This window comes from Promicromonospora kroppenstedtii (genome assembly GCF_044389675.1).
In the GTDB taxonomy this organism is placed as follows: Bacteria; Actinomycetota; Actinomycetes; order Actinomycetales; family Cellulomonadaceae; genus Promicromonospora; species Promicromonospora kroppenstedtii.
The window spans coordinates 57,672-113,491 of sequence record NZ_JBIRYI010000015.1 but is presented as its reverse complement, the minus strand read 5'-3'; the positions used below and the strand labels follow the sequence as shown (position 1 = coordinate 113,491).

At 72.1% G+C, this 55,820-nt stretch carries 52 protein-coding genes and 1 tRNA gene (2 of these 53 cut by a window edge); 23 read left to right on the top strand and 30 right to left on the bottom strand.

Annotated elements, in window-relative coordinates:
• A protein-coding gene (locus ACH47X_RS21970) for a LacI family DNA-binding transcriptional regulator (RefSeq protein WP_397407013.1) crosses the window boundary here: on the bottom strand, positions 1 to 495 show its 5' end (the start). The gene continues 606 nt to the left of window position 1, outside the view; the window shows 495 of its 1,101 coding nt (coding positions 1-495); the start codon lies at positions 493 to 495; its stop codon lies beyond the left edge, outside the window.
• 178 nt (positions 496 to 673) lie between these two features.
• Here ACH47X_RS21970 and ACH47X_RS21965 point away from each other — a divergent pair, with 178 nt between their 5' ends.
• The 4 genes from ACH47X_RS21965 to ACH47X_RS21950 all read left to right on the top strand — a co-directional run bounded on the left by ACH47X_RS21965 (position 674) and on the right by ACH47X_RS21950 (position 5,843).
• Positions 674 to 1,543, top strand: a complete 870-nt coding sequence (locus ACH47X_RS21965; protein WP_121384582.1) for a carbohydrate ABC transporter permease — start codon at positions 674 to 676, stop codon at positions 1,541 to 1,543.
• A gap of 3 nt (positions 1,544 to 1,546) precedes the next feature.
• Positions 1,547 to 2,473 carry a carbohydrate ABC transporter permease gene (locus tag ACH47X_RS21960; protein WP_142038407.1) on the top strand — a complete coding sequence of 309 codons (927 nt, stop codon included), beginning with the start codon at positions 1,547 to 1,549 and terminating at the stop codon, positions 2,471 to 2,473.
• Between the two features lie 74 nt (positions 2,474 to 2,547).
• A complete protein-coding gene (locus ACH47X_RS21955) occupies positions 2,548 to 3,888 on the top strand; it encodes an ABC transporter substrate-binding protein (RefSeq protein WP_397406937.1) in 1,341 nt (446 codons plus the stop codon).
• A 98-nt stretch (positions 3,889 to 3,986) separates the two neighbouring features.
• On the top strand, positions 3,987 to 5,843 hold the full coding sequence (locus ACH47X_RS21950) for a beta-galactosidase family protein (protein ID WP_397406935.1): 1,857 nt from the start codon (positions 3,987 to 3,989) through the stop codon (positions 5,841 to 5,843).
• 982 nt (positions 5,844 to 6,825) lie between these two features.
• Here the strand turns inward: ACH47X_RS21950 and ACH47X_RS21945 are convergent.
• The 5 genes from ACH47X_RS21945 to hutH form a co-directional block, all read right to left on the bottom strand.
• Positions 6,826 to 8,172 (bottom strand): amidohydrolase family protein, encoded by a 1,347-nt coding sequence (locus ACH47X_RS21945; protein ID WP_397406933.1) that lies wholly within the window; start codon positions 8,170 to 8,172, stop codon positions 6,826 to 6,828.
• Positions 8,169 to 9,635 (bottom strand): formimidoylglutamate deiminase, encoded by a 1,467-nt coding sequence (locus ACH47X_RS21940; protein ID WP_397406931.1) that lies wholly within the window; start codon positions 9,633 to 9,635, stop codon positions 8,169 to 8,171. Before ACH47X_RS21940 ends, ACH47X_RS21945 begins: the two co-directional genes overlap by 4 nt.
• 143 nt (positions 9,636 to 9,778) lie before the next feature.
• Positions 9,779 to 11,452, bottom strand: a complete 1,674-nt coding sequence (locus tag ACH47X_RS21935; protein WP_397406929.1) for a Zn-dependent hydrolase — start codon at positions 11,450 to 11,452, stop codon at positions 9,779 to 9,781.
• Positions 11,449 to 13,125: a urocanate hydratase gene (hutU, locus tag ACH47X_RS21930; protein WP_397406927.1), complete on the bottom strand. Its 1,677-nt coding sequence runs from the start codon at positions 13,123 to 13,125 to the stop codon at positions 11,449 to 11,451. The genes ACH47X_RS21935 and hutU overlap by 4 nt, the downstream gene beginning before the upstream one ends.
• A gap of 49 nt (positions 13,126 to 13,174) precedes the next feature.
• A complete protein-coding gene (gene hutH / locus ACH47X_RS21925; RefSeq protein ID WP_397406925.1) occupies positions 13,175 to 14,893 on the bottom strand; it encodes a histidine ammonia-lyase in 1,719 nt (572 codons plus the stop codon).
• 295 nt (positions 14,894 to 15,188) lie between these two features.
• Between hutH and ACH47X_RS21920 the strand changes: the two genes are divergently transcribed.
• Positions 15,189 to 15,956 carry an IclR family transcriptional regulator gene (locus ACH47X_RS21920; protein WP_397406923.1) on the top strand — a complete coding sequence of 256 codons (768 nt, stop codon included), beginning with the start codon at positions 15,189 to 15,191 and terminating at the stop codon, positions 15,954 to 15,956.
• A 262-nt stretch (positions 15,957 to 16,218) separates the two neighbouring features.
• Here ACH47X_RS21920 and ACH47X_RS21915 read toward each other — a convergent pair whose 3' ends face one another.
• Positions 16,219 to 16,407: a hypothetical protein gene (locus ACH47X_RS21915; RefSeq protein WP_036960431.1), complete on the bottom strand. Its 189-nt coding sequence runs from the start codon at positions 16,405 to 16,407 to the stop codon at positions 16,219 to 16,221.
• 360 nt (positions 16,408 to 16,767) lie between these two features.
• Between ACH47X_RS21915 and ACH47X_RS21910 the strand changes: the two genes are divergently transcribed.
• Complete coding sequence (locus tag ACH47X_RS21910; RefSeq protein ID WP_397406921.1) at positions 16,768 to 17,940, top strand: UDP-N-acetylglucosamine--N-acetylmuramyl-(pentapeptide) pyrophosphoryl-undecaprenol N-acetylglucosamine transferase; 1,173 nt, start codon at positions 16,768 to 16,770, stop codon at positions 17,938 to 17,940.
• Between the two features lie 32 nt (positions 17,941 to 17,972).
• Here ACH47X_RS21910 and ACH47X_RS21905 read toward each other — a convergent pair whose 3' ends face one another.
• Both ACH47X_RS21905 and ACH47X_RS21900 read right to left on the bottom strand, forming a co-directional pair.
• Complete coding sequence (locus tag ACH47X_RS21905; protein ID WP_397406919.1) at positions 17,973 to 19,361, bottom strand: DUF4041 domain-containing protein; 1,389 nt, start codon at positions 19,359 to 19,361, stop codon at positions 17,973 to 17,975.
• Positions 19,362 to 19,717: 356 nt separating this feature from the next.
• Complete coding sequence (locus tag ACH47X_RS21900) at positions 19,718 to 20,539, bottom strand: phosphotransferase (protein ID WP_397406917.1); 822 nt, start codon at positions 20,537 to 20,539, stop codon at positions 19,718 to 19,720.
• 144 nt (positions 20,540 to 20,683) lie between these two features.
• Here ACH47X_RS21900 and ACH47X_RS21895 point away from each other — a divergent pair, with 144 nt between their 5' ends.
• On the top strand, positions 20,684 to 21,607 hold the full coding sequence (locus ACH47X_RS21895) for a hypothetical protein (protein WP_397406915.1): 924 nt from the start codon (positions 20,684 to 20,686) through the stop codon (positions 21,605 to 21,607).
• On the opposite strand, the gene ACH47X_RS21890 is transcribed toward ACH47X_RS21895, so the two are convergent.
• Complete coding sequence (locus ACH47X_RS21890) at positions 21,592 to 22,491, bottom strand: 1-aminocyclopropane-1-carboxylate deaminase/D-cysteine desulfhydrase (protein WP_397406913.1); 900 nt, start codon at positions 22,489 to 22,491, stop codon at positions 21,592 to 21,594. The two genes, ACH47X_RS21895 and ACH47X_RS21890, sit on opposite strands and share 16 nt — an antisense overlap.
• 79 nt (positions 22,492 to 22,570) lie before the next feature.
• Between ACH47X_RS21890 and def the strand changes: the two genes are divergently transcribed.
• Entirely contained in the window at positions 22,571 to 23,101 is a 531-nt protein-coding gene (gene def / locus ACH47X_RS21885; protein ID WP_397406911.1) for a peptide deformylase, read from the top strand.
• 68 nt (positions 23,102 to 23,169) lie between these two features.
• Positions 23,170 to 23,745, top strand: a complete 576-nt coding sequence (locus ACH47X_RS21880; protein WP_397406909.1) for a shikimate kinase — start codon at positions 23,170 to 23,172, stop codon at positions 23,743 to 23,745.
• 56 nt (positions 23,746 to 23,801) lie between these two features.
• Here the strand turns inward: ACH47X_RS21880 and ACH47X_RS21875 are convergent, their stop codons facing one another.
• Positions 23,802 to 24,713 carry an aminoglycoside phosphotransferase family protein gene (locus ACH47X_RS21875; protein WP_397406907.1) on the bottom strand — a complete coding sequence of 304 codons (912 nt, stop codon included), beginning with the start codon at positions 24,711 to 24,713 and terminating at the stop codon, positions 23,802 to 23,804.
• A gap of 145 nt (positions 24,714 to 24,858) precedes the next feature.
• Between ACH47X_RS21875 and ACH47X_RS21870 the strand changes: the two genes are divergently transcribed.
• From ACH47X_RS21870 to ACH47X_RS21840, 7 genes are all read left to right on the top strand, one after another.
• Positions 24,859 to 25,287, top strand: a complete 429-nt coding sequence (locus tag ACH47X_RS21870; RefSeq protein WP_036961341.1) for a GNAT family N-acetyltransferase — start codon at positions 24,859 to 24,861, stop codon at positions 25,285 to 25,287.
• Positions 25,284 to 25,625: a hypothetical protein gene (locus ACH47X_RS21865; protein WP_397406905.1), complete on the top strand. Its 342-nt coding sequence runs from the start codon at positions 25,284 to 25,286 to the stop codon at positions 25,623 to 25,625. The genes ACH47X_RS21870 and ACH47X_RS21865 overlap by 4 nt, the downstream gene beginning before the upstream one ends.
• Complete coding sequence (locus tag ACH47X_RS21860; protein ID WP_397406903.1) at positions 25,622 to 26,158, top strand: isochorismatase family protein; 537 nt, start codon at positions 25,622 to 25,624, stop codon at positions 26,156 to 26,158. The genes ACH47X_RS21865 and ACH47X_RS21860 overlap by 4 nt, the downstream gene beginning before the upstream one ends.
• Before the next feature lie 219 nt (positions 26,159 to 26,377).
• Positions 26,378 to 27,571 (top strand): MFS transporter, encoded by a 1,194-nt coding sequence (locus tag ACH47X_RS21855; RefSeq protein ID WP_397406901.1) that lies wholly within the window; start codon positions 26,378 to 26,380, stop codon positions 27,569 to 27,571.
• A 190-nt stretch (positions 27,572 to 27,761) separates the two neighbouring features.
• Positions 27,762 to 28,445 carry a YceI family protein gene (locus ACH47X_RS21850; RefSeq protein WP_397406899.1) on the top strand — a complete coding sequence of 228 codons (684 nt, stop codon included), beginning with the start codon at positions 27,762 to 27,764 and terminating at the stop codon, positions 28,443 to 28,445.
• A gap of 50 nt (positions 28,446 to 28,495) precedes the next feature.
• A complete protein-coding gene (locus ACH47X_RS21845) occupies positions 28,496 to 28,999 on the top strand; it encodes a sigma-70 family RNA polymerase sigma factor (protein WP_020013822.1) in 504 nt (167 codons plus the stop codon).
• Positions 28,996 to 29,853, top strand: a complete 858-nt coding sequence (locus ACH47X_RS21840) for an anti-sigma factor family protein (protein WP_397406897.1) — start codon at positions 28,996 to 28,998, stop codon at positions 29,851 to 29,853. The genes ACH47X_RS21845 and ACH47X_RS21840 overlap by 4 nt, the downstream gene beginning before the upstream one ends.
• Here the strand turns inward: ACH47X_RS21840 and ACH47X_RS21835 are convergent.
• Together ACH47X_RS21835 and ACH47X_RS21830 are read right to left on the bottom strand one after the other, a co-directional pair.
• Complete coding sequence (locus ACH47X_RS21835) at positions 29,850 to 30,719, bottom strand: endonuclease I family protein (RefSeq protein ID WP_397406895.1); 870 nt, start codon at positions 30,717 to 30,719, stop codon at positions 29,850 to 29,852. The genes ACH47X_RS21840 and ACH47X_RS21835 overlap by 4 nt on opposite strands.
• 223 nt (positions 30,720 to 30,942) lie before the next feature.
• The gene (locus ACH47X_RS21830; protein ID WP_397406893.1) at positions 30,943 to 31,728 is read right to left on the bottom strand and encodes an SDR family NAD(P)-dependent oxidoreductase; all 786 of its coding nucleotides are present in this window, start codon (positions 31,726 to 31,728) and stop codon (positions 30,943 to 30,945) included.
• Between the two features lie 66 nt (positions 31,729 to 31,794).
• Here ACH47X_RS21830 and ACH47X_RS21825 point away from each other — a divergent pair, with 66 nt between their 5' ends.
• Positions 31,795 to 32,379: a TetR/AcrR family transcriptional regulator gene (locus ACH47X_RS21825; RefSeq protein ID WP_397406891.1), complete on the top strand. Its 585-nt coding sequence runs from the start codon at positions 31,795 to 31,797 to the stop codon at positions 32,377 to 32,379.
• Between the two features lie 52 nt (positions 32,380 to 32,431).
• On the opposite strand, the gene ACH47X_RS21820 is transcribed toward ACH47X_RS21825, so the two are convergent.
• The 9 genes from ACH47X_RS21820 to ACH47X_RS21780 form a co-directional block, all read right to left on the bottom strand.
• Positions 32,432 to 33,940 (bottom strand): sulfatase-like hydrolase/transferase, encoded by a 1,509-nt coding sequence (locus ACH47X_RS21820; protein ID WP_397406889.1) that lies wholly within the window; start codon positions 33,938 to 33,940, stop codon positions 32,432 to 32,434.
• A 16-nt stretch (positions 33,941 to 33,956) separates the two neighbouring features.
• Positions 33,957 to 34,958 carry an aliphatic sulfonate ABC transporter substrate-binding protein gene (locus ACH47X_RS21815; RefSeq protein WP_397406887.1) on the bottom strand — a complete coding sequence of 334 codons (1,002 nt, stop codon included), beginning with the start codon at positions 34,956 to 34,958 and terminating at the stop codon, positions 33,957 to 33,959.
• Positions 34,959 to 34,966: 8 nt separating this feature from the next.
• The gene (locus ACH47X_RS21810) at positions 34,967 to 35,785 is read right to left on the bottom strand and encodes an ABC transporter ATP-binding protein (protein WP_397406886.1); all 819 of its coding nucleotides are present in this window, start codon (positions 35,783 to 35,785) and stop codon (positions 34,967 to 34,969) included.
• Positions 35,782 to 36,594, bottom strand: coding sequence for an ABC transporter permease (locus ACH47X_RS21805; RefSeq protein ID WP_397406885.1), 813 nt, complete (start codon positions 36,592 to 36,594; stop codon positions 35,782 to 35,784). The genes ACH47X_RS21810 and ACH47X_RS21805 overlap by 4 nt, the downstream gene beginning before the upstream one ends.
• A complete protein-coding gene (locus ACH47X_RS21800) occupies positions 36,591 to 37,865 on the bottom strand; it encodes an ROK family transcriptional regulator (protein ID WP_397406883.1) in 1,275 nt (424 codons plus the stop codon). The genes ACH47X_RS21805 and ACH47X_RS21800 overlap by 4 nt, the downstream gene beginning before the upstream one ends.
• Before the next feature lie 177 nt (positions 37,866 to 38,042).
• Positions 38,043 to 38,345, bottom strand: a complete 303-nt coding sequence (locus ACH47X_RS21795; RefSeq protein WP_397406881.1) for a hypothetical protein — start codon at positions 38,343 to 38,345, stop codon at positions 38,043 to 38,045.
• Positions 38,346 to 38,525: 180 nt separating this feature from the next.
• Entirely contained in the window at positions 38,526 to 39,362 is an 837-nt protein-coding gene (locus ACH47X_RS21790; RefSeq protein WP_397406879.1) for a carbohydrate ABC transporter permease, read from the bottom strand.
• Between the two features lie 2 nt (positions 39,363 to 39,364).
• Complete coding sequence (locus ACH47X_RS21785; protein ID WP_036961306.1) at positions 39,365 to 40,312, bottom strand: carbohydrate ABC transporter permease; 948 nt, start codon at positions 40,310 to 40,312, stop codon at positions 39,365 to 39,367.
• Positions 40,309 to 41,658, bottom strand: a complete 1,350-nt coding sequence (locus ACH47X_RS21780; RefSeq protein WP_449582188.1) for an ABC transporter substrate-binding protein — start codon at positions 41,656 to 41,658, stop codon at positions 40,309 to 40,311. The genes ACH47X_RS21785 and ACH47X_RS21780 overlap by 4 nt, the downstream gene beginning before the upstream one ends.
• A gap of 201 nt (positions 41,659 to 41,859) precedes the next feature.
• On the opposite strand from ACH47X_RS21780, the gene ACH47X_RS21775 reads away from it, so the two are divergent.
• Entirely contained in the window at positions 41,860 to 42,792 is a 933-nt protein-coding gene (locus ACH47X_RS21775) for a sugar-binding transcriptional regulator (protein WP_397406875.1), read from the top strand.
• A 34-nt stretch (positions 42,793 to 42,826) separates the two neighbouring features.
• Here ACH47X_RS21775 and ACH47X_RS21770 read toward each other — a convergent pair whose 3' ends face one another.
• Complete coding sequence (locus tag ACH47X_RS21770) at positions 42,827 to 44,323, bottom strand: mannitol dehydrogenase family protein (RefSeq protein WP_397406873.1); 1,497 nt, start codon at positions 44,321 to 44,323, stop codon at positions 42,827 to 42,829.
• A gap of 112 nt (positions 44,324 to 44,435) precedes the next feature.
• Positions 44,436 to 45,290, bottom strand: coding sequence for an SDR family NAD(P)-dependent oxidoreductase (locus ACH47X_RS21765; RefSeq protein ID WP_397406871.1), 855 nt, complete (start codon positions 45,288 to 45,290; stop codon positions 44,436 to 44,438).
• Between the two features lie 59 nt (positions 45,291 to 45,349).
• On the opposite strand from ACH47X_RS21765, the gene ACH47X_RS21760 reads away from it, so the two are divergent.
• On the top strand, positions 45,350 to 46,015 hold the full coding sequence (locus ACH47X_RS21760; protein WP_397406869.1) for a TetR family transcriptional regulator: 666 nt from the start codon (positions 45,350 to 45,352) through the stop codon (positions 46,013 to 46,015).
• A 16-nt stretch (positions 46,016 to 46,031) separates the two neighbouring features.
• Here ACH47X_RS21760 and ACH47X_RS21755 read toward each other — a convergent pair whose 3' ends face one another.
• Entirely contained in the window at positions 46,032 to 46,982 is a 951-nt protein-coding gene (locus ACH47X_RS21755) for a helix-turn-helix transcriptional regulator (RefSeq protein WP_397406867.1), read from the bottom strand.
• A 90-nt stretch (positions 46,983 to 47,072) separates the two neighbouring features.
• Here ACH47X_RS21755 and ACH47X_RS21750 point away from each other — a divergent pair, with 90 nt between their 5' ends.
• A complete protein-coding gene (locus ACH47X_RS21750) occupies positions 47,073 to 48,218 on the top strand; it encodes an epoxide hydrolase family protein (protein WP_397406865.1) in 1,146 nt (381 codons plus the stop codon).
• 82 nt (positions 48,219 to 48,300) lie between these two features.
• Here the strand turns inward: ACH47X_RS21750 and aztD are convergent, their stop codons facing one another.
• From aztD to ACH47X_RS21730, 4 genes are all read right to left on the bottom strand, one after another.
• A complete protein-coding gene (aztD, locus tag ACH47X_RS21745; protein WP_397406864.1) occupies positions 48,301 to 49,575 on the bottom strand; it encodes a zinc metallochaperone AztD in 1,275 nt (424 codons plus the stop codon).
• A 449-nt stretch (positions 49,576 to 50,024) separates the two neighbouring features.
• Entirely contained in the window at positions 50,025 to 50,651 is a 627-nt protein-coding gene (locus ACH47X_RS21740) for a DUF6518 family protein (protein ID WP_397406862.1), read from the bottom strand.
• A 142-nt stretch (positions 50,652 to 50,793) separates the two neighbouring features.
• Positions 50,794 to 51,300, bottom strand: coding sequence for a hypothetical protein (locus ACH47X_RS21735; protein WP_397406860.1), 507 nt, complete (start codon positions 51,298 to 51,300; stop codon positions 50,794 to 50,796).
• Positions 51,301 to 51,331: 31 nt separating this feature from the next.
• The gene (locus tag ACH47X_RS21730; protein WP_397406858.1) at positions 51,332 to 51,967 is read right to left on the bottom strand and encodes a GyrI-like domain-containing protein; all 636 of its coding nucleotides are present in this window, start codon (positions 51,965 to 51,967) and stop codon (positions 51,332 to 51,334) included.
• A 217-nt stretch (positions 51,968 to 52,184) separates the two neighbouring features.
• Between ACH47X_RS21730 and ACH47X_RS21725 the strand changes: the two genes are divergently transcribed.
• Positions 52,185 to 52,257 (top strand) — tRNA-Ala (locus ACH47X_RS21725).
• Positions 52,258 to 52,321: 64 nt separating this feature from the next.
• Positions 52,322 to 53,731, top strand: coding sequence for a hypothetical protein (locus ACH47X_RS21720; protein ID WP_397406856.1), 1,410 nt, complete (start codon positions 52,322 to 52,324; stop codon positions 53,729 to 53,731).
• Positions 53,732 to 53,770: 39 nt separating this feature from the next.
• Here the strand turns inward: ACH47X_RS21720 and ACH47X_RS21715 are convergent, their stop codons facing one another.
• Entirely contained in the window at positions 53,771 to 54,397 is a 627-nt protein-coding gene (locus ACH47X_RS21715; protein ID WP_397406854.1) for a superoxide dismutase, read from the bottom strand.
• A 173-nt stretch (positions 54,398 to 54,570) separates the two neighbouring features.
• Here ACH47X_RS21715 and ACH47X_RS21710 point away from each other — a divergent pair, with 173 nt between their 5' ends.
• On the top strand, positions 54,571 to 55,820 hold the 5' portion of the coding sequence (locus tag ACH47X_RS21710) for an alpha/beta hydrolase (RefSeq protein ID WP_397406852.1). It continues 319 nt past the right edge of the window; only the first 1,250 of its 1,569 coding nucleotides appear in the window; the start codon lies at positions 54,571 to 54,573; the stop codon falls past the right edge of the window.

Genomic DNA, 55,820 nt, shown 5'->3' with positions numbered 1-55,820 from the left:
GTCGGCACCCACGGCGGGGTGGTGGCCCACGAACCGTGAGTCGGAGACCACCACGGGCAGCCGGGAGGGCAGCGCGAGGGTGTCGGGCGTGACGGTCTCGGCCCGGACGATCACCAGCCCGTCGATGGCCTGGTGGGACAGCCGGGTCGCCGCCGCGGACACGACGTCGGACGACGGGTTCTCGACGTCGATCAGCGTGACGGTGTAACCCTCGTCACGTGCGGCCTCGGTGACGGCCTCGATCGTGCGCGACTCACCGGTGCGCGCCAGCCCGTGGGCGATCATGCCGATGGTCCGGAAGCTCCCGTAGCGCAGCGCGCGCGCCGCCGTGTTCGGTGCGTAGCCGAGCTGCGCCATCGCCGCCAGGACCCGGTCCCGCGTCGCCGGCCGCACGTTGTCCAGGCCCATCGACACGCGGGACACGGTCTGCGTGGAGACTCCCGCCAGCACGGCGACGTCGACCAGGGACGGACCTCTGCCCTCCACGACACCCACCTCCTCGTGATGCGTCTCGCCCCGGGGTCCGCTTGACACCTCGGTGACTCACGAGCACCCTAGTCCGCGTCACCATGTTGACGTCAACACGACGACCATGCTGACCCCACTCGTGAAGGAGCGACCCCACTTGACCACGCTCGCATCGCCTCCGGCCGTGCCCAAGACCGCGGGACGGATGCGGCTCCGCACCCGCTGGACCGGATGGGGCTTCGTCGGCCCGTTCATGGCCGTCTTCGCCCTCGTGTTCCTCGCGCCGATCGCCTACTCCCTCTGGCTGAGCCTGTTCCAGACGCAGCTCGTGGGCGGTACGACGTTCGTCGGCCTCGACAATTACGCCCGCGTGCTCGCGGACCCGCAGTTCTGGGACGGCACCGGCCGCGTGGCCCTGTTCCTGCTGGTCCAGGTGCCGGTGATGCTCGGCATCTCGCTCCTGGTCGCCCTCGCGATCGACAGCGGCCGCCTGTACGGGCGCGACTTCTTCCGCCTCGCGATCTTCCTGCCGTACGCCGTGCCCGGCGTCGTGGCCGCGCTGATGTGGGGCTTCATGTACGGCGAGCGGTTCGGGCTGGTCGGCAACTTCAACGACCTGTTCGGCACCAGCATCCCGGACCCGCTGTCCTCGGCCCTGGTGCTCCCCGCGATCGGCAACATCGTGACCTGGGAGTTCGTCGGCTACAACATGCTGATCTTCTACTCCGCGCTGCGCGTGGTGCCCACCTCGCTGTACGAGGCGGCGGAGATCGACGGCGCCGGCCCGTGGCGGGTGATCACGGCGATCAAGCTGCCCGCGATCCGCGGCGCGCTCGTCGTGGCGACCATCTTCTCGATCATCGGCTCGTTCCAGCTCTTCAACGAGCCCAGCATCCTGCAGCCGCTGTCCCCCAACTACATCTCGACCCACTACACGCCGAACCTGTACGCCTACTCGCTGTCCTTCTCGGGCCAGCAGTACAACTACTCGGCCACGGTGGCGATCGTCATGGGCGTGCTCACGATGATCGTGGCCTACGTGGTGCAGCTGCGCGGCATGCGCAAGGAGGCCTGAGCCATGAGCAACGTCCTGATGACCGCGCCCACCGTGCGCCCCAAGAAGGCCCCGCCCCGGCTGCGGAACCGCCGCAGCTCGCACGCCCGGCCCACGCGCAGCATCCTGCTCACGGTCCTGACGGCCCTGATCGGCGTCTACGCGCTGATCCCGCTCGTCTGGCTGCTGATCAACGCGACCAAGACGCAGCCCGACCTGTTCAGCTCGTTCGGCCTGTGGTTCAGCGGCGACTTCGCGCTGTGGGACAACATCGTCGGCGTCCTGACGTACGACGGCGGCGTCTTCGGCCGCTGGTTCCTCAACACCCTGATGTACGTCGTGCTCGGCGCGGGCGGCGCCACCCTGCTGGCGCTGCTCGGCGGCTACGGCCTGGCCAAGTTCGACTTCCCGGGCAAGCGCGCCGTGTTCGCGATCGTCATCGGCGCCGTGGCCGTGCCGGGTACCGCGCTGGCCGTGCCCACGTTCCTCATGTTCGCGAACATGGGCCTGACGAACACGCCCTGGTCGGTCATCATCCCGTCGCTCATCTCGCCGTTCGGGCTCTACCTCATGTGGACGTTCGCGGCCGACGCGGTGCCGGACGAGATCATGGAGGCCGCCCGCCTCGACGGCGCGAGCGAGGCCCGCACGTTCTTCCAGGTGTGCCTGCCGATGATGGCGCCCGGGATCGTGACGGTGCTGCTGTTCACCGTCGTCGCCACGTGGAACAACTACTTCCTGCCGCTAATCATGCTGCGCGACCCCTCCTGGTACCCGCTGACGCTGGGCCTGAACGCGTGGAACGCCCAGGCCACCACCGCGGGCGGCGAGGCCATCTTCAACCTCGTGATCGCCGGCTCGCTCCTGACGATCCTGCCGCTGATCGTGGCCTTTCTGCTGCTGCAGCGCTACTGGCAGTCGGGTCTGGCCGCCGGCAGCGTCAAGGAGTGACCAGGCCGGGCGCCCGCCGCCCGAAGACTTCCCCCCAGACAGATCCGCTTGACGATGAAGTGAGAGGAACCACCATGACCATCCGCCACCACCGCGCTGTCGGCGCGTTCGCCGCGGCCGGCGCCCTGGCGCTCGCCCTGACCGCGTGCGGGTCCGGGTCCGACGGCGGCGACGCCGCGGAGGCCGTCTCCCCCGAGGACATCTCGGCCGCGCTCGAGGAGGGCGGCGACCTGCTGGTCTGGGCCTGGGAGCCCACGCTGGACAAGGTCGTCGAGGACTTCGAGGCCGAGTACCCGAACGTGAACGTCGAGCTGGCGAACGTCGGTACCGGCAACGACCACTACGTGGCCCTGCAGAACGCCATCAGCGCCGGCTCGGGCGTCCCCGACGTCGCGCAGATGGAGTACTACGCCCTGCCGCAGTTCTCCATCGGCGGTTCGCTCGCCGACCTCGCGCCGCTGGGCGCGAGCGAGCTCGACGGCACCTACTCCCCCGGCCCGTGGGGCGCCGTGACCGACGGCGACGCCGTGTACGGCCTGCCCATGGACTCCGGCCCGATGGCGCTGTTCTACAACGCGAAGACGTTCGAGGACGCCGGCGTCGAGGTGCCCGCCACCTGGGACGAGTTCGTCACGGCCGCCGAGAAGATCCACGCGTTCGACAAGAACACGTACATCACCGCGGACAACGGCGACGCCGGGTTCGCGACCTCGATGATCTGGCAGGCAGGCGGCCACCCGTTCGAGGTGAGCGGCACCGACGTGACCGTGAACCTCGCCGACGAGGGCTCGGCCAAGTTCGCCGACATGTGGCAGCAGCTCCTGGACGACGACCTCGTGGCCGACGTCCCCGCCTGGTCGGACGAGTGGTTCCAGGGCCTGGGCAGCGGTGAGATCGCCGCGCTGGTGACCGGCGCCTGGATGCCCGCGAACCTCGAGTCGGGCGCGGCCCCGGCGTCGGGCGACTGGCGCGTGGCCCCCATGCCGCAGTGGACCGAGGGCTCGAACGAGACGGCCGAGAACGGCGGCTCCGCGCTGTCGGTGACCGAGGCCAGCACCAAGAAGGCCCTGGCCTACGGCTTCCTGGAGTACGCGAACGCCGGCGACGGCGTCGCCACGCGCCTGGAGGGCGGCAACTTCCCGGCCACGCTCGCCGACCTGAACGACGAGAAGTTCCTCGCCGAGGAGTCGGAGTACTTCGGCGGCCAGAAGATCAACGAGGTGCTCTCGGCGTCGGCCACCGGTGTGGTCACCGGCTGGCAGTACCTGCCGTACCAGGTGTACGCCAACAGCGTGTTCCCCGACACCGTCGGTCAGGCCTACACGGGCTCGACCTCGCTGTCGGACGGCCTCGCCGCCTGGCAGGACTCGATCGTGAAGTACGGCAACGAGCAGGGCTTCACCGTCGGCGAGTGAGCCGCGGCTGATCGACCAGGGACGACGGCGGGGGCCTTCCCCCGCCGTCGTCCTCTTGCCCCACCCCCAGAACCCGCAGACCCCCTGAGGACGCACACATGCCCACGTTCGACATCGGCCCCGAGGACTTCGAGCTCGACGGCCGCCCGATGCAGGTCGTCAGCGGCGCGCTGCACTACTTCCGCGTGCACCCCGACCAGTGGGCCGACCGGATCCGCAAGGCCCGGCTCATGGGCCTGAACACCATCGAGACGTACGTGCCGTGGAACTTCCACGCGCCCGATCCCGACGTGTTCGACCTGACCGGGCGGCGCGACCTCGGGCGGTTCCTCGACCTGGTGGCCGCCGAGGGCCTGTACGCGATCGTGCGGCCGGGGCCCTACATCTGCGCCGAGTGGGACGGCGGCGGGCTGCCCGGCTGGCTGTTCGCCGACCCCGAGGTGGGGGTGCGCCGGCACGAGCCGAGGTTCCTCGCGGCGATCGGCACCTACTACGCGAACCTGCTGCCCTTGGTGGCCGAGCGCCAGGTGACGCGCGGCGGCCCCGTGCTCATGGTCCAGGTGGAGAACGAGTACGGCGCCTACGGGGACGACCCGCTGCCCGAGCGGCAGCAGTACCTCAGAGCGCTCGTCGACCTGACCCGTGAGCAGGGCATCGAGGTACCCCTGTTCACCTGCGACCAGGCCGACGACGAGATGCTGGCCCGCGGCGGCCTGCCGGAGCTGCACAAGACGGCGACGTTCGGCTCGCGCAGCACGGAGCGGCTGGAGATCCTGCGGCGGCACCAGGCCACGGGACCGCTCATGTGCATGGAGTTCTGGAACGGCTGGTTCGACTCGTGGGGCCTGGAGCACCACACCGCGCCCGCCGAGGCGAACGCCGCCGACCTGGACGACCTGCTCGCGGCCGGCGGGTCCGTGAACCTGTACATGTTCCACGGCGGCACCAACTTCGGGCTGACCAGCGGCGCGAACGACAAGGGCATCTACCGGCCCATCGCGACGTCGTACGACTACGACGCGCCGCTGGCCGAGGACGGCACGCCGACCGCCAAGTACTACGCGATGCGCGACGTGATCGCGCGGCACCTGCCGGTGCCGGCGCTCGACGTCGTCTCTTCCGGGGCCGGTGCGGAGGCTGGTGCTGGTGCTGGTGCTGGTGCTGGTGCTGGTGCTGGGGCGCCGGTGCTGGAGGTCGACCTGACCGCTCAGGTGCCGCTGGCCCACGCGCTGCCGAGCCTGCTGCGCGAGGACCTGCTCACCTTCTCGTCGACGCCGACGACCGACGACCTGCGGCTCTGGTCGGGCTTCGCCGTCTACCGCACCCGGATCCGGCCCGACGACCTGGTGCTGACCCTGAGCGAGGTGCGCGACCGCGCCGTCGTCCTGGTCGACGACGAGCAGGTCGGCGTGCTCGACCGCGGCTCGCACACCTTCGCCGTCGCGCTGCCCGCCCGCGCGGGCGACCTCACGCTCCTGGTGGAGGACCAGGGCCGGGTCAACTACGGCAAGCGGATCGGCGAACCCAAGGGCCTGATCGGGCCCGTGCGCACCGCGGTGCGCACGATCGACGACTGGGAGGCGGCGGCGCTGCGCGTCGAGGACGCGCCGGAGCTGCTGCGCGCGGCGCTCGACGCCCCGGGGCGCGCGCTGCCCTCGGTGCCGGACGGCGGGGTGCCGGGACCGGTCGGCGCCGGGCTGTTCCGCGGTTCGTTCGACTCCACGGGCGGGGCCGACCACTTCCTGCGGCTCGACGGCTGGACCAAGGGCCTGGCCTGGGTCAACGGCGAGCTGCTGGGGCGTTACTGGAGCCTGGGCCCCACGCGCACGCTGTACGTGCCGGGGCCGCTGGTGCGCGAGACGGGCAACGAGCTGGTGCTCCTGGAGCTCCACGGCGCGTCCGCGGGCCGGGCGGGCTTCGTGGCGCGGCCGGACCTGGGCATTACGGAACAGTAGGGGTCGGCCGGCTGCCCGCGCGCCGTCGGTGCCTGGCGCCGTCGGCCAAGGCCGGCCGGACTTCGGCGACGGGCCGGCCAACGCTGAACGTAGGGTTGCTCGGCTCAAGAGTCGTCTTGAGCCGAGCAACCCTACGTTCGACTGCGCGGGTCGTTCGTGGTCGACGCCGGCTGGACCCGGGGGAGGCATCGCCTTCGAAGCCGAGGATTCTTAGCTTTCGGACGACCCAAAGCGAAGAAACCTAAGCTTCGAGGAGGAGCACCCCCGCGCCCAGGCCAGACAGCGCGCAAGGGTCGGCGGTCGGCGGTCGGCGGCGGTCGGCGGCGGTCGGCGTCGGCGTCGGCGTCGGCCGTCGGCGTCGGCGTCGGCGTCGGCGTCGGCCGTCGGCGTCGGCGTCGGCAGTCGGCGTCGGCGTTGGCGTCGCCAGTCGGCGTCGGCGGCCGGCATCGGCAGTCGGCGTCGGCGTCGGCGTCGGCGTACGGTTGATCGGCTCAAGACGGCTCTTGGGCCGATCAACCCTACGTTCGCCCTGGGGCGCACCCGCGGGACGACGCCGAGCAGCCCCGGTGCAAGGTGCCCTCCCGCTCCCGGCTGGCGCGCGACCAACTCGGCCTGGTCGCAGCGAACGTAGAGTCGCTCGGTCCAAGAGGCCTCTTGAGCCGAGCACCTCTACGTTCGCCGTCGAGCGGCGGCGGTGTCGGTGGCCGCGCGTCGAGGTCGGCGATCGGCACCGAGGACGGCGATCGCATCGGTGTCGGCGGCCGCAGGTCGGTCGGCGGCCCCTTCTCCTTCGAGGCCTAAGTTTCTTCGCTTTGGGTCGCCCGAAAGCGAAGAAACTTAGGCCTCAAAGAAGAGCACCCGCGACCGCCCCAACCGGCGCACAATCCGACCACGCGGCGTCGAACGTAGGGTTGGTCGGCTGAAGACGGCTCTTGAGCCGAGCAAGCCTACGTTCGACGCCGGACGCTCCCGGGGGCGGGTGTCAGACGGCGCGGGTGCCGTTCCGCCAGACCTGGTGGACCAGCGGGACGCCCGGACGGTAGGCGAGGTAGGTGTGGCCCGGGGCGTCGAGCACGGTCAGGTCGGCGCGGGCGCCGACGGCCAGGTGTCCGACGTCGTCCCGGCGGAGCGCCAGGGCGCCGCCCGCCGTCGCCGACCAGAGGGACTGGGCCGGGCTCATCCGCATCTCACGCACCGCGAGCGCGACCACGAACGGCATCGACGACGAGTAGCCGGAGCCCGGGTTGCAGTCCGTCGCGAGCGCGACGGGCACGCCCGCGGCGAGCAGCCGGCGGGCGTCGGGGTACGGCGACCGCGTGGAGAACTCGACGGCGGGCAGCAGGGTCGCGACGGTGCCGGACCGGGCCCACGCCCCGTCGACCGGACGCCGCGCCTCGCGGTCAGCCGGCTGTCCCCGGTCTGTGTGGGCGGACCGGCCGCGGTCAGGACGGGGCCCGCCCGAGGTCCACGAGCCGGCCAGGGCGTCGACGTCGGCGTCGGTCAGGTGGGTGCAGTGGTCCACGCTCGCCGCCCCGACCTCGACGGCGAGCCGCACCCCCGGGCCCGCCGAGAGCTGGTTGCCGTGCACGCGCGCGCCCAGCCCGGCGCGGAGTCCGGCGCGCAGGACGGCGCGGGCCTCGTCCTCGTCGAAGGCCGTGGGCGCGGCCGGCTCGCAGAAGACGTCGATCCAGCGGGCGTGCGGGGCGCAGGCGGCGAGCATCGGCCCGGTCACGAGGTCGACGTAGCCGGCGCGGTCGTCGGCGTACTCGGCCGGGACGGTGTGGGCGCCGAGGTACGTCGTCTCCGCGGTGAGCTCCCGGGCGATCCGCAGCGTGCGGGCCTCGGTCGCGACGTCCTGACCGTAGCCGCTCTTGATCTCGACGGTCGGGGTGCCCTGTGCGAGCATCTCGCGCACCAGCGCGGTGCCGCGCGCCCGCAGGGCGTCCTCGCTCGCGGCGCGGGTCGCGGCGACCGTGGTCGCGATGCCGCCGCCGGTGTACGGCTCACCGGTCATGCGTGCCGCGAACTCCGCCGAACGATCGCCCGCGAACACCGTGTGCGAGTGCGAGTCCACGAATCCCGGGAGCACGCAGCGCCCCGCGAGGTCGGCGACCTCGTCGGCCGCGGGGGCCGACGCCGCCGGGCCCGTCCAGGCGATGCGCCCGTTCTCGACGACGACGGCGGCGTCGGCTACGAGGCCTAGACCGTCGGGCACGATCCCGCTGCCGGCGGACGACATCCCGGCCGAGTCGATCCCGCCCGGCCCCGTTCCACCGTGCTCCGGGTCGTTCGTGACCAGCTCGCCGATGTTCGTCAGCAGCACGCTCATGCGTCGCTCCTCCTGGTGAGGTCGTCCGTCAGGCCCCGCTCGATCGCGACCGGCCCCGCGGGCCGACCCGTGTCGTGGTCCCGCTCGACGGCGGCCCAGATCTCCTCGATCGCCTCGGCGAGCAGGTGCGCGACGTCGCCGAGCCGGTGTACGCCGTCGCGCACCACGAGCTCACCACCCGCCACGACGTCGGACACGTCGGGGGCGCCCGCCACGAGCACCACCTGCGCGGGGTCGCAGCCGGCGGTGCGCACCGTGTCGGTCCGCACGGCGACGAGGTCCGCGGGCGCGCCCACGGCGATGCGCCCGGCGCCGGGCCGGCCGAGCGCGGCGTGCCCGGCCGACGTCGCGACGTCGACCAGGGCCGCCGGGTCGAACGCGCCGCGCCCGCCGGCCGCGAGCCGCTCGTGCTCCTCGACGCCGCGGGCCTCGGCGAGCACGTCCGCGGTCACGTGCTGGTCCGTGCCGACCGACAGTGGGCTCCCCGCGCGCGCCAGCCGGAGCCCGGGGGCGATGCCGTCGGCGAGATCGCGCTCCGTCGTCGGGCAGAGGCAGACGCCCGTGCCCGAGGTGCCGAGCAGCGCGACGTCGTCGTCGGTGAGGTGCACCGCGTGCACGGCGGTCGTGCCGGGGCCGAGCGCCCCCGCGCCGTGCAGCAGGCGCGTCGGGGTGACTCCGAAGGCCGCGAGCGCCGCCTGGTTCTCCCCCGGCTGCTCGGACAGGTGCACGTGCAGCGGCGCACGGGTCTCTCCGGCCCAACGGGCGACGGTGGCGAGCTCGTCCGGCGCGACGGCGCGCACCGAGTGGGCTGCGGCGCCGACGAGCACGCGGTCGTCGTCGGCCCAGGCGGTGCGCAGCGTGTCGACGCGGTGGGCCCACGCCTCGGCCGTGCCGTCGCCGAACCGGGCCTGCTCGGGAGCGAGCGGCTGGTGCCCGCCCGGACCGAGGCCACCGTGGAGGTAACAGGTGTCGAGCAGCGTGAGGTGCACCCCGGCGTCGCGGGCGGCGGAGCGGAGGGCCTCGGCCATGGCGTTCGGGCCACCCTGTGCCGCGGGGTACGGGGTCCCGTCGGGGCGGTGGTGCACGTAGTGGAACTCGCCGACGGCGGTGGTGCCACCGAGCGCCAGCTCCGCGTAGACGGCGCGCGCCAGCCGTTCGTAGAGGTCCGGCGTCAGGGCTGCGGCCAGGGCGTACATGCCCTGGCGCCAGGTCCAGAACGATCCGCCGTCGGCGTGGGTGCGGCCGCGCAGCGCGCGGTGGAAGGCGTGCGAGTGCGTGTCGGCGAGGCCGGGGAGGACGACGCCGTGGAGGCGCACGTCGCCGTCGGCGGCCGGGGTGCCGTGCTCGACGGTGACGATGCGGCCGCCGTCGGTCACGACCCGGACGGACTCGACGACGTGGCCGGCGGATGCCGGCTCTCCGGGTCCGGGCAGCCAGGCCCGCTCGCACCAGAAGCCGCTCATGACTCTCCTCTCGCGTTCCGTGTTCCGTGTTCCGTGTTCCGTGTTCCGTGGTCCGTGGTCCGTGGTCCGTGGCTGTTGGGCGATCCCCTTTGAGGCCTAAGTTTCTTCGCTTTGAGCCGGCTCAAAGCGAAGAAACTTAGGCCTCAAAGGGGATCGTGACGGGCCGAGTTTCGGGACGGACCGGCCGGGGCCGACTCCCGGCCTGCCGGGGCCGACTCCCGGCCTGCTGGGGACCGCAGCAGGTCCGGGGCCGTGAGCAGGTCGGCGAGGGCGGCGGCCAGGGCGCGGCCGCCGGCGTCGCAGTCGGCCGGGTCGGCGTGCTCGGCCGGCGAGTGGGACACCCCGGTCGGGTTGCGCACGAACAGCATCGCAGTGGGGATGCCGGCCGCGGCGAGGATGCCGGCGTCGTGCCCGGCGCCCGTGCCGATCACGGGGGCGGGCAGGTCTGAGCCAGGCCGCCCGACGACGTCGGCGATCCGGGCCGCGAGCGCCGGGTCGAACACGGTCGCGGGCGTCCACGACTCCTCGACGGGCCGCCACCCGGCAAGCCCGCCGCTCGGCTCACCGACCAGGTGCGGCGTCGAACGTAGGCCCCGTCGGTCCATGAGCCCTGATGCGCCGACTACTCCTACGTTCGACGGATCGCCGGTCGAGCGTCCCCCGCTCGGTGGCACGCCGATCACGGAACGGACGGCGTGTTCCGTTTCGGCGCGAGCGTCGATCCAGGCCCGGACGCGCGACGGGATCGCGTTGACGCCGTTGGGCTCCACCTGCACCTTGGCCAGGGTCGCGAGCGCCCCGGCCTGCTCGGCGGCGGCGCGGACGTCGGTGATGAGGCGCGCGAGGTCGAGCATCGGGTCGTGCCGGTGGGCCAGCGGTGTGGTGCCGGCGTGGTTGGCCTCGCCCGCGAGGTCGACGCGCCAGCGGCCGTGCGGCCAGATCGCCGCGCCGACCGCGACGGGCGCGGCCTCGTCGTCGGGCAGGTCGGCGAGGTACCGGCCCTGCTCCACGTGCAGCTCGACGAAGACGCCGATCCGCGCCAGCGTCTCGGGGTCCCGGCCGTAGTGCTCGAGCGACACGCCCGCGGAGACCGCGGCGCCCAGCGCTTCGTGGGTCGAGCGGGTCGGGACCTGACCTGATCTCGACACGCTCGACCCACGAGAGGACAGGCTCGACCCACGAGACGACGACCCCGATCCCCGGAGCACCGCCCCCAGCACCTCCCCCAGGCTGTCGCCCGACCCGTCCCGCAGCGCGAGCAGCCGGTCGGCCGGAACCGTCCCGGTCACGGCCCGCGACCCGAGACAGGCGAGCCCGAACCGCGCGCCCTCCTCGTCGGAGAAGTTCACGATCCCGAGCGGCCGCACGGGCACGACGCCGGACGCCCGCAGCGCGTCGAGGGCCGCGAACGCGCCGGCCACGCCGAGCGGACCGTCGAACGCGCCGCCGCCCGGCACCGAGTCGAGGTGGCTGCCCGAGACGACGCCGGGCCCGTCGGCGTCGGGGTCGCCCCACCACGCCCACTGGTTCCCCGCGCGGTCCACGGTCACGGACAGCCCGCGCGCGGCCGCCTCGGCGGCGAACCACTCGCGCAGGGTCAGGTCGTGCGCGGTCCAGGCGAACCGCTCGTACCCGCCGGACGCCGCCCGTCCGACGTCGGCGATCGCGTCGAGCAGCCGCCCCACCGATGTCGCGCCCGCCGCCGCGCCCGCCGCGCCCGCTGCGCCCGCTGCGCCCGTCGCGCCCGCCGCCGCGCCCGCTGCGCCCGTCGCGCCCGTCGCGCCCCCGGCCACGGACGCGGCCCCGGAATCGCTCACGCCCCCTCCCGCATCGGCACACGCAGCCCGCCGCGCTCCGCCGCCGCGGCGGCGTCGTCGTACCCGGCGTCAACGTGCCGCAGCACGCCCGTGGCCGGGTCGTTCGCGAGCACCCGCGCGAGCTTCTCGGCCGCGAGCGGCGTCCCGTCCGCGACGGAGACCTGACCCGCGTGGATCGACCGCCCCATGCCGACGCCACCGCCGTGGTGCAGCGACACCCACGTGGCGCCCGACGCGGTGTTCATCAGGGCGTTCAGCAGCGGCCAGTCCGCGATCGCGTCGGAGCCGTCGGCCATCGACTCGGTCTCCCGGTACGGGGACGCGACCGACCCGGAGTCGAGGTGGTCGCGACCGATCGCGACAGGTGCCGAGATGTCGCCCGACGCGACGAGCTCGTTGAACCGCAGCCCGGCGACGTCACGCTCCCCGTGCCCGAGCCAGCAGATCCGGGCGGGCAGCCCCTGGAACGCGACGCGGTCCTGGGCGGCACGGATCCAGCGGCCCAGGTGGTCGTTGTCGGGGAACAGGTCGAGCACGGCCTTGTCCGTCACCGCGATGTCCTTCGGGTCCCCGGAGAGCGCCGCCCACCGGAACGGGCCCTTGCCCTCGGCGAACAGCGGCCGGATGTACGCGGGCACGAACCCCGGAAACTCGAACGCCCGGCCGTACCCGCCCTGGCGCGCCTCGTCACGGATCGAGTTGCCGTAGTCGAACACCTCGGCGCCCGCGTCCTGGAAGCCGACCATCGCCTCGACATGGCGGGCCATCGACTCGCGCGCCCGGTCGGTGAACCCCTCGGGGTCCTTCTCCGCTTCCGAAGCCCAGTCCTCCAGCGCCACCCCGGACGGCAGGTACGACAGCGGGTCGTGCGCCGAGGTCTGGTCCGTGACGACGTCCACCTCGACACCCCGGCGCAGCAGCTCCGGCACGACGTCGGCCGAGTTGCCGACCACACCGACCGACAGCGCACGCCGGTCCCGCTTCGCCGCGAGCGCCAGCTCCACGCCCTCGTCCAGCGAGGAGGCGACGACGTCGAGGTAGCGGGTCTCGACGCGTCGGTGCAGGCGCGCCGGGTCGACGTCGACGACGAGGCACACGCCGCCGTTCAGCGTGACCGCCAGGGGCTGGGCGCCGCCCATGCCGCCGCAGCCGCCGGTCAGCGTGAGCGTGCCCGCGAGCGTCCCGCCGAACCTCTTGGCGGCGACGGCGGCGAACGTCTCGTACGTGCCCTGCAGGATCCCCTGGGTGCCGATGTAGATCCAGGAACCGGCCGTCATCTGCCCGTACATCGTCAGGCCGAGCTGTTCGAGGCGGCGGAACTCGGGCCAGCTCGCCCAGTCCCCCACCAGGTTCGAGTTCGCGATCAGCACGCGCGGGGCCCACTCGTGCGTCCACAGCACGCCCACCGGGCGGCCCGACTGCACCATCAGCGTCTCGTCCTCGCGCAGGTCGGTGAGCGAGCGGACGATCGCGTGGTAGCTCGGCCAGTCGCGCGCCGCCCGGCCGGTGCCGCCGTAGACCACCAGGTCGTCGGGCCGCTCGGCCACCTCGGGGTCGAGGTTGTTCATGAGCATGCGCAGCGGCGCCTCGGTCTGCCAGCTCCGGGCGGTCAGGGTGGTGCCGCGCGGGGCGCGGACGGCGACGGGGGTCCCCCGGTCGTACGGCTGGTTCACTTCGGTCTCCTTCGACTCAGGTCGGCGGGTTCGGGCCGGTTCGACAGATTCAGTGGAGCTGTCCGACGGCGCCCGCGGCTGCCGCCGCGACCTGTCCGCCGGTCACGAGCCCCACGACGTGCTCGATCTCGGGGGCCAGGTAGCGGTCGGGTCCGGGGCCGGGCACGACGGCACGGACGACGTCGTGCACCGCGCCCGTTCCCGCAGCCGGGGCCTCCTCCCGCAGGTCGAGGGCGCGCGTGGCCGTCAGCACCTCGATCGCGAGCACGCGGGTGAGCCCGTCCACGGAGCGGCGCAGCTTGCGGGCGCCGGACCAGCCCATGGACACGTGGTCCTCCTGCATGGCGGAGCTCGGGATCGAGTCCACGCTCGCGGGCGCGGCCAGGCGCTTGAGCTCCGAGACGATCCCGGCGGCCGTGTACTGGGCGATCATGTGGCCGGAGTCGACGCCGGGGTCGGCCGCGAGGAACGCGGGCAGCCCCTCGGAGCGTGCGACGTCGAGGAACCGGTCGGTGCGCCGCTCGCTCATGCTGGCGAGGTCGGCGGCCGCGATGGCGAGGAAGTCGAGCACGTAGGCGACGGGCGCCCCGTGGAAGTTGCCGTTCGACTCGACGCGCCCGTCCGTCGTGACGACGGGGTTGTCGATCGCCGACGCCAGCTCCCGGCCCGCGACCGTCGCGGCATGGTCCAGCGTGTCGCGGACGGCGCCGTGCACCTGCGGCGCGCAGCGCAGCGAGTAGGCGTCCTGCACGCGGGTGCACGCGGGGTTTCCGGCGTCGTCCAGCTCGCGGTGGCTCGCCATCAGGGGCGAGCCCGCCAGCAGGCGGCGCATGTTCGCCGCCGACGCCGCCTGGCCCGGGTGCGGGCGCAGGCCGACCAGGTCCTCGGCGAACGGTGCGTCCGAGCCGAGGAGAGCCTCGACGGACAGCGCGGCGGCGACGTCGGCCGTGGTGAGGAGGCGGCGCAGGTCATGGATCGCGAGGCAGAGCATGCCGAGCATGCCGTCGGTGCCGTTGATGAGGGCCAGGCCCTCCTTCTCGGCGAGGACGAGGGGCTCGATCCCGGCGTCGGCAAGGGCTCGGGCGGCGTCGACGAGGGCGCCGTCGTCGCCGGTCGAGCCCGTGTGGCCGGTCGAGCCCGTCAAGTCCCCCGCCCGGACGACCCGCACCTGCCCCTCCCCCATGGCGGCGAGCGCCACGTGGGCGAGCGGCGCGAGGTCGCCGGAGCAACCGAGCGACCCGTACTCGTGCACGACGGGCGTGATGCCCGCGTTGAGCACCCCGGCGTAGGTCTGCGCCGTGACCGGGCGGGCGCCCGTGTGTCCGGTGACCAGGGTGGCGAGCCGCAGGAGCTGCAGCGCCCGCACCACCTCGGTCTCGACGTGGACGCCCGAGCCCGCGGCGTGCGAGCGCACGAGGCTGAGCTGGAGCTGGGCCCGCATCTCGGTGGGGATGTGCCGGCGGGCGAGCGCGCCGAAGCCCGTGGAGACACCGTAGTGGGGCACGGTGTCGTGGGCGAGATCCTCGATGACGGCGCGGGTCCGGGCCATGCGGGCCAGCGCGGTCTCATGGATCTCGACGGACGCGCCGTAGCGGGCAACGGCGACGACCTGCTCGACAGTGAGCGGGGTGCCGTCGAGGACGACGTGCCCGGGCAGGTCGCTGTTCTGCCGGTCCTGGGGCCGGTCCTGGCGATGCTGGTCCTGGGGCAGCTGAGTGCCGGCCGCGCCGGTGGCGGGCGTCGTCGCCGCGTCGTGCAGGGTGCTCATGCGCTCATGGAACCCCGCCGCGCGCCCCGTGGCGCGGCCGGAACCAGCGATAGGGTCTGGGATACGAGACATCCGCCCCGAGCCAGGCCCAGGGCCCAGGGCGCGGAGTGCGTGTGGTCGGTAGTTCGGGGTGGTCGGCAGAAGGTCAGGTGATCGGCAACCCGAGTTACCGACTACCTGACCTTCTGCCGACCACCCGGAACTACCGACTACCCCGAACTACCGACCAGCCAACTCGGCATCAGCACCCCGCGCCAGCGCCCGCAGCGGGGCCAACCCCCAGGAGGCCGTCCCTGTGGGCACCAGCAGCGCCGTTCCCGCCGCGCGCCACACCGCGCGGCTGCTCTCGTTCCTCGCGGCACAGCCCGGGCCGGTGCCCGCGGGCGCGATCGCGCACGGCATCGGGGTGCCCCGGTCCAGCGTCTACCACCTGCTGTCCGTGCTGGGCGACGAGGGTTTCGTGCGGCACTTCCCCGACGAGCGCCGGTACGGCCTGGGCGTGGCGGCCCTCGGCCTGGGCAGCGCCTACACGCGACAGGCGCCGCTCACGAGGCTCGCCGCGCCCGTCGTCGCGCGCCTGGTGGAGGCCGCAGGCGAGAACGGGCACCTCGCCGTCCTGAACGGCCGGGAGGTCCTGTACCTGGTGGAGCAGCGGGCGGCGGGACGCCCGCCGCTGGTGACCGACGTCGACGTCCACCTCCCGAGCCACCTCACCGCGAGCGGGCGGGCCGTGCTCGCGCTGCTCCCGCCGGCGCAGGTGCGGGCGCTGTACCCGACGCCGGGGTCGTTCACGGACCTGACCGGCTCGGGACCGCGCACCCTGCGCGAGCTCCGCGACGTGCTGCGGCTGGCGCGCGAGCGCGGCTTCGCGGTGGAGGACGGCGAGGTGACGGCGGGGTTCGCGTCGGTGGCCGCCGCCGTCGTCGACCACACGGGGCGGCCGGTGGCGGGCCTGGCGATCACCTTCCGCTCGGACGCCTACGACGACGCCGCCCGCGCCGGCCTCGCGGAGCAGGCGACCAAAGCGGCACGCGAGGTCAGCCGGCGGCTGGGGGCAAGGTGAGGTTCGCCCGCGGGGTCAGTCGGCATTCTGCATCGAGATCGGCACAGGCCTGGACCGGCCTCGATGCAGAGTGCCGACTTCGCGAACGGCGGCGGGACATGGCCGCAAAAGAGGCCTCTGAACTGCAACAATGCGTCGGCCAACCGGCAGTCCGGACAGCAGGGAAATGCATATTCTCCGGCACCCGGGTCACCGCGCGCGACGCCGTCCGGAATTCACGCCGACGCGACGATCTCCGCGCGCCCGGCACGGGCGGCGCGGCTCATCTCATCGAGAGGTCGACCAGCGGAACGGTGAATTCTCGGGACCGCAGCGGGCCGGGAGCCACTACCACGGCCTCCTTCCCGGCCCACCCCTGCCGGACGGTCTTCACGACGCCCTCGGAGCCGCGCTCCGTGCTCGACATCCCGGTCACCCTCACGTAGACGCCCGTGGCGATCACGCCGGCCATAACCTTCTACTCTCTGTCGCAATTCCGAGCCAGGGCCGACCGATTTCAACGTTCGTCTCGTGACCATTTGGCACCCAGATCGATGGGTGGCCGAGATCCTGCCAGCAATTGCGGAGAGCCGTCAAGACAAATGCAGAAGTAGAAATAGAACACCTTTCCAGCATTCATGTCGGCACATTTCTTTGCTCAGACGCCCGGCTCCGTAGGTCTGCGCCAGGCGCTCCCCGGCCGGCGCCCTGCGGACACACCCCGACACGCTGACCTGGGACTATCCGTACCTCACTGGCGAAGCGGACGACCGCCGCAGACCCCCTAGAGTGGGCATCACACCCCTTCCGCTGCCGTCCTGGGAGATGTCTCGTGAGTTCACAGCCGTCCGATTTCCGACTTCTGGTCACCGGTGGCGGGACCGGCGGCCACACCTACCCGGCGCTCACGACGCTGCGCGCGCTGCAGGCGCGGCTGGCCGGGTCGGGTACCGCGGTGAGCGTCCTCTGGGCAGGCACGGCGGACGGGCTGGAGGCCCGGGTCACGGCGTCCGAGGGCATCCGGTTCGTGCCGGTGGCCACGGGCAAGCTGCGCCGGTCGAGCAACCCGCTGGGCATGCTGTCGGCGAGCAACATGAAGGACATGGCGCGGGTGCCGCTCGGCGTCGCGCAGGCACGGTCGATCGTCTCGGAGTTCAAGCCCGACGTGATCCTCTCGACCGGCGGCTACGTCGCCGTGCCGGTCGGCATCGCGGCGGGGCTGCTCCGGCGTCCGCTCGTGGTGCACGAGCAGACGGTCCGGCTGGGCCTGGCCAACCGCCTCCTGGCCAAGCGGGCGACGCGCGTCGCGGTCTCCTCGCCGTCCACCATCGAGCTGCTGCCCGAGGCGGCGCGCGAGCGGGCCGTCGTGACCGGCAACCCGGTGCGCGCCGAGGTACTGGCCGGCGAGCCGCTCAAGGCTGTCGACGCTCTGGGCCTCGACTCGTTCGACCCCGACCTGCCCGTCCTGTACGTCACGGGTGGCGCCCAGGGGTCGGTGCAGATCAACGACCTGGTCACGGAGACGCTGCCCTGGCTGCTCCAGCGCGCCAACGTGATCCACCAGTGCGGCCCGAACAACCTCAAGGAGATGTTCGAGCGCACCGCGAGGCTCGGCCCCGAGCTGGCCCCGCGCTACCGGGTGCTCGGGTTCGTCGGGGCGGAGCTGCCGGACGTGCTGGCGCTGGCCGACGTCGTCGTCTCCCGGAGCGGGGCCGGAACCATCGCCGAGCTGACGGCGCTGGGCAAGCCCGCCGTGCTGATCCCGCTCGCGTCGGCGGCCGGGAACGAGCAGGTGCTGGGCGCCCGCCGCCTCCAGGACCTGGGCGCGGCGGTCTCGCTGGAGGGCGACCTCACCTTCTCGGACCTCCGCGGGGCGCTGGCCGGCCTGCTCGACGACGCCGGACGGCGCGACCGCATGGCCAAGGCCGCGCGGAGCAACGGGGTGCCGGACGCCGCCGAGCGGCTCGTCGACCTGCTGCTGGAGGTCGCGAAGCCTGGGTCGTGAGCAATCTGAATGAGATCAGCGCGCCACTAGTTCTAGCTCAAGGTCTGGCTCAAGGTCTGGCTTTGCCTGAACTCGATGGCTTCGGGGATCTCTTCGAACTGCAGGACGTCGCCCGCCAGATCGCGTAGCTGCTCCAGGGCTTCTTGTGGGGTTGCGTAGAAGAACTCTCGACGCATGTTCACGCGGTTCACGCGACGGTCACCGAGCCGGCGGTGCATCTCGGCTTCGATCCCTACCGCGTCGTTGGCGAAGAACAAAGAGTGGACGTCGAAGTTGAACGGCACAGATGCGTCTCCCAGTTCGCGAACCCGGTCCATCGGATCAAGGCGACGCGTCATGCCGATCTTGATCATGTGTTCGCCAAAGGCTCCGAGATTCGAGATCACGTAGACGTACCCAGCTCGGTGGTTCGCGGCGCGATAGTCGACGTCCTCGATCTTCCGAGCCACGTCCTCGATCTGCTCGGCGAGACGAGCCGCACCCTCCACGTCACCCTTCGACAGCAACGCCGCCCTGGCGTTCTCGTAGTGCTGACGCTCCTTCTCGAGCTTCTCCTTCTCGCGCTGAAGCTGCTGTTCGACCTTGCGCTCCTCGCGCAGACGCGCCCGCTCCTCCTTCTCCCGCTCCTTCTCGTCAGCGTTCTTGGCAAGAAAGTCCGCTGTCAGCCTGAGTTCCTCGACTCGCAGACGGTGGTACTCGGAGTCGATCGAGATCTGCATCGACGCCCCAAGCTTCGCGATCATCGAGAAGGACTTGTTCAACCGGTCCAGGCTTGCGTCCAAGCGATACGGCCGCATCCCCCGCAGCAGGGCATCTGCTTCGCCGTTGTATGCGCGGAGCATCAGCTTCGACGTCTGCGAGACCATACGCTTACCTTCGGCCTTCGATCCGTTCACGGTCCATCCTTGGGCCCCGGTGACAGCCCCACCGTCCTTCTTGGCCATCTCCTTGATACGCACTCGCAGCACATCAAGGCGTGCCCGATAGGCATCGGCGTTCTCCAACGGGTGCTGATACTCGTAGATCCCGACCTCCTGAAGAAGAAGGGTCTCCTCAAGGTTCGCGACCTGCGATGTCAGCCCAGCCACTTCAGCCGCGAGAGCGTCACGACGCTTGGTCAGGGCATCTGCTTCCGCTGAGAACTTGGCGAGGGACGCCGCGCGACCTTGTTCCAGTTCTCGTTCCTGGTCCTCGAATCGCTGACGAGCGCTACGACGCTCTTCTTCGATCTGGATCGCGTCAAGGGCACCGACACGTGCCAGCTCCGCACGTAGCGCCTCAGCTTCGGCCCCCAGCTCACGAGCAACGCGACGGGCGCCGAAAAGGGGCACTTTCGCACTCTCCCGGGCTACGTCCGGAGGCAGAGAACCAGAGGACGGCACGGCGCTCGAGGAAGGCAAGCTCGTGCGGTCGGCGATCACGGGAGGAGTCGTGGCCTGCGCTCCCGCCGGAGGAGACGTCCCCGCTGGCACCCAGAACACCCAGTCCTGCGGGGCAGCCGGCCAGGACGGGTCTGGTTTCCAGCCAGGTTCCGGCCGCCAGCCTTCGGGCGGCGAAGGCCAGCCTGGAGGCGCGTTGAAACGAAGTTCTTGGGTCATTTCGGCTCCGTCCATCCATCACGGGCTTCAACGAGGCCGCCGAGGAGCCCGATCAGAGATACCGGGCCAGCAGATCAACAGCGATCTCAGAGACGAAGGCTACGAGCCGATGGCCTCCAGATCGGAGCATCATGTACACAGTCACCCGGGTGAAGTCATCCAGGGACACGCGGAACAGGTCACGCAAACCACTCCCGGACGACGACGTCGGCCAGCCGCCGCACGGGCCCGGCGATCTCCGGGTGTGCGCCGATGTCAACCAGCCGCAGGTACTTCTCGGCGGCGGCGAGCTGGGCCACCGCGCCCCGCCAGGTGCCGAGCACTCCGGCGAACTCGGCGCGGACCCGGGCGGCGACGTCGGGCTGAAGGACGGCGGAGCAGGCCAGGACGGCGACGTCGTACCCGGCGGGCGCCCAGCCCCAGTACTCCCAGTCCAGGATCGTCAGGCGCGGGCCCGTGAGGTTGCCGAAGTGCAGGTCGCCGTGGGCCACCTCCCACTCGACGCGGCCGAGGTCGATCTCGACGCCGAACCGGGCGCGGATCGACTCCTGGAGCTCCTCGGGCCGCAGCACGCGGCGTTCGGTTCCGGTGGCGGTGCGCAGCGCGTCGAGCCCCGTCCGGAGCGCGGTCCACCAGGTGTCGGGCAGCTCGACCCGGTGGTCCAGCACGAGGCCGGAGCCGACAGCGGGCTCGTCGACGAAGGTGAGGAGGTCCGCCCGGACGACCTGGCCGCCGTCGGCCCACTCGGCGGATCGGAGGTGCCGGGGCATCGGGACGGCGTCGAACGGCGCGCCCGTCGCCGTCGCGACGCCGTCCCAGTACTCGCCCCGCGCCCACCGCGGCTCCTGGGCCGTGACCCGCAGCCACGCGGGCCCCGACGTCCGGACGGCGAGGGTGCGGTCGTAGGACCCGCGCACCGGGTCGCCGTCGAGCGTCACGCCGAACCGGTCGGCGGCTGCGGCGAGGTGCCCGGCGAGCCAGTCCCGGCGTTCGTCTGACATACGTCTCCCCTGTGTCACGGCCCGCCCGCGATCCTGACCGGGGCTGGTGCGTCCGGCAAGTGCACGTCGTCGGGATGTCACCGGGAGCGCGGCCAGGGGCGCACCTGGGCCGAGATCGCGACAGTATTCGCTGAACGGTTCGGCATGAACCTTCGGGCTGCGTTGCGAACAGTCCACGGGTGGAGCCAGCAGGATGCCGCGGACCGGTGGAACGAACGCTGGCCGGACGACCCGAAGTCGTTCAAGAACTTCTCTTATTGGGAACAGTGGCCCGCGCCGACCGGACACGCGCCGTCTCTTGACGTCCTGGCACATCTCGCCGAGCTCTACGAGTGCTCACTGGCGGACCTCGTCCAGGACTGCGCCGACTTCCGTGACCATGACTCTGCGTTCCGCGACATCGGTGCCCTCAAGACGACTATCGACGGAGTGTCTGCGGAAGCGTCCGAAGCCGAGATTGCCGGGCTTCTCCACAAGCTCGATCAGGCAGACGTGAACGAGCTGGCTCGAATGACCACAACTTGGGCGGCACGGTTGGGAGCTAAGGAAGCACGTCGCTCAATACTTCTCAAGCTTTCGGCCGGCATGTCCCTGGCAGCCGCGTCGACAGCACTGGACGAGGTCGCCGGTTCGCCAGTCAGCGCGGTCGCCGCCGCTGGTGATCGTGCGTTCGAAGGGATCTGGCATTCGCAGTATCGCTACCTCAGCGCAAGCAGGTCCGCGGAGCACATCAGTGAGCACTACGTCGTAGCCCGCCAGCAGGGTGGACGGCTGATCGCACAAGGCCTGCCGCATTCCTCGGGCTCACAGGTCCGGCTGGAGCTCGCCGTCGAACCGCCGGTCGCGACCGGTACCTGGCGTGAGACAACGGCACCGGGCGGCCACTACCGCGGTGCGACCTATCACGGTGCGCTGCAGATGGTGATCGACCCCAGCGGACGCAGCATGCACGGGATGTGGCTCGGATTCGGGCGCCGGTTCAGCGTGAACACTGGCGAGTGGACCCTCACCTGGCAAGAGGCATCCACCAGCAAGTCGGCACAGCGAAAGTACTACGAGCGGATCTGACCGCCGAAGTCCGGTCCGGTGATAACGGCGACGATCCGGGTCCCCGCAGGAAACCGGTCCTGAGCCACTAGGTCATAGATACCGAACATCATCTTGGCCACGTATACCCAGTCGAGCCTCAAGCCGTGTCGGCTCTCGAAGTCAGCAACGAAGGCCGTCAGCTCGGGGTTGGTCTTGGCGTATCCACCGAAATGATAGCCAGTCTCAACCTGCCAGTTGCCGGTCTCATCACCCAGCGCATCACGCTGGAGTGTGGCGACATCGTCGATCAGGAAGTCACCGCCCTTGAGCGACGAGAAACCGATCGCCCGTTGCCCGGCATTCAGCCCCGCCGCGATACCGGCCAGGGTGCCGCCAGTGCCGACACCACAGCAGATGACGTCGAAGTACTCGACGATCTCGCTGACCAGTTCGGCGCACCCCCGCACGGCAAGAGCGTTGCTCCCACCCTCGGGAATCAGATAGAAGTCTCCGAGATCACGCTGCAGTTGGTCGATGACCTCTGGATCGGCCTTCATTCGATACGTGTGACGGTCCAGATAGGTCAGGTGCATTCCGTGGTCGACGGCGAATTGCAGCGACGAGTTCAGCGGATCGTATGCCTCGCCGCGGATGACGCCGATGGTCTCGAAACCGAAAAGGGCACCCGCCGCAGCAACCGCGCGAATGTGATTGGAGTACGCGCCACCAAACGTGAGCAGCCTCGAGGCTTCTGCCGCGCGAGCGGCGTCGAGGTTGTACTTGAGCTTGCGCCACTTGTTGCCCGGCAGATCCGGATGGATCAGGTCATCACGTTTGAGCAGGAGACGGACCCCAGCAGCATCAAGGCGTTCATCCTCCACCACCTCGATCGGTGAGGGGAGCAGTAATGCCGGCGCAGCCATGACGACAGTCTGGCACCGGGCCCATCCAATGCCACCTAGCCTGTGCACGCAGACCACATCTCGGAGGCGACCTTTGACCATGCATCTCACCGACAACGATCTCGTCGCCATCGGGGACCCTCGCCTCAAGACGCCCACCGCCGAGATCGAGGCCCCGGAGGCGCGCGACGTCCTCGACGCCCTGACCGCCCTGCTCCGCAGCCTCCACGGCGCCGGGCTCGCCGCACCGCAGATCGGGGTCTCGGTCCGCGCCGCGATCATCGAGGTCCGCAAGACCGAGGTGTTCCCCGACCGGCCCGAGACCGGGCTGATCCAGATCCTGAACCCCACGATCCTGGAGCGCTCAGCCGGGACGGTGGTCGACTGGGAGGGCTGCTTCAGCGTGCCGGGCTACATGGGGCTGGTGCCCCGGTCCGAGCGCATCACGGTGCGGTACACCGACGAGACCGGGCAGACGCTCACCAGCGAGGTCACCGGCTACGTCGCCCGCGTCTTCCAGCACGAGATCGACCACCTCGACGGGCTGGTCTACCTCGACCGGATGTCCGACATGACGACCCTGACCACAACGCAGAACTACCTCGACCACCACCGGCCGGGGGCCTCCTGAGGTCGGATCACGCCGAGCCCGACCTATAGGTGATACTGGGATATTTCACCCAGCTACGGGAGGCTCTCGTGATCCTGGTCGGCCCGCTCGCGGCAGGGAAGTCCACGCTCGGCGCACTGGTCGCCGAGCGGCTCGGTCACGCGTTCGTCGACATCGACGACATCGCCTGGTCCTACTGCGCCGAGGTCGGCTGGAGCCTCGGCCGGCTGCTGGAGCGCGACGACGCCGTCGGCTGGGCCGCCGCGGAACGCGAGTGGGAACCCGCCCGCGCGCACGCCATGCAGCGGGCCGTCGCGGAGCACCCGGACGCCGTCATCGCGCTCGGCGCCGGCTACACCAGCTTTACCGACCCCGCGTGCGCCGAGGAGGTGCGGCGCGCGCTGGCGCCCGTCCCCGACGTGATCCACCTGCTGCCCAGCCCCGACCCGGAGCGGTCGGTGACCGTGCTGCGCGAGCGTGCGGTCGCCGCCCGGGGCAAGGACTGGATCATCGAGGGGCGCGACTGGATCGCCGCCTGGGTGGCCGATCCCTTGGCCGCGGAGGTCGCCGCCGCCACCGTCTTCACCGACGGGATCAGCCCTGCCGAGTCGGCCGACCAGCTCGTGGCGCTCCGGGAGCACCTCCTCGCGGAGCTGGCGGCCTAGCGGCGGCGACGGCACCTCTGCACCGGCGACCGCGCCTCAACAGCGGCGACGGCGGATCACGCCGTCGCCAGCAGCCGCTCCAGCGCAGCCCGCGCCGGCGGGCCCCACGACTTCTTGCCGCCGGGCCGCCCGTGCTCGCCGGCCTCGCCGATGAGCAGCCCGACCAGCGACTTCGCCACGGCCCAGCCGCGGGCGCGCCGCAGCGTCGCGTCGTCGACGGCCGGCTCGTAGGCGGCATAGAAGGCGTCGACGCCGCCGTCCGGCAGGAGGAGCCAGGTCGAGGCGAGGTCGACGGCCGGGTCACCGGCGAACAGGTCGCCGAAGTCGATGACGCCGCACAGGGTGCCGTCGGAGGTCAGCACGTTGGCGGGATGCAGGTCGCCGTGCAGCCACAGCGGCGGGCCCGCCCAGCCAGGCGCCGCGGCGGCGGCGTCCCAGACGGCGCGCACCGCCCCCGGGTCGGTGACCAGGCCACGCTCCACGGTCTCGCCGAGCTGCAGCGCGAAGCCCCGGGTGTGCTCGGCGAGGGCCCCGCCACGGCCACGGCCCGACGGCGCCCCGTCCGGGGCGGGCCGGTGCAGCGCCGTCAGGAACGCGGCCAGCGCCCGCGCGGCCTCCCCGCCACGCGTGACGGGCGCACGGTCGGCCGGCGCGCCCGGTACCCAGGTGGTCACGAGCCAGGGCCGCGGGAACCGCTCGGCCGGCTCCCCGAGCCGCTGCGGCACCGGGACCGGGAGCGGCAGGCCCGGGGCCAGGGCCGGCAGCCAGGCGTGCTCCTTGCGCAACAGCTCGTCCGCGGACTCCGTGGCCCACGGGAGCCGGACGGCGAGCTCGTCACCCAGGCGCCAGAGCTGGTTGTCCCAGCCGCGAGCGCCGAGCTCCAGCGGGAGTTCTGCCAGGTCAGGGTGCTGTTCGCGGAGCAGGTCCCGGATCAGGTCGGCATCGATCACGGTGTCGGCATGCGTCATGCGCAGCCACGGTAGCGGGCTCCGGGATCAGGATCGGTCGTACTGCACGTAGAGCCGTACGACGTCGGTCCCGGTCAGGTCCGTGTTCGCGGTCTCGATCACGCCGGCGCAGGGACCACCCCGCCCGAGTGCATAGGGTGCTCACATGAGCGACGTCCCCTACGTCCTGGTCCCGACCGCCCCCAGCGTCGACGAGTACCTGCACCTGCGCTCGGCCGCCGGCCTGTCCCCCAGGTCCGCCGAGCAGGCCGCGCCCGTGCTGACCGCGAGCTGGGCCTTCTGCCACGTCCGCGAGGCCGCGACGGACCGCGCCGTCGCCATGGGGCGCACGCTCGGCGACGGCGGCTGGTACTTCCACATCGCCGACATCGCGACCCTGCCCGAGCACCGGAGCCGGGGCCTGGGCCGCCGGGTCATGAACTGGCTCCTGGACCAGATCGCGGACCGCGCCCCCGCCGGGGCCTACATCACGCTCAACGCGGACGAGCCGGGCCGGCCCCTGTACCGCAGCCTGGGCTTCGTCGAGACGGCGCCGGCGAGCATCGCGATGCGCCTGGCGCGGCGCGAGCCATGACGTCCAAGCCCCGCAGCCGCACGCCCTGGGTCGTCATCGGCGCCCTCGTGGCGATCGTCGGCCTGCTGGTCGCGCTCGGCGCCTCGCTGTCCGACACCGCCCAGGACCGCTGGGCCTGGCGCCTCGCCGACCTGGACCGCAACGAGCTGCACCTCTCACCGCACCCCGACGCGATCGAGGACGGAACGGTGGTCCAGGAGTCCGCCGGTGACGTGGTGGTCGAGTACTCCCGCGAGGTCCAGGACTGGACGGGGCATCCCACCGGGGACGCCGACACCGTCTGCTACCGCTTTCCCCTCGCCGATCCCGACAGTTTCAAGGAGGTCTCCTGCCCGTGACCACCGCCGTCCTCCTGATCGATCTCCAGGCCGACGTCGTCCGCGGCTGCTTCGACGCCGACGGCGTCGTCGCCCGTTCCGCCGCCCTCGCGGACCGGGCCCGCGCCGCCGGGACGCCCGTCGTCTGGGTGCAGCACCACGAGCCCGGGCTGGAGCGGGACACGCCGGGCTGGGCCCTCGCGGACGGGCTGGCCCGCCGCCCCGACGAGCCGCTGGTGCACAAGGCCTACCGCGACTCGTTCGCCGAGACCGACCTGGGCGACGTGCTCACCGGGCTCGGCGCCACGCGGCTGGTCGTGGCCGGTGCGCAGTCCGACTTCTGCGTGCGCACCACGACGCAGCGGGCCGCCGCGCTCGGCTACGACGTGACGCTCGTGGGCGACGCGCACACCACCACCGACACCGAGTGGGACGGCGTGCCGATCACCGGCGAGCAGATCGTGGCCCACACCAACATGTACTTCTCCGGGCTGCGGTACCCGGGCGGCACGTTCGGCGTGGCGCGGCACGACGAGGTTCCGCTGGGCGGCTGACCCTGCTAGCGTCCCTGGCAGTCGTCCGGGTCCGCATCGGCCCGGGCACATCGTTCGACTACCGCCCGGTGTCGGGGGCGGCGGCAGGGGCGCGTGTCCCGTCCCACCGCAGCCCAGGATGCCCCCAGGCGGGCCACGGGTCGCACCTCAGCACTTCGCAGCACCAGGCGCCGGCGACCCCGGGTGGCCCGTCCCGCCGGACGGCGACGAAGGACACCCATGTCTGCTGCCACCGGCGGCTATCGCGCACTGCTGCGCGCGCCCGGCGCCGCCGCCTTCTTCATCGGCGCCACCTCCGGCCGGGTCGGCATCGCCATGACGGGCCTCGGCCTGGTCTGGCTGCTGCACGACCGCACCGGCTCCTACGCGACGGCCGGCCTGGCCACCGCAGCGTTCGCCCTCGCGGAGGCGCTCGTGGGCCCGCACCTGGCCCGGCTGGTCGACCGGTTCGGCCAGACCCGCACGCTCCCGCTCTACCTGGTCGCGCACGGCTGCGCCGTCGCCGTCGTCCTGCTGTCGACGACGCCGGCCGCCGCGGTGGTCGCCGCGGCCTGCGCGGGCGCGGCGGTGCCCCAGCTCGGCGCCCTGTCCGCCGCCCGCTGGGCGCACCTGCTGCGCGGCACACGGGACGACGACCTGCCCACCGCGTTCTCCCTGGAGTCCCTCGCGAACGCCACGAGCTTCCTGCTCGGGCCGGTGCTGGTCACGGCGCTGGGCGCGACGGGGCACTCCACGGCGGCCAGCCTCCTGGCGACCGGGCTGATCCTCAGCGGTGGCACCGCCCTGGCGCTCCAGCGCCGCACGGCCCCGCCGCCGCACCCGCACGGCGAGCACGCCGGCGCCGGGGGCACCGCGCGCTCCGCCCTGCTCGCGCCGACGTTCCTGCTGCTGGCTCTGCTCAACCTCGCGATCGGCCTGTACTTCGGCACCATGGGCGTGGCGGTCACGGCGTTCGCCGTCGGGCACGGTACGCCCGGGGCGGCGGCGCCGATCATCGCCGCCGGGAGCCTGGCCGGGCTCGCCTCCGGCTGGCTGTACGGCCGACGACGGCGCGGCACCCCGGCCCGCGTGCAGCTCGTGGCCGTCACCGCCTACCTGACGGCGACGGCGGCGCTGCTGCCGTTCGCGCCGTCAGCGGCCTGGCTCGGCGCGGCCCTGGTGCTCACGGAGGCCGCCGTGCCGCCGACGCTGGTGCTGCTCACCGTGCTGACCGAGCGGTCGGTGCGGCCGTCCGTGCTCACCCAGGCGTTCACCTGGAACAACTCCGCGAGCGCCGCGGGCTCGGCGCTGGCGGCGTCGCTCGCGGGCCGGGCGGCCGACGCGTGGGGCGCGCCGGCCGCCCTCGCGCAGGCGCCGGTGGCGGGGCTGCTGCTCGTCGGGCTCGCCGTCGCCCTGCTCCGGGTGCGGCGATGAGGTGTCATTCTCGGCCCCGCCGGGGATGAGATCGGTCGGCTGTCTTGAGACCGGTCCGACGACTGACCGCTCTCGATGCAGGGGACCGAAGTCGATGAGTTCGGTCGTCTGATTGAACCGATCCGCCATTTCGCCCGTAGTACCGGGCAGAGGCTGATATCCGGTCGGCCTGCGACGAGAGGGGCGGAACGTGCGCAGAGGGACCAAGGTGGCGGTGGGCGTCGGCGCGGCGGTGGTCGTGGTGGGCGCGGCGGCCTGGATCTGGGGGCCGGGCCTGTACGCGGACCGCGCGAACGAAGCGGCGGCGGAGGCACCGAGCCTGTCGACGTCAGCGGCCCCGCTGCCCGACGCCGGGGCCGCGGCCGGCACGTGGACCGTGACCGACGGGTCCTTCGCGGGCTACCGCGTCGACGAGGTGCTCCAGGGCGAGGACGTGACGGTGACCGGGCGCACCGAGGACGTCACCGGTTCGGTCACCGTGGCGGACGGCGCGATCACGGCCGCCGACATCGAGGTGGACATCGCGAGCGTGGCCACGGACGAGGCCAACCGCGACGCGTACTTCCGCGACAACGCGATGGAGGTCGGGCAGTTCCCGACGGCGACGTTCACGCTCACCGAGCCAGCTCCGATCGAGGAGGGCGCCACGTCCGTCGCGCTGACCGGCGAGCTCACCGTGCACGGCGTCACGCAGCCGGCCACGGTCGACGCCGAGGTGGCGGGCGACCCGACCAGCGGCGACCCCGTGCAGGTGGTGGGCAGCGTGCCCGTCACGTTCGAGGACTTCGGCGTCGAGGCGCCGGACCTGGGGTTCGTGACGGTGGAGGATGAGGGCAGCATCGAGTTCTCGCTGCAGCTGGCCCCGGGCCAATGACGCGGTAGCCGGACCGGACGGGTAACGAGAGCACACGGAAGGAGCCGCTCGTGGGTGCCGAGGACGAGCTCCTCGAGGCGGTGCACGACACGCACGCCGACGCGCTGTACCGGTACGTCGTGCGCCGCACGGGCGACGAGGAGGAGGCGCGCGACGTGGTGCAGGAGACCCTGCTGCGCGCCTGGCGGCACCCCGAGGTGCTCGAACGTTCCGAGGACTCGGTGCGCGCCTGGCTGTTCACGGTGGCGCGCAACCTCACGGTGGACCACCTCCGCAGCGCCCGGCGCACCCGCGAGCACCCCACCGGGCACGTGCCCGACCGGGAGGGTCGCGACACGACCCAGGCCGTGCTGGACTCGTGGCTTGTCGCCGACGCGCTGCTGTCGCTCTCGCCGCCGCACCGCGCGGTGGTGGTGGGCGCGTACTACGGCGGCCGCTCGGTGGCCGAGCTCTCGGCCGAGCTGGGCGTCCCGGCGGGGACGGTCAAGTCCCGCCTGCACTACGGCCTGCGGGCGCTGCGGTTGGCGCTGCAGGAGAAAGGAGTCACGGCATGATCCCGGCGGGGACAGGAGACGGCGACGAGTTCGCCGAGTGGGACGCGGCCTACGTGCTCGGCGCCCTGAGCCCGAGCGACCGGCGCGCCTACGAGCGGCACCTGGCCGGGTGCGCCGCATGCCGCTCCGCCGTGGCCGAGCTCGCGGGCCTGCCGGGTCTGCTCGGCACCATCAGCCCCGCGCACGCGCGGGCGCTGACCGAGGACGACGCCGGGCCGGGTGAGCCCACGGACGGCGGTGCGCCCCGCGGCACGGTCGGCGTCGGTGCGCGGACGGCCGACGACGGCGGCCCGTCTCCCGCCGTCCGCGCACCGGTGATCCCGCTCGCTCCGCTGGCCCGCGCCGCCCGCCGCTCCCGGTTCCGGCGCCGCGCACTGGGCGCCGTGGCCGCGAGCGCCCTGGTGGTCGCCGGGGCGGTGGGTGGTTCGGTGCTCACCGGAGGGAGCCTGTCCGGCACGCCGGACGGCGGTGCCCCGTCGCTGAGCACACCCCCCGGAAGCACGGCCCCCGAGACCCGGACCATCGAGCTGCGGCCCGTCGACGGCGCCGACATGCGGGCCGAGGTGGTGGCGACGCCCACCACTTGGGGCACCAAGTTCAGGTGGAGCTGCCACTACCCGCCCGACCCGGGGCAGCAGCCGCCCGAGAGCGCCTATGTCCCGCAGGAGCCGATCAGGTACGAACTGGTGCTCGTGGGGCGGGACGGCGCGCGGACGGTCGCGGCCACGTGGTCGTGGTCGGGCGGCGAGACGACGGGCCTGGACGCGTCGACGGCGGTGTCCCTCACGGAGATGGACCGCATCGAGATCACGCTCGGTGGGCACGAGGAGGCGCTGGCGACCGCCACGCTCTAGCCCCAGATGGCGTCAGCCCACTCCGGGTGGTCGATGAACGGGTTCCGGTTGTGCTGGAACTGCTCGTAGATGACGTCGTTCCGGTTGGCCTCGAACGCCGACACCGGGTCGGCGTCGTTCCACTCCAGCAGCGTGGAGAGCTTGCCGTGGTACGGCGCCGAGCCGTTGTTCACGGCGTCGTTGGGCTCCAGGTCGGCGAAGCTGTCCTCGCCCTCCCAGCGCACGGCCATGTACAGGATCATCCGCGCGACGTCGCCCTTGACCTCGTCGCGGGGCTCGAACGAGTCGGAGTCGGTGTAGTTGCCGGGTGCGCTGGAGACCGCGCTGCCGCCCTCGTCGAAGTCCTTGTTGCCGCGGATGCTGTTGACCTGGACGTCGGTGGGGCGCAGGTGGTGCAGGTCGGTGCCGGGCCCGGTGGCCGTGCCGAAGTCGCCGTGCGACTTGGCCCAGACGTGCTCGCGGTTCCAGTCGCCGACGTCGCCGCCGTTCAGGTTCTTGGCCCGCGACTCGCCCGTGTACAGGAGGATCACGTTGTCCGGGTTCGCCGGGTCCTCGTCGCTGGCCATCAGGCCGTCCCACACCTCGCTGTACGTCACCGAGTCACTCACGCTGATGATGTCGTTCAGCTCGGCCTTGAGCGCCTCACCCGTCAGGCCCTCGGCGCTGTCGTAGTAGCCGGCGGGGACGTCGGACGCCACGACGTCGTCGGACTCCGTGCCGGCCACCGCGCCGTCCTGCGCGACCGCGCCCGGCGCCGCGACCAGCACCCCGGCGGCGACCGCCAGGGCCGACAGCCCGCTCCCCCAGACCCGTCCGAGGGCCCCTGCCCGCCCGAGACCCCGTGCCCGCCCGAGACGTGTGCGCATCGCCGACCTCCGTGTGCGTCCGCCCGCGACCCCCTGCGGGCCCCGGTGCCGCCTCCACACTCCCACGCCAGGACCGTGACCTGTCGTGCCATCAGTAAACTTTGGGTGAAATCTACTGACAATGGGTTCTTTCATCCGATCTCGGACCATGCATTTGCTGCCAGATCCAGCGTCATGCTGGCAGCAGGTGCATGGTCGGCACTTCGGGGGCAGGCCGCCGGAATCAGGAGGCGACGACCGCCACGCCCGTGCGGCCGCCGTCGACGTCGAGCACGGTGCCGTGCACGAACTTCGCGTCGTCCGAGGCCAGGTAGACCACCGCGGCGCCGATCGCGTCCGGGTGCCCGGGGGCACCCGCCGGGGTGCCCACCGTCATGTTCTCCGAGAAAGAGACGGCCGGGTCCAGGTCGGGCGGGCGGACGACGCCCGGCGAGACGGCGTTGACGCGCACGCCCTGCGACCCGAGCTCGGCGGCCCACGACCGGGTCAGCGACTCCATCGCGGCCTTGGTCGAGGCGTAGGCGCCGCCCGACGGCGCGGCGAGCCGGGCGACCCACGAGCCCAGGTTGACGATCGCGCCGCCGCCGTCGGCCACCATGCGCGGCGCCACGGCCTGCGTGAGGAAGTACGGGGCCTTGACGTTCACGGCGTAGAGCCGGTCGAGGGACTCGGCGTCGGTGTCGGCCAGCGTCGGGGCCGAGCGGTAGATGCCGGCGTTGTTGACCAGCACGTCGATCCGCCCTCCGAGCGTGTCCGCCGCCGCGGCCGCGAGCGCCTGGCTGGCCTCCGGCGTACCGTCCAGGTCGGCGCGGACGAAGTCGGCCTTGCCGCCGTCGGCCCGGATGCCGGCGACGACGGCTTCGCCGCGCTCCTGGTCCCGCCCCGAGACGACGACGTGCGCGCCCTCCGCGGCGAGCGCCTGGGCGATCGCGCGGCCGATGTTGCTGGTGGACCCGGTCACGAGGGCGGTCCGGCCCTCCAGTCGCTGTGCGACGACTCCCTGTGTCATGCCCGCAACGCTAGGAACCCATTTTTGGACTAGCAAGTCCAGAAGAACGCTCGTACCGTCAGGGGCGTGAAGCTCACCCCGAAGGGCCAGGCGACCCGCCAGCGCATCATCGAGGGCGCCGCCGAGTACCTGCGCGGCAACGCGCCGGGCGCCGTCACGCTGGACGACGTCGGCGCGGTGACGCGCACGAGCAAGGGCCAGATCTTCCACTACTTCCCGGACGGCAAGGAGGGGCTGCTGCTCGCCGTCGCACGGCACGAGGCGGACGGCGTGCTGACCGACCAGGAGCCGCACCTCAGCGCGCTCGACTCGTGGGAGTCGTGGATCGCGTGGCGCGACGCCGTGGTCGCCCGGTACCAGGCCCAGGGCCGGCACTGCCCGCTCGGCGCGCTGATGGACCAGATGTCGGGCTCGCCGGGCACCGCCGAGGTGATCACGGAGCTGCTGGCGCAGTGGCAGCGGGCGATCCGCGCCGGGGTCGTCTCGATGCAGGCGAGCGGCCAGGTGCGCGCGGAGCTGGACCCCGACCGGACCGCGGCGGCCTTCGTCGCCGGGATCCAGGGCGGGGTCCAGGTGCTGCGCGCCACGGGCCGGTCCGACCAGCTCGAGGCGGCGTTCGACCTCGTGCTCGACTACCTGCGCGGGGCGTGACCGCGGCCGGCCACACGCAGCCGCCCTTCCAGCCGCCCGCCCCGCCGCCCGCTCAGCGTGCCGCGTACGTCGTCTCGTCCAGGCCCGACTGGGTCGGGTCGTGGTCCACCTCGCCGACGTCGTACATCGTGGTCATCCAGTGGTAGAAGTTGTCGCCACGGTCCCGGAGGAGCCGGTACAGCCGCCCCATCATGCGCCGCCGCACGTCCGCCACGCCGGCGTCCTCGTAGACGTTGGTCAGCTCGTCCGGGTCGGTGCGCAGGTCGTAGAGCTCGTTGACCGAGTCGGGGTTGACCACCAGCTTGTACCGGTCCTCCCGCAGCATGCGCTGCGGGTAGGGGAAGTGGTGCCCGTGGAACTCGCACACGATGTCCTGCTGCCACTCGACGTCCTCGCCCCGGGCCAGCGGGAGCAGGCTACGCGAGTCGACTGCGGGCGCCGGGTCGATCCCGGCCAGCTCCAGGATCGTGGCCGTGCAGTCCAGCAGGCTCACGAACTCGGTGCGGACCTGGCCCACCGGGCCGCCCGGGACCCGCAGCAGGCCGGGCGTGCGGTAGATGTCCTCGTACATCGCCGGACCCTTGTCGTGCAGCCGGTGCGCACCGGTGAACTCGCCGTGGTCGCACGTGAAGAACACCGCGGTGTCGTCCACGAGCCCCAGCCGCTCCAGCGCCTCCATGACACGACCGATCTGCTGGTCGATGAGCGTCACGTACCCCCAGTAGACCGCGATGAGCTTGCGCGTCACCTCGATCGGCATGGTGTCGAACGTCCAGTGCGCGCTGTAGTTGGCCTGCACGGGCGGCTTGCCCTCGAACGTCTCCGCGATCGAGGCGGGCAGCTCGACGTCGGCCGGGTCGAACAGGTCGAAGTACTCGTCCGGCACGATGTAGGGCAGGTGCGGCCCGAAGAAGCTCAGCTCCAGGAAGAAGGGCCGCTCCCCCGACCGGAAGTCGTCCGCGTACCGTTCCAGCAGCTCGATGGTGCGCGTGGCCAGGTAGTGCTCGAACGTGGCCTCGACCGGCTGGTGCAGCCGGGCCGCCAGCAGGTTTCCGGGGCCGCCGTTGGGCAGCGTGCCGCGCACACGGTCGCTGATCTCGTACGGCGGCAGGTCGTGCTCCGCCAGGTAGGCCAGGTAGTCGGGGTTGTCGACCGGGTTGTGCCAGCCGGGCAGGTCCGGCCCGTCGAACCCGAACGACGCCGCGTTCTTCTCCGTGCCCGCGTGCCACTTGCCGACCAGGCCCGTGTTGTACCCGCGCTCGCGCAGCGCCTCCACGAAGGTGAAGGTGCCCTCGGCCAGGTCCTCCTGGTAGCCCACGTTGCGCTCGTGGTTGGCCAGCACCTGGTGCCGGAACGGCGCCTGCCCGGTGAGCAGGCTCGCGCGCGACGGCGTGCAGATCGCCGTCGGCGTGTACCAGCGGTCGAACCGTGTGCCGGACGCCGCCAGGCCGTCCAGCACCGGCGTGGCCGCGCGCGGGTTGCCGTAGGCGCCCAGCGTGTCGGCCCGGTGCTGGTCGGTCATCAGGAACAGGACGTTCTTGGCCCCCGCTGCAGCACTCACTGCGTCACCCACCGGGTCACTCACCCGCCTTGACGAACTGGTCGCCCAGGTAGAACTCGCCCGGGTCCACGGCCTCCGGGAGCTGCCCCGCACCGACGAAGTAGTCCTGCATCCCGGTCAGCCACGTGTCGGTGGTGCCGTCCTGGGTCAGCGCGTCGATCTCGGCGGCGTCGAGCACCTGCACGTTCGCGGCGTCCGCCTCGACGTCGGCCTCCGGGAGGTCGTTGAAGTCGGCCGTGAGCGCGATCGCCTCGTCCATGTGCTCGGCGCGGTAGGCCATGGCCTCGCGCAGCACCTTGAGCACGGCGTCGACCTTCTCGGGGTCCTCGGCCACCACGTCGTTACCGGCCACGAAGGCCGTCGGGAACGCGACGGTCTCCTCGAAGTCGGTGTTCTGGGCCAGCTCCACGAGGTCGGGCACCTGCTTCTTGACCGTCGCGAGCGCCGGGTACCAGAAGCCGGCGGCGTCGACCTGCCCGGAGGAGAGCGCGGCCACGATCGCCGGCGGCTCCATGGGCACCAGCTCGACGTCCTCCTTGGTCATGCCGGCCTCCTGCAGGGCGAGCGTGAGGATCATGTCGCCCGAGGTGCCCTCCGGCACGGCGACGGTCCTGCCCCTCAGGTCCTCGACGGAGTCGATGCCGGGCTGCGCCACCACGCGGTCGGCGCGGCCGAGCGTGTTCAGCGCGACCACCTTGGCCTCCCCGGAGGCGGGCAGCCAGAACGCACCGGGCCCGATGTACCCGAAGTCGAGGTCGCCCGTGCCGAGCGCCTGGATCTGCAGGGGCCCGTTCGTGAACGACGACGTGGTGGCGTCGATGCCGTGCTCCGCCCAGAGCCCCTGGTCCTCGGCGATGGCCAGCAGGCTGGTGCCGTTGAAGTCGGGGATGTAGCCGAAGTCGACCTCGATCGTGGCGTCCTCGCCGCCGGCGCCACCGTCGGCGGAGCAGGCGCCGAGGGACAGCACGAGGGCGAGGCCGGCCGCGGCCGCACCGAGAGTTCTCCTGGAGATTCGCATGGGGGTCCTCAGTTCTTGGTCTGGATCTGGGTCTGGGTCTGGGTCTGGTGGTACACGGCGCGCCACACGCGGTTGCGCAGCTCGGCGAACTCGGGGCTGAGCCGCACCTCCTCGGTGCGGGGGTACGGCAGGTTCACGTCGATCACCTCGTGGATGCGGCCCGGCCGGGCGGCCATGACCACCACGCGGCCGGCGAGGAACACGGCCTCGTCCACGTCGTGCGTGATGAACAGGACGGTGCGCTTCTCGGTGCTCCACGTGTCCAGGAGCTGCTCCTGCAGCCGCACCCGGGTCAGGGCGTCCAGCGCCCCGAAGGGCTCGTCCATCAGCAGGATCGACGGGTTGACGGCGTAGGCGCGGGCGATGGCGCACCGCTGCTTCATGCCGCCCGACAGCGTCTTGGGCAGCGCGTCCGCGAACTGCTCCAGGCCCACCAGGCGCACGTAGTGCTCGGCGCGCTCGCGCCGCTCGGCGGCGGGCAGTCCGGCCACCTTGAGGCCGAACTCGACGTTCTTGCGCACCGTGAGCCACGGGAACAGCGCGTACTGCTGGAAGATGACGCCGCGCTCGGGGCCGGGGCCGGTCACGCCCGCGCCGTCCACGAGCACCTGACCCGACGTCGGCGTCTCCAGGCCCGCGACGATGTTCATCAGGGTGGACTTGCCGCAGCCCGAGGGGCCCACGACGGTGACGAACTCGTTGTCGGCCACGTCCAGGGAGACGCCGTCGAGCGCGACGAACTCCTCGTCCTTGAGGGCGAACGTCTTGCGGGTCTCCCGCACGGAGATCTTGGCGGTGCTCGTCAGGGTGGAGGTGTCGGTGCTCATCGTCGTTCCTGCCATCCGGTCAGCCGGGTCTCCGCGAGCAGCAGCAGCCGGTCCATCACGAGGCCGAGCACGCCGATGGCGACGATGGAGACGAAGATCGTCGCGAGGTCGTAGTAGGTCTGGGCCTGCTGCATGCGGAACCCGAGGCCCGCCTGCGCCGCCAGCAGCTCGGCGGCCACGAGGGTGGCCCACGCCGAGCCGAGGCCCACGCGCATGCCCACGAGGATGAACGGCGAGGACGCCGGCACCACGACGCGCAGGAAGATCGTGCCGTCCTTGGCGCCGAGCACCCGGGCCGCGTTGATGAGCGTCCGGTCCACGCTGACGACACCCTGGTACGTCGAGATGACGCAGGCCAGGAACGCGGCGAGGAAGATGACGAACACCTTGGGCAGCTCGCCGATGCCCATCAGCACCAGCACGAGCGGCAGCAGCGCCAGCGGCGGGATGGTGCGGAAGAACTGGATCCACGGCTCGAACAGGCCGCGGGCCGGTACGTACCAGCCCATGAGGAACCCGACCGGGATCGCGGCGGCCGAGCCGAGCAGGAAGCCGGCCAGGACGCGGGCGAGGCTGGCCAGCAGGTCCTCGGCCAGGGTTCCGCTCGCAGCGAGCTCGATGCCCTTGGCCAGCACCTCGGGCGGCGTCGGGAGCTGGAGGCCGGTCAGGGCCAGCACCCACCAGATCCCGATGCCACCCACGATCGAGACGGCGTTCAGGGTCAGCAGCGTGGCGTGCTTGCCCGCCCGGCGGCGGGGTGGTGAACCGTTCCTCGCCGGGGTGGGGGCCGACACGGTCGACGTGGTCACAGGGCTCTCCTCGGGCGTGCGTGCGGGGGTGCGGGTATCGGGGTGCGCAGGGTTCCGCGCAGGTCCTCGCGCCCGTCGGCGGCCTCGGGCTGGGGGTAGCCGACCAGGAGCGGGGAGAGATGGAAGGCGGCGGCCAGGGCGCCCAGCGCCCCGTCGGTGTCACGCAGCCGGCCGGCCCGGACGACGACGGGCTCGTCCGTGGGCAGCGGGTGCAGCTCGTAGCGCAGCGTGGCGGCGGCCTGCTCGACGATCACGGGCGCGACGTGCACGATCTCGCCGCCGATCACGATCTCGTCGGGGTCAAGGGTCAGGGCCGCCATGCCGAGCACGCGCCCGACGGCGGCGCCGACCTCGCGCAGCACGCCCTCCACCACCGGGTCGCTCGTGGCCACGACGGCGGCGAGATCGTCGAGCGTGCTCACCTCGACGCCCTGGGCGCGGCACGCCGCGAGCACCGCCGGGGCCGACGCCACGGTCTCCAGGCAGCCGCGCTTGCCGCAGCGGCACCGGCTGCCCGCGGGATCCACTGACACGTGCCCGAGCTCGCCGGCGAACCCGTGCGCCCCGGTGCCGATCCGGCCGCAGACCACCAGTCCGCCGCCCACGCCGTCCGACAGCCGCACGTACAGGAGGTCGGTCGTGTTCTCGGGCTGGGACACCGCCTCCGCGAGCGCCGCCAGGCGCGTGTTGTTGTCGACGACGACGGGCGCGCCGAACCGCTCGGCGAACGCGCCGTGCACGTCGTGCGGGGCGGAGCGGCGCGCCCAGGAGACCTGCTTGCCGTCGACGCGCCACCCGCCGTACGGGCCGACAACGCCGATGCCGACCGCCTGGAGCTCGCCGAAGTGCAGGCCGTGCTCCTTCGCGAGCCGGTCGACCAGCCGGAAGGCTCGGTCGAGGCGTTCGGTCCACGGGGTGTCGTCGTCGTAGTGCTCGACGCCGGACGCGACGGTCTCGCGCGCGGCGTCGGCCACGGCGGCGCGGACCCGGCGGTGGCCGAAGTCGACGCCGAGATACTGGCCCGAGCCCGGGTCGAGCGCGAGCCGTTCGGCGGGCCGGCCGCTGCCGCGCCGCGTGGCGGCGTCGGTGTCGACCACGACGACGGCGCCGCGGCGCAGCAGCTCGGCCGTGGTCTCGGACAGGGTGGTGCGGGACAGGCCCACGCGCCGGGCGAGCTCGGCGCGGCTCAGGGGCCCGTCCCGCAGCGCGGCCACCACGCGGCTCTCGTGGGCCCGCCGTGCGGCGCTGCCCGGTGGTGTCGTCGTCGACATGCTGGCGACCATAAGGACCCCCGAATTTTTCCGTCAACGACCCGGCAGAAAACACGACCAATTCCGTCGGAATCAATCAGAACCCGCCCCCCACCCCTCGTTGAGTGCTGGGTATTTGTTGCCTGACGGCCGAGAAATCGACAAATATCCAGCACTCAGCGAAGCGGGGTGGGCTGGTCAGGGCAGCGCGTACGTGCGGACGTAGTCGAACGTCGCCGTCGCACCCGCCGTGTTCATCGAGACCAGGCCGATCCGTGGGGCACGGTCGTCGGGCAGGGTCCAGACGCCGCCCCACCGCCAGGTCTCACCGTCGGTGCTGGACGCCATGCGCACCTCGTACTCGTCGTTCGCCGCGTCCCGGTGCACGGCGAGCCGCAGCCACGTGGTCTCCCCCGGGGCCGCGCCGAACATCGGGGCGCTGTACGCGGCGGCCGGCGGCGTGCTGGTCAGCCGGGCGGCCTCCTTGGTGAACTCGACCATCTGCGCCGCGCTGCCGGGCTTGCGCGAACGAACGCGGAGTTTTTCCGGCAAGTACCCGACAGAAAAAGTAGGACTCTCGCCGGCGCCGACGGAAGGTGCGCTTCTACCCAGCGATTGGGCCCAGAACTCACGTGAGTTCTGGGCCCAATCGCTGGGTAGAAGCGCACCCCAAACCGGCAGCTATTTGATGGCGCCCATCGAGAGGCCCCGGACCAGCTGCTTCTGCGCGATCCAGCCCGCCAGGATCACCGGCAGCGACGCCAGCAGCGCCGCCGCGCACAGCCGCGCCAGGAACAGCCCCTCGCTCGTCATGGTCGACACGATGAGCACGGGCACCGTCGCCGCCCGCGAGGCGGTGAGGTTCAGGGCGAAGAAGAACTCGTTCCACGAGAAGATCACGCAGATCAGCGCCGTCGCGGCGATGCCGGGAGCCACCATCGGGATGAGCACCGACCGCAGGGTCCGCATCAGCCCGGCGCCGTCGACGGACGCCGCCTCCAGCACCTCCCCGGGCACCTCCAGGAAGAACGAGCGCATCATCCACACCGCGATGGGCAGGTTCATCGCGGTGTACAGGACCACCAGGGTCCAGATGTTGTCGAGCACCTTGAGCTGCCCGGCCACCACGTAGATCGGCACGATGACGGCCACCACCGGCAGCATCTTGGTCGAGATGAAGAAGAACAGCACGTCGCTGACCTTCTCCACCGGCCGGATCGACAGCGCGTACGCCGCCGGGATGCCCAGCAGCAGCACCAGCACCGTCGAGACGCCGGTCGCGATGGCCGAGTTGGCCACGTAGACGCCGGAACCGCCCTCGATCACGGCGCGGAACTGGTCGAGCGTCGGCGTGAAGAACCACGTGGGCGGGTCGGACGCCGCCTGGTTCTCCTGCTTGAACGCCGTGGCGGCCATCCAGGCCACCGGGAAGAAGAAGGCGAGCGCCAGCAACCAGGTCAGCGTGGTGAGCACGCCACCGGTGGTGCGACAGCGGTACGCACGCGTCGTGTCGGACATGCTCACTCCTTGACCTCGAAGCTGCGGAAGATGAGGCGCAGCGCGGCCGAGGCCACGATGATCGTGGCGATCACGACGACGACGCCCATGGCGGCGGCCTGCCCGATGTCGAAGCCCAGGAACGCGCGCTGGTAGATGTAGAACGGCAGGTTGGCGCTGGCGGTACCGGGCCCGCCCGCCGTCATGAGGTAGATCTGGTCGAACGTGTTGACCACGTAGATGACGCCGAGCAGCACGCCCAGCTCGATGTACCGGCGCAGGTGCGGCAGCGTGATCGAGCGGAAGGTGCGCCACGGGCCGGCGCCGTCGACCGACGCGGCCTCCAGCACGTCCTTGGCCTGGGCCTGGAGGCCGGCGAGCACGAGCAGCATCATGAACGGCGTCCACTGCCAGACCAGCGCCATCAGGATGGCGATGATCGGGTAGGTCGACGTCCAGTCGACCGCCTCGATGCCGAACAGCCCGAGCGTCCAGTTCAGCAGGCCGTAGGTGGGGTTGAGCAGCGCGACGGACCACAGGACCGACGTCGCCACCGGCATCACCAGGAACGGTGTGATGAGCATGGTGCGGGCCACGCCCCGGCCGAGGAAGGGCCGGTCCAGCAGCAGCGCCAGCACGATGCCGAGCACCATCGCCACGAGCACGCAGCCGAGCGTGATGACCACGGAGTTCAGCGCCGTCTGGCGGAACGTCGAGTCCTGGGCGATGTCCACGTAGTTGGACAGGCCCACGAAGATGTCCTCGCCGGGCCGCAGCAGGTTCTGCCCGCGCAGCGAGTACCAGATGGTCACCAGGAACGGCAGCTGCGTGACGATCACGGTGAAGATCAGCGCGGGCAGGAGCGGGCCGCGGCGACGCCACCCCTCGGCCTTGCTGATCGTGCGCTCCGCCGCGGCGGCGCGGGCGGCCCGGCGCGAGCCTTCGAGCCGGTCGATGGTCGAGGTGCTCATTGCCCCTCCTGGGCCCGGTAGGTCTCCGCCACGGTTTCGGCGTAGCGCTGGGACTGTGCGATGGCCTCGTCCACGGTCACCTGGCCGGCGATGGCCGCGGACATCTGCTGGCCCACGCGGGTGCCGAGGTCCTGGAACTCGGGGATGCCCACGAACTGGATGCCCGGGTAGGGCACGGGGTGGGTCATCGCGGACTCCTGGGTGGCCCCGTTCATCGACTCCAGGGTCGCGTCGGCGTACGCCGCCGAGACCTCGGCATACTCGGGGATCTCGTAGGTGGACAGCCGGCTGCCCGGGGGCACCCGCTCCCAGCCGATCTCCTCGCCGACGGTCCTGATGTACTCCTTGTTCGTCATCCAGGAGACGAAGTCCCAGGCGGCGTCCTTGTGCTCGCTGGTGGACGGGATGGCGAGCGACCAGCTGTACAGCCAGCCCGCCGTACCGGTCTCGGCCACGGGCGCGGGCGCGTAGCCCACCTTGCCCGCCACCGTGGACGACGCCGGGTCCTCGATGGAGGACACCATCGACGTCGCGTCGTACCACATGGCCGACTGGCCCTGGGCGAACCGGGTGAGGCAGTCGCCGAACCCGGACGTCGCGGCGCCGGGCTGGCCGGAGGTCCGCACGGTGTCGATGTAGGTCTCGATGGCCTCGCGGCTCTCGGGCGAGTCGAGGGTGGCGTTCCAGTCCTCGTCGAACCAGCCGCCGCCGAACGTGTTGATCGCGGTGCTCATGGGCGCCATGACCTCGCCCCAGCCGGCCAGGCCACGCAGGCAGATGCCCGAGAAGTCCGCGGCGGGCTCGTTCAGCTCCGCGGCCAGCTCCCGCACCTCGTCCCAGGTCGGGTTGGCGGGCATCTCCAGCCCCGCCTCCTCGAACAGGTCGGCGCGGTAGGCCAGGAACGACGACTCGCCGTAGAACGGCACGGAGTACATGTCCCCGTCGCTCGACAGGGCCTCACGGACGCTCGGGACGAAGTCCTCGGCGTCGTACCCCTCGGTGTCGTCGATGTACGGCTGGAGATTCTCGATCCAGCCGTTCTCGGCCCACATCGGCGTCTCGTAGTTGGAGATCATGACGACGTCGAACTCGCCGCCGCCGGTCGCCACGGACGCCGTGATCTTGGCGCGGGCCTCGTTCTCCGGCAGCGACACGAACCGCACGTCCACGCCCGGGTGGGCGGCGCGGAACTCGTCCTGCAGAGAGATCGCGTCCTGCATCTGCGGGTTGGACACGATCGCCACGACGATCTGCTCGCCCTCGCCGCCGGCCACGGCGCCCGCCCCGGCACAGCCGGACAGGGCCAGCGCGACGGTGGCCGTCGCCGCCACGGCGGTCGCCCTCACCGAAGCACCCGGCGCCGACTTACCCCTCGGAGGTCGGAACATCCTCGTCCTCTCCTGCGGCATCTCCGCCACGCTCATTTGAGAAATTGAAACTGCTCATCTGCATCCGCAGAGTAGTTGGGTATGCTCAGGTGAGCAAGGCCCCCCGCTCAGAAGTCGCTCGATCAGCCCCGCCGCCGCCTGCGGGAGTGAGGAACGCAGGTGACCCAGAACGACTCGAACCTCATGGTCGAGGTGAGCACCGACTACTACCTCGACGGCAAGTCCAAGGTGGAGATCGCGCGCGACCGCGGCATCTCCCGCTTCCAGGTCGCCCGCCTGCTCGCGCAGGCCCGCGAGCAGGGCGTGGTGCGCATCGAGATCACCGCACCCCAGGTCGACGGCGAGCGCGGCGCCCGGCTGGCCGCCCGCCTCGGCGCGAGCGAGATCCTGATCGCGCCCAGCGGCCAGGACCCCACCGCGACGCGCGAGCACGTCGCCGTCGAGCTGGCGCGCGCCGCCCGGGAGCACATCACCGAGGGCTCCACCGTCGGCATCTCGTGGTCGCGCACGGTCGAGGCCGCGGTGCGGCACATCGGGCAGCTCCCCCACTGCGACGTCGTCCAGCTCGTGGGCGCGCTGCCCGTGGAGGGCAGCGGCAACTCGCTGGCCCTGATCACCACGTTCGCGCAGATGCCCGGCGTGCGCACCTGGCCCGTGTGGTCGCCGCTCCTGGTGGCCGACGCCGCCACCGCCGCCGGCCTGCGCCGGCAGCCGGAGATCGCCGACGCACTCTCGCGGGCCGACCGCCTGGACGTCGCCGTCGTCGCGATCGGCCACTGGTCGGAGCGCAGCTCGACCGTGTTCCCGCAGATCAGCACCGAGGAGCAGCAGGCCGCCACGGCGGCAGGCGCCATCGCCGAGTGTTCTGGCCGCCTGTTCGACGCCGCGGGCCGGCCGGTGCGGACCAGCCTCGACGAGCGGGTCGTCGGCGTCACGCTGGAGCAGCTCGTCGCCACGCCACGCGTCATCGCCATCGGCTACGGCTCCGCCGTCGCGCCCGGCCTGCTGGCCGCGGTGAACGGCGGCGTCGCCGACACCCTGGTGGTCGACGACGCCGCCGCGACGGCCCTGGAGACAATCGTCCCGGGCTAGCCCTCCGCCGCGCGAGCCCGGGCCGCGAGGCAGGTCAGCCCCGGGCGACCAGGGCCTCGACCGTGGCGCGCGCACCGCGCTCGTGCAGGGACGCCAGCGCCGCCGAGTACTCGGCGGTGAACCGCTCGTCGTCGACCAGGTCGCCGAAGACCTCGCGGTCGCGCAGGAACGCCAGCGGGTCCTCCGCCTGCGCCAGGGCCGCGCGGTGCAGCCGGTCGGCGAGGCGGTCCACGATCTCGATGGGCTCGCCGGCCTCGTCCACCCCCTCGTCGTACCGGGCCCAGGACGCGACCACGAGCGCGGCGTGCTCGATCGGCCCGCCGTGCGCCAGATGGTGCCGGACCACCGGCAGCAGCCACTTCGGGATGCGGTCGGACGACTCGGCGCACAGCCGCGCGAGGGTGTCGGCCACGTGCGGGTTGGCGAACCGCTCGATCAGGGTGTGCTTGTAGGCGTCGAGGTCGATGCCCGGCACCGGCTCCAGCGTGGGCGTGCCCTCCCGGTCCATGTAGCCGAGCAGGAACCGGGCGAACACGTCCTGCCCGGCCACCTCGTGCGCGTACCGGTGCCCCGACAGGTAGCCGACGTAGCACAGGGCCTGGTGGCCGGCGTTGAGCAGGCGCAGCTTCATCAGCTCGTACGGCTCGACGTCGGCCACCACCTGCACGCCGGCGTCCTCGAACGGGGGCCGCCCGGCGGGGAAGCTGTCCTCCAGCGCCCACTGCTCGAAGGGCTCGGCCACGACGGGCCACGCGTCGTCGACGCCGAACCGCTCGGCGACCATGGCACGGTCGGCGTCCGTGGTGACGGGCGTGATGCGGTCGACCATGGAGCTCGGGAACGCGACGTTCTGCTCGATCCAGTCCGCCAGGTCGGCGTCCTTGGCCCGGGCGAAGGTGGTGAACGCCCGCTTGGCGACCTCGCCGTTGCCCTGGATGTTGTCGCAGCTCATCACGGTGAACGGCGGCACGCCCCGGTCCCGGCGGCGGCGCAGGGCCTCGGTGACCAGCCCGAACGTCGTGGCGGGGACGGCGCCGCCGGCCAGGTCGGCGGCGACCGCCGGGTCGGCGAGGTCGAACTCGCCGGTCACGTGGTGGATGTTGTAACCGCCCTCGGTGACGGTCAGCGAGACGATCCGGACCTCGGGCGAGGCCATCTTCTCCAGCACCGCCTCCGGGTCGTCGGGAGCGAGCAGGTACTCCTTGATCGACCCGATCACGCGCGCCTCCAGGCGCCCGTCCGGGTGCTTGAGCACCAGGGTGTACAGGCCGTCCTGGGCGGCCAGCGCGTCGCGCATGCGGGCGTCGCCGGGCAGTACCCCGACGCCGCAGATCGCCCAGTCGAGCGCCTTGCCCTCGGCCATCAGCCGGTCGAGGTACATCGCCTGGTGCGCGCGGTGGAAGCCACCCACCCCGAGGTGGACGATCCCGGTGGTCAGCCGGGACCGGTCATAGGTGGGGACCGTGAGGTCCGCCCCGCTGGGCGCGGACGCCACCAGGCCACCCACGGTCTCCTCGTCGAGTGCCGTCATCGTGCTCCTCCGCCGCCCTTCCGACTCCGTTGAACAGCCGTCAGGCTAACAGATGAGCACGAGGACACTCACAGATGAGCAAGCACCTGCCGCGTCGAGCCCGCCTCCGGTGTTACGGCAGGGCGACCGGGAACGGCTCGCCGAAGTCGGCCGAGCGGCTGACCGCACTCCACAGCTGGTCCGACTCGAGCAGGCGACGGTCCTGGGCCACGGACATCTCGGTGGCGTTCACACCCAGCGGCAGGTGCTCGGGCACGTCGTCGCGCTTGGCCACGGCCACCAGGATCTGGGCGGCGCGGTCCGGGTCCCCGGCCGCGCCGGCCCCGGCCTGGCGCATCCGCGAGTTCATGGCACCGACGGTCGACTCGTACCCGGCGGGGGCGTCGTGCACGGTCATGGAGGCACCGGCCCAGTCGGTGCGGAACCCGCTGGGCTCCACGACGAGCACCTTGACGCCGAACGGCGCGGTCTCGGCGCGCAGCACCCGGCTGAAGCCGTCGATCGCGAACTTGGCGGCCTGGTAGGACGCGATGCCCGGCGAGCCGCCGACCCGCCCGCCCACCGACGAGAACTGGATCACGAGGCCGCCGCCCTGCTCGCGGAGCAGCGGGATCGCGGCCCGGGACACGTGGTAGACGCCCCAGAAGTTGGTCTCGAACTGGGTGCGGAAGTCGGCCTCGTCCCCGGTCTCGATCGGAGCCACGTTGGCGTAGCCCGCGTTGTTGACGATGACGTCGAGGCGCCCGAACCGGGACGCGGCCTCGGCGAGTGCCGCGCGGACGCCGGCCGGGTCGGTGACGTCGAGCCGGAGCGGGAGGATCCGCTCGCCGTACCGCGCCACGAGGTCGTCGAGCTGCTCGGGACGCCGGGCGGTGGCCGCCACCCGGTCGCCCGCGGCGAGCGCGGCGAGTGCGAGCGCGCGGCCGAAGCCACGCGAGGAACCGGTGATGAACCATGTCTGCTGCATGCTTTTAATAAAACACCGTTGCTCTAACTTGCGCAACCCTGTTGCGCTAAGATGTGAGCATGACGACACGGGACTTCCAGCGGGCCCGCTCCCCCGAGGCCAAGGCCGTCCGGGAGGCGGCCATCCTCGATGCCGCCCGCAGGCTCGGGGCCGAGCGGGGCATCCGCGAGGTCACACTGACCGACATCGCGTCCGCCGTGGACATGCACAAGTCCGCGATGCTGCGGTACTTCGAGACGCGGGAGGAGATCTTCCTGCGGCTCACCGCTGAGGGCTGGCGGGACTGGGCACCGGACCTCGCCGAGCGGGTGGGCGCGGTCCAGCAGCCGGACGCCGACACCGTCGCCGCCGTGGTCGCCGCCACGCTGGCGGAGCGCGGCACGTTCTGCGACCTGCTCGCGCAGACGCCGCTGAACCTGGAGCGGAACGTGTCGGTGGAGAAGGTGCGGGAGTTCAAGCTCACCACGGGCGAGGGCCTGGGCCGGATCGTCCCCGCGGTCCGCGCGGCCCTGCCCGGCCTCACCGAGCAGGACGGCATCGACCTGGTCGCGGCCGCGACATCCCTGGCCGGCACGTTCCACCAGATCGCGACACCGGGGCCGGAGGTCGCCGCGCTCTACCGGTCGGACCCGCGGCTGTCGCACGCCCTGGTCGACGTCGAGCCGCGACTGGCCCGGATCCTCGGGGCGCTGCTGCGCGGGATGATGGCGCGGGCCGGGCGGTAGCGGTAGGCGAGGGCGGTCAGCCCCGCACCGCTCGCTCGTACCGTCGGGACAGCACCTCCAGGTGGTCCAGCAGTCCCGGCGGCCCGGTCACGGTGAAGTCGAGGCCGAGCATGCCGATCCACACGGCCACCGTCTCGATGCTGTCCCCGCCGGTCACGAGCAGGCAGGACCCGTCGTCCCGCGGCTCCACCGTGCCCACGGCTGGATTGATCCGGTCGAGCACCTCGTGCGCCGGGGCGTGCACGACGATCCGCGTGTGCACCGCCCAGCCCGTCCGGGCCACCTCGCGCACCACGAACTCGGTCAGGTCGAACGGTGGCTCGACAGGCGTGAAGCGGCGCCCGCCGGGACGGCGCAGCTCCAGCCAGTCCACGCGGAACGGCTCCCAGCGCCCCGAGCCGACGTCCCGCCCCACGAGGTACCACCGGCGCTGCCACGCCACGAGCCGGACCGGTTCCACCTCCCGCGGCTCCTCGCGAAACCAGAAGCGCAGCCCCTGGTGGTCACGGATCGCCGCGGCCAGCTCGGTGAGCAGCGCCGGGTCGACGACGGGGTCCTCGACGTTGCTGTCGGTGTTCACCGGCCCGGTCTCCGTCGCATCGCGCAGCGCCGCGACCTGACGGCGCAGCCGGTCGGGCAGCACCTGCTCCAGCTTGCCGAGCGCGCGGGCGCTGGACTCCTCGATGCCCGCCACCGCGTTCGCGGCCCGCAGCCCGACGGCGATGGCCACCGCCTCCTCGTCGTCGAGAACGAGCGGGGGCAGCTTGCCGCCCACCCCCAGCCGGTAGCGGCCACCGGGGCCGCGCACCGAGTCCACCGGGTAGCCGAGGTCGCGCAGGCGCGCGACGTCGTTGCGCACCGTGCGGTCGGTGACGTCGAGGCGCGCGGCGAGCTCCGGCCCGGTCCACTCCGCACGAGACTGGAGCAGGCCCAGGAGGGCGAGCAACCGCCCCGCCGTCGTGGTCATCGCAGCTCCTCACCGGCATCTGAAAAGAGATCGGGCACTCGCCAGAATAGAGGAAAGAAGTGTTCCTGAACCCCTCATAGTGTCGGAGACATGAACACCAACGACACCAGCATCCGCCCCTTCCGCGTCGACATCCCCCAGGCCGACCTCGACGACCTGAACGACCGTCTCGCCCGCACCCGCTTCGCCCCCGCCGCGCCGGGCGACTCGTGGGACTACGGCACGCCGGAGTCGTACCTGCGCGAGTCGGTCGAGCAGTGGCGCGACGACTTCGACTGGCGCGCGGTCGAGCAGCGCCTCAACGCGTTCCCCCAGTTCCTCACCGAGATCGACGGCCAGACCGTCCACTTCCTGCACGTCCGATCGGCCGAGCCGGGTGCGCGGGCGCTGCTCCTGACCCACACCTACCCGGGCTCGGTGCTCGACTTCCTCGACATGATCGGCCCGCTCACCGACCCCGTCGCGCACGGCGGCAGCGCCGAGGACGCCTTTCACGTGGTGGTCCCGTCCATCCCCGGCTTCGGCTTCAGCACCCCGCTGGTCGAGCCGGCCGACGGAGGGAGCTGGACCATGGACCGCGCCGCCCGCACCCTGGACGCCCTGATGCGCCGGCTCGGCTACGAGTCCTACGGCACCCACGGCAGCGACGCGGGCGCCATGATCGGCCGCGAGCTGGCGGTGCTCGATCCCGAGGGCTTCCTCGGCGCGCACCTGCTCCAGCTCTTCTCGTTCCCGACGGGCGCCGACGGCGAGATGGACGGGTTCGGCCCCAAGGAGTTCGCGGCGCTGGAGCACCTGCAGTGGTTCCAGAGCGTGGGCGCCTACAACATGATGAACGGATCCCGCCCGCAGACCATCGCCGCCGCGCTCAGCGACTCGCCGGTCGGGCAGCTCGCCTACAACGAGCTGTTCGAGAGCTTCGGCAACGGCACGAGCCTGGTCTCCCGCGAGCAGGTCCTGGCTCAGGTCACCCTGTACTGGCTGACCAACACGTCCGCGACGTCGGCGCGGTACCACTACACCGAGGCGCGGTCCGGCGCCGAGCCGGTGGTGAGCCAGGGGCGCATCGGCGTCGCCGTCTTCGCCGACGACTTCAAGACCATCCGGGCCTTCGCGGAGCGGGACAACGCCAACATCCAGCACTGGGCCGAGTACCCGACGGGCGGCCACTACGCGGCGATGGAGGTCCCGGACCAGCTCGTCGCGGACATCCGCACGTTCTTCGCCCGCCCCTGACCCCCGCAACGCGTTGAGTGCTGGCTATTTGCGCCTCCCGGGGCTCGGGAGGCGCAAATAGCCAGCACTCAACGCGTTGTGGTCAGTGGGTGTGGGCCTCGCCGCCCGTGACACCGTTCAGCTCGTTCGGGGTCACGCCCAGCTCGGCGGACTTCCAGACCTCACCCGTCTCGACGTCGACCGCGTGGATCGAGTCGTTCGCCGGGTCGGTCACGTACACCGAGCCGTCCAGCGTGAGGATCGCGGGCCGCGGCTCCTGCCACTCGACCGGCTCCTCCCACTCGTCGATGACCGGGATCGACGTGGTCAGCTCGCCCGACTCCGGGTCGATCACGTGGACCTGGCCGTCCGTGCCGAGCACGAGCGCCTCCCCGTCGTCGCCCCGGGCGAGCGAACGGAAGGTGTAGGACGACGGCAGGTCGACCAGCTGGAGGTCGCCGCTGCGGGTGTCGATCAGCGAGACCTGCGTGGGACGCTCGAGCTCGGCGTCCTTGTCCTTCTTGTAGTCGCCCAGCACGACCGGCGACGCCTCGGTGCCGGCCTGGTTGCCGATACGGCCGTAGTCGTCGGGCGAAGTCACCTTGGTGATCTTGCCGTCCGCGTAGACGACGGCGCCGTCCTCGCAGCCGATGACGACGGCCTCGTCGGCGGCCACGGCCTCGCCGTGCACCCCGGGGCACTCGTCGGAGGCGGCGATCTCCTTGTCGTCCCCGTCCAGCACCCGGATGCCGGTGCGTGCGTCCTCGGTACCCTCGGAGACCACCAGGGTGTCGTCGGTCAGCTCGACGGCCACACCGTGGTGGGCCGACGGCGTCGTGTACTCACGGGCAGCCGCGTCCGCTTCGGCCGCGTGGGCCGAGTCGAGCACACGCACCAGGCCGGTACCGTCGTCGAACAGGGCGGTGCGACCCTCGTGCACAACGACGTGACCGGGCTCGGAGGCCTCGTAGGTCACGTCCGTGAGGATCGGGTCGGCGGTCCAGTAGTGGGAGTGGTCCCCGTGGGCCTCGGCCCAGGAGCCCAGGTCGAGGGCCTGGAAGCCGCCGGTCGTCGAGACCATGAGGTGCCGCTCGTCGCCCGCCGGATTGAGGCGGGTGAAGCCCTCCAGCTCGATCTCGCCCACGGTCTCGAGGCTCATCGCGTCCAGCACCAGGACGCCGCCGTCATAGGTGACCGCGAGGCGCGGCGTGCGCGCCTGGGCCTCGGTGGCCTCCGGCGACTCGTGGTCGTGCGCGTCGGCCGAGGCCGACGCCGACTCGGAGCCGGCCGGGTCGCCCTCGGCCGCACAGGCCGCGAGCAGGACGAGGGACAGTGCCGCGCCGAGGCCGGCGGCCGCGCGGGTGGGTTGATTTCTCATCGTCGGTGGGGCGGTCGGGGCCGCCCACTCCTTCCATCTAGAATGACAATCATTCTCGTTACCGAGGAGGAGTCAACCAGAAGTGAGAACGATTCTCAAACAGCCTCCCGCGCGCTGGCCGTGCGGTGACCAGGAGCGGGCCCGGACAGCACCAAGCCGCCAGGCCCGCGCGCAAGGCGTGCGCTCCCGCGGCGCCGGGCGCGCGGCCCCGCCGTCGGGCGCGCGGCCTCGCCGTCAGCCGCGCACCGTCCCGTCGCCCCGCGCCACGAACCCCGCGACCCGCGTGTCGTCGCTCCCGAGGTCCTGTTCAGACCACGAGCTCCTGCCCGCGGGAATGGGCTTGAAACGTTGCAACATCGTGGCTTGAACAGAACCTCGGAGTCGGCCAGCGGTAACGGCAGCGACATCCTCGGTGCGCCACACACCGGGCGTCCGGCCGCGACCAAGTACTAGGAGAGGCTGGAGTAGGCGACGTAGAAGGTCGCGGCGACCAGCGCCGTCCCGCCGGCCGCGAGCGCCACGGGCACGACGCCGCGCACGCGGCGGATCAGCATGCCGGTGAGCAGCGCGAGGCCCGCGACGCCGATGAGCGTCCAGTAGACCGGGCTGGTCGTCTCCCGGATGATCGTCAGCCCGTAGACGGCCTCGCCGACGCCGATGCCCGCGAGCAGGGCGGTGCCGAGCGCGGCGCGGGCTCCGGTCGCACGCAGCCAGGAGGCGGCGACGCCGACGAACGGGCCGGCCACGACGCCGACGAGGGAGAAGAGCACCGGGTCGTACACGTAGCCGCGCAGGTGGGCGGCCGCCGTGTACCCGAGCACGAGCAGCACGAAGCTCGCCGCGCCGAGCACGACGGACGGTGCCGTGCGCAACCGGGCGGCGTACACCAGCAGTGCCGTGAGCACCGTCCAGCCGCTGGCGGAGTTCGCGAAAGAGCTGAGGGGGCTCGGCAGGAAGCCCTGCGCGTACGACGTCAGGCCGCCGAGCAGAAAGCTGAGCACGAGCACGAGGCCGCACCGCACCAGGGGGTGGGCGACGGCGGTGGTGGCGAACGAGGCGCGGGCGACCGTGGGCATGCTCGGAAGCTACCCGGCCGGGTGGCCCGGCGGCATCGGACCCCAGGTGGATCCCGGGCGGCCTCGGGTCCACCCAGGGTCTGGGTCCCAGGTGACGCCGGCGCCTCCCACGCCGGCGCCTCCCACGGCGGCGCGCGGCGGCCTACCGTGAAGCGATGTCCCGGACCAGGGCGGGCGTCCGCCGTCGGCCGACGAGCGCGAACCACTCGGCGAGCGGGTAGGACAGCCGCACCACGAAGTAGTTGACGTACTCCAGAGCGCCGAACGCCCAGACGAGCAGGCACACCACCAGGGCGCCGCCGTCCGTGCCGGTCAGCAGCAGGCCCGCGAGGCAGGCCGCGAGCAGCACCGGGTCGAGCAGCCGGAATGCCCGGTAGACCAGGGCGAGGCCGTGCGGCATCCCGGCCCGCCCGGAGCCGGGCAGCCAGCCTCGCGCGGCGAGCCAGTAGGCGCTGCCCTGGAGCAGCACCACGAGCAGGGGCGCCATCGCCCACCACAGCGCCCGCCCGCCGGCGTCGCCGAGCCGGGCGGCGACCACGGGCTGGGCGACGACGAAGACCACCACCGCGGCCAGCTCACCCAGGCCGAGGCTCAGGTAGGTGCGGCGCAGCCCTGCGCTGCGGTGGCGGGTGCCGGCTCCGTCGGTCACCGGGCCAGCGTAGGGGCTGGTGGGCCGGCCCTCACTGATCGGACCCGGCGGCGTCCGCGACCGGCTGCCGGAGGATCGTCCGCTGCTTCTCGGGCGCGACCCTGCGGAAGTCGCTGAGGTAGATCTCGTGGTGCCGGCCGGTCCGGCGCAGCCCATTCGCGGGGATGAACTCGTCGTGCATCCGGGCGAGGGTCTCCGCCTCGTCGTCGAAGGAGCCGACGTGCAGCGTCTGCACGCAGCGCCCCTCGGCCAGCGTCTCCAGGCGGACGTCGCCGAGCCGCGCGGGGCCGCCCTTCGTCCGGACCCGTGCCACCGCGGCGTCGAACATCTGCTGGTCGGTCCAGTCCGGCACCATGATCAGCAGGGTCCAGTCCCAGCGGGACTTGTCGCGGGCCGCCGTGAAGGCGTCCATGTCGTCGGCCCACCAGAGCCCTTCGAGCGGCATGACGACGTAGTCCCGGCCGAGCTCGCGCTTGCTCGCGAACTTGAGCGTGTAGGCCACCGGGTAGAGCGCCTCGACGGCGTCGGCGAAGGCCGCCGAGGTGTTCGGGTCGCCGTGCCCGTCGACCGCGAGGTATCGCAGCTCAGGCACGTCGACGATCCGGAACTGGCCCCGCTTGGCCTGGTAGGCGTCGAGAATCTTCTTGTGATCGATCTTGTCGGCCATGGGCACCTCGCGGGTCGGTATCGGCGTCGGCTCCGTCAGCTGGACACTAGCCCGCCCGCCGGGCCGGACAGTGGACCGGCGCCGGGTGTCCGGCCGAGACCGAAGCGCTCCGACGAGCCGAACAGCGAAGGAAGAGGTGAGCTGCCGGCCCGCTTTGGTCTCCGGGCCGGGATCGGTCTAGACTGACGGCGCTCGCCCACCTGGGCGAACGCCGTTCGGGGCTGTGGCGCAGCTGGTAGCGCACCTGCATGGCATGCAGGGGGTCGGGGGTTCGAGTCCCCCCAGCTCCACCGGATGAAGGGCCCGGCCGTCGGCCGGGCCCTTTCGCGTCGTCATGGATAAACTGCCCGCGCCATGACGACACCAGGACCTCCAGCAGATCAGCCGCACTGGCGCGTGTACCCGATGAACTTCACGGGGAGCCTCGTGAACGGGGCGATCAACGCACTCGCCCCGTTCCTCCTCGGTACCGGGGCCTCCTTCGTCCTCCTCCTGGCCGTCGCGATGGTCGGCGAGGAGGCCCTGTCCGGCATGCCGGCCGTGAGCGGCGCGCTCGACCAGCTCGCCCGGGCCGGCATGCTGCCGGTGCTGGTGCTCGCCCTCGGCGCCGGGGTGGTGACCACCGTCCTGCTCGCGCTGCGCGAGGTGATCACCTCGCGTGCCCTCGTCCGGGCTGCCCGTGAGGGAGCGCCCAGGACAGCCGTGCCGCACCCGAGCCAGGTCGACCTGGTGACGGCTCAGCCGCCGTTCCTCCCGTTCCTCGTCATGTCCGTGCTGGTCGCCGGGATCGGCCTGCTGATGGCCGTGGTCGCGGCCTTCACCGTCAACGGCAGCGAGCTGCCGATCCTCTGGGGGTTCCTCGTGGCCACGGGGGTCGGCGGGGTGTTCGTGCTGCTCGCGCTGGCGGGCCGTCCCGCGCACCACCGGCGTCGGCTGGAGATCGCCGCGCACTGGACCACCACCGACGAGCACGCCGCCTGGCGGCGCGCCGCCCCCGCGCGACCCGCTGACGACCACGAGGCCGAGCTCCCGCCCGACCTTCAGCGCCTGCGACGACGAGCCACCTGGTACGAGTACGTGGGCATCGTGTGCTTCGCGCTCGGGTTCAGCCTCATGCAGCTCTGGCTGTTCGTCACCCACCCGTTCCGCTCCATGACCGACGCCGGTCCCCGCGTGGAGCACGGGGCGGGCGTCGAGGTGGTGCTCGTCGCCGGTGTCTGGGTGTTCGCGGCCCTCATGGTGGTCGCGGTCGCGCTCCTGGTGGTGGGCTTCTTCGCCGACTCGGCCGTGCAGCGGCGCGAGCAGGAGATCCTGCGCGAGGCGCTGGCGGACCCGGACGCTCGCCGCCCGCAACGGGTGCTGCTGCGCAAGTACGCCGACCACCAGCCGGTGGTCTTCGCGCAGGCCCTCGCCCTCCTCGCCGCGCTCGGGACCACGCTCGGCTGGGCGGTGTACAGCCTCGGCACCGGCGGGATGTCGGACGTCGCGACGCTGTACGGCGACGCCGACGAGACCTTCGGCGGCTTCGTGCCGCAGGCACTGGTGACGCTCGGGGGCTCGGTCGCCGTCGTGGTCGCCGCCGTCGTGTGGGACGGAGTGGCCGCTGCTCGTGGTGACGAGCTTCGTGGACGGGTGGTCGAGCGCTGGCCCGTCAAGCCCGCGCCGCGGATGATCGGGGAGGACGGCAAGAAGCGACCGGACCCGGCGACGACCGGGCCGTCACTGACGCCGAAGCCCCCGAAGCCGCGGGCCGCGCGGCGGTGACGGACGGGGTCCCGTAAGACCCCCGTCCGCCCGGCCGGCTCACGCCGGCACGAGGAGTCCGCCGGTGGTCGCCCGCGCCCGGTCGAGGCGTGCGCCGACGTCGGCCCAGTTGGCCAGGCTCCAGAACGCCTTGACGTAGTCCGCCTTGACGTTCAGGTAGTCCAGGTAGAACGCGTGCTCCCACATGTCCAGCATGAGCAGCGGGGTGATCCCCAGGGGCACGTTGGCCTGCTGGTCGAACAGCTGGAACACCAGCAGCCGCCCGCCGATGCTGTCCCAGCCGAGCACCGCCCAGCCCGAGCCCTGGATGCCGGTGGCCGCGGCGGCGAAGTGTGCCTGGAAGGCCGCGAAGCTGCCGAACTGGTCCACGATCGCCGCGGCGAGCTCGCCGTCCGGCTCACCGCCGCCGTCGGGCGAGAGGTTGTTCCAGAACACGGTGTGGTTGGTGTGGCCGCCCAGGTTGAACGCGAGGTTCTTCTCGTGCAGGTTCACGGCGGCCAGGTCGCCGGTCTCGCGCGCCTGCGCCAGCGCGTCGAGCGCGGCGTTGGCTCCGGCCACGTACGCGGCGTGGTGCTTGTCGTGGTGCAGCTCCATGATGCGCCCGCTGATGTGCGGCTCGAGCGCCGCATAGTCGTAGGGCAGGTCAGGCAGGGTGTAGACGGGCATTTCCGCGTCCTCTCGTCGAATGCTTCCGACGCTAGAACCTCAACCACGGTTCAGGTCAACGCGGCCGGGGGCGTGAGAGGCGTCACACCGCGCCCCCGGTTGACCGTGCCCCCAGGGCACGGGCTGGAGTGGTCACGCACGTTCCGACGACGGACCACGAGGGGTGCGAGAACATGGATCCACGACGAACGATCAGACGCGGGCTGGCGCTGATGACGGTGGCCGGGGTGGCGGGTGCGCTGCTCGCGACACCGGCAGCCGGCGGCGAGCGAGCAGGTGACGAGCGGCCCGGCGGACCGGCGGACCCGCCGGCCTGGTCCGCCTGCCCGGACGACCTGGCGACGCCGCTGCCGCTGGAGTGCGCGACGGTCCAGGTGCCGCTGGACTACGACGAGCCCGACGGCCGGCAGATCGAGGTCGTGATCTCCCGGCTGGCGAGCACCAACCCCGGGAAGCGCGCGGGCGTGCTGCTGCTCAACCCGGGCGGACCCGGTGGCTCCGGCCTGACCCAGCCCGCGGAGATGGCGAACCTCGGCATGCCGGACAGTGTGCTGGACCGCTACGACCTGATCGGCATGGACCCGCGCGGTGTGGGCAAGTCGTCACCGGTGACCTGCGGCTTCACCGCGGACCAGCCCTACATGGGCAACATCCCGCCGTACGCGCCCGACGCCGAGGCGGTCACCGAGCACGCCGAGGTCGCCCGGCAGGTCGCCGCCCAGTGCGCCGAGCACGACACCGACGGCCGCATGCGGCACATGACCACGGCCAACACCGCCCGGGACATCGACCGGATCCGCGAGCTCCTCGGCGAGGAGAAGCTGAGCTTCTACGGCGCCTCCTACGGCAGCGCGCTGGGCTCGGCGTTCGCCACGCTGTTCCCGGACACCAGCGACCGTGTGATCGTGGACAGCAACCTCGGTGCCACCAGCCTGGACCGGGACTCCCACCGGCGCTTCGGCCTCGGGATGGAGAAGCGGTTCCCGGACTTCGCGCGGTGGGTCGCCGCCCGGCACGACACCTACGAGCTCGGCCGCACGCCCGCCCAGGTGCGCGCGGGATTCCTCGAGCTCGCCGCGCGACTCGACGATGCGCCGGTAGCCGGCGTGGACGGCGCGCTGTTCCGTGCCGTCGGGTTCGGCGGGCTCTACACGGAGGCGCGGTTCGGCATCACGGCGCAGCTGTGGCAGGGGCTGACCGACTCCGACGAGAGCGCGGTGCGTGCACGGCTGCGCGATCTGGAGGACGTCCAGCCCGCCGTGGGCGGCCTGCCCGCCGTCGCCGCCACCAGGGGCGCCGCGAACGAGCCGTCGCCGTACGACAACGCCTGGTCCTCGTACCTGGCGGTCACCTGCAACGACACGGACTGGCCGGAGGACGTCGCCACCTACCAGCGGGACACCGCCGTCGACCGGAAGCGCTA

What these genes read in the sequence shown, in the direction of transcription:
- ACH47X_RS21915 (WP_036960431.1), bottom strand. Translation starts at nt 16,407, where the DNA reads ATGGCCGGCGTGATCGCCACGGGCGTCTACGTGAGGGTGACCGGGATG.
- ACH47X_RS21715 (WP_397406854.1), bottom strand. Translation starts at nt 54,397, where the DNA reads ATGCCCGTCTACACCCTGCCTGACCTGCCCTACGACTATGCGGCGCTC.
- ACH47X_RS21800 (WP_397406883.1), bottom strand. Translation starts at nt 37,865, where the DNA reads ATGTCGACGACGACACCACCGGGCAGCGCCGCACGGCGGGCCCACGAG.
- ACH47X_RS21815 (WP_397406887.1), bottom strand. Translation starts at nt 34,958, where the DNA reads ATGCGAATCTCCAGGAGAACTCTCGGTGCGGCCGCGGCCGGCCTCGCC.
- ACH47X_RS21750 (WP_397406865.1), top strand. Translation starts at nt 47,073, where the DNA reads ATGAACACCAACGACACCAGCATCCGCCCCTTCCGCGTCGACATCCCC.
- ACH47X_RS21770 (WP_397406873.1), bottom strand. Translation starts at nt 44,323, where the DNA reads ATGACGGCACTCGACGAGGAGACCGTGGGTGGCCTGGTGGCGTCCGCG.
- hutH (WP_397406925.1), bottom strand. Translation starts at nt 14,893, where the DNA reads ATGAGCACCCTGCACGACGCGGCGACGACGCCCGCCACCGGCGCGGCC.
- ACH47X_RS21865 (WP_397406905.1), top strand. Translation starts at nt 25,284, where the DNA reads ATGACGTCCAAGCCCCGCAGCCGCACGCCCTGGGTCGTCATCGGCGCC.
- ACH47X_RS21755 (WP_397406867.1), bottom strand. Translation starts at nt 46,982, where the DNA reads ATGACCACGACGGCGGGGCGGTTGCTCGCCCTCCTGGGCCTGCTCCAG.
- ACH47X_RS21765 (WP_397406871.1), bottom strand. Translation starts at nt 45,290, where the DNA reads ATGCAGCAGACATGGTTCATCACCGGTTCCTCGCGTGGCTTCGGCCGC.
- ACH47X_RS21960 (WP_142038407.1), top strand. Translation starts at nt 1,547, where the DNA reads ATGAGCAACGTCCTGATGACCGCGCCCACCGTGCGCCCCAAGAAGGCC.
- ACH47X_RS21875 (WP_397406907.1), bottom strand. Translation starts at nt 24,713, where the DNA reads ATGACGCATGCCGACACCGTGATCGATGCCGACCTGATCCGGGACCTG.
- ACH47X_RS21835 (WP_397406895.1), bottom strand. Translation starts at nt 30,719, where the DNA reads ATGCGCACACGTCTCGGGCGGGCACGGGGTCTCGGGCGGGCAGGGGCC.
- ACH47X_RS21870 (WP_036961341.1), top strand. Translation starts at nt 24,859, where the DNA reads ATGAGCGACGTCCCCTACGTCCTGGTCCCGACCGCCCCCAGCGTCGAC.
- ACH47X_RS21740 (WP_397406862.1), bottom strand. Translation starts at nt 50,651, where the DNA reads ATGCCCACGGTCGCCCGCGCCTCGTTCGCCACCACCGCCGTCGCCCAC.
- ACH47X_RS21895 (WP_397406915.1), top strand. Translation starts at nt 20,684, where the DNA reads ATGAACCTTCGGGCTGCGTTGCGAACAGTCCACGGGTGGAGCCAGCAG.
- aztD (WP_397406864.1), bottom strand. Translation starts at nt 49,575, where the DNA reads ATGAGAAATCAACCCACCCGCGCGGCCGCCGGCCTCGGCGCGGCACTG.
- ACH47X_RS21795 (WP_397406881.1), bottom strand. Translation starts at nt 38,345, where the DNA reads ATGGTCGAGTTCACCAAGGAGGCCGCCCGGCTGACCAGCACGCCGCCG.
- ACH47X_RS21840 (WP_397406897.1), top strand. Translation starts at nt 28,996, where the DNA reads ATGATCCCGGCGGGGACAGGAGACGGCGACGAGTTCGCCGAGTGGGAC.
- ACH47X_RS21890 (WP_397406913.1), bottom strand. Translation starts at nt 22,491, where the DNA reads ATGGCTGCGCCGGCATTACTGCTCCCCTCACCGATCGAGGTGGTGGAG.
- ACH47X_RS21955 (WP_397406937.1), top strand. Translation starts at nt 2,548, where the DNA reads ATGACCATCCGCCACCACCGCGCTGTCGGCGCGTTCGCCGCGGCCGGC.
- ACH47X_RS21790 (WP_397406879.1), bottom strand. Translation starts at nt 39,362, where the DNA reads ATGTCCGACACGACGCGTGCGTACCGCTGTCGCACCACCGGTGGCGTG.
- ACH47X_RS21760 (WP_397406869.1), top strand. Translation starts at nt 45,350, where the DNA reads ATGACGACACGGGACTTCCAGCGGGCCCGCTCCCCCGAGGCCAAGGCC.
- ACH47X_RS21720 (WP_397406856.1), top strand. Translation starts at nt 52,322, where the DNA reads ATGACGACACCAGGACCTCCAGCAGATCAGCCGCACTGGCGCGTGTAC.
- ACH47X_RS21855 (WP_397406901.1), top strand. Translation starts at nt 26,378, where the DNA reads ATGTCTGCTGCCACCGGCGGCTATCGCGCACTGCTGCGCGCGCCCGGC.
- ACH47X_RS21965 (WP_121384582.1), top strand. Translation starts at nt 674, where the DNA reads ATGCGGCTCCGCACCCGCTGGACCGGATGGGGCTTCGTCGGCCCGTTC.
- ACH47X_RS21730 (WP_397406858.1), bottom strand. Translation starts at nt 51,967, where the DNA reads ATGGCCGACAAGATCGATCACAAGAAGATTCTCGACGCCTACCAGGCC.
- ACH47X_RS21945 (WP_397406933.1), bottom strand. Translation starts at nt 8,172, where the DNA reads ATGAGCGTGCTGCTGACGAACATCGGCGAGCTGGTCACGAACGACCCG.
- ACH47X_RS21830 (WP_397406893.1), bottom strand. Translation starts at nt 31,728, where the DNA reads ATGACACAGGGAGTCGTCGCACAGCGACTGGAGGGCCGGACCGCCCTC.
- ACH47X_RS21950 (WP_397406935.1), top strand. Translation starts at nt 3,987, where the DNA reads ATGCCCACGTTCGACATCGGCCCCGAGGACTTCGAGCTCGACGGCCGC.
- ACH47X_RS21900 (WP_397406917.1), bottom strand. Translation starts at nt 20,539, where the DNA reads ATGTCAGACGAACGCCGGGACTGGCTCGCCGGGCACCTCGCCGCAGCC.
- ACH47X_RS21810 (WP_397406886.1), bottom strand. Translation starts at nt 35,785, where the DNA reads ATGAGCACCGACACCTCCACCCTGACGAGCACCGCCAAGATCTCCGTG.
- ACH47X_RS21785 (WP_036961306.1), bottom strand. Translation starts at nt 40,312, where the DNA reads ATGAGCACCTCGACCATCGACCGGCTCGAAGGCTCGCGCCGGGCCGCC.
- ACH47X_RS21940 (WP_397406931.1), bottom strand. Translation starts at nt 9,635, where the DNA reads ATGAGCGGCTTCTGGTGCGAGCGGGCCTGGCTGCCCGGACCCGGAGAG.
- def (WP_397406911.1), top strand. Translation starts at nt 22,571, where the DNA reads ATGCATCTCACCGACAACGATCTCGTCGCCATCGGGGACCCTCGCCTC.